This window comes from Pseudomonas sp. B21_DOA (genome assembly GCA_030544685.1).
GTDB lineage: Bacteria > Pseudomonadota > Gammaproteobacteria > Pseudomonadales > Pseudomonadaceae > Aquipseudomonas > Aquipseudomonas fluorescens_AO.
Window position 1 is genome coordinate 2,364,530 of sequence record CP086683.1, and the last position, 57,671, is coordinate 2,422,200.

Annotated in this window: 38 protein-coding genes and 15 pseudogenes (2 of these 53 running past the window's edge); 26 read left to right on the forward strand and 27 right to left on the reverse strand. The window is 60.8% G+C overall.

The window, feature by feature from the left end:
- Positions 1–573, forward strand: the 3' portion of a protein-coding gene (locus LJU32_10785; protein WKV90575.1) for a PLP-dependent cysteine synthase family protein. Its footprint begins 522 nt before the window's first position; the window shows 573 of its 1,095 coding nt (coding positions 523–1,095); its start codon lies off the left edge, out of view; it ends in the stop codon at positions 571–573.
- A gap of 132 nt (positions 574–705) precedes the next feature.
- Here the strand turns inward: LJU32_10785 and LJU32_10790 are convergent.
- The 3 genes and pseudogenes from LJU32_10790 to LJU32_10800 all read right to left on the reverse strand — a co-directional run bounded on the left by LJU32_10790 (position 706) and on the right by LJU32_10800 (position 3,728).
- Positions 706–2,318 (reverse strand): annotated as a pseudogene (locus LJU32_10790) (NAD(P)/FAD-dependent oxidoreductase).
- Positions 2,319–2,414: 96 nt separating this feature from the next.
- Positions 2,415–3,068, reverse strand: a complete 654-nt coding sequence (locus tag LJU32_10795; protein ID WKV90576.1) for a hypothetical protein — start codon at positions 3,066–3,068, stop codon at positions 2,415–2,417.
- A 60-nt stretch (positions 3,069–3,128) separates the two neighbouring features.
- The gene (locus tag LJU32_10800; GenBank protein ID WKV90577.1) at positions 3,129–3,728 is read right to left on the reverse strand and encodes a short chain dehydrogenase; all 600 of its coding nucleotides are present in this window, start codon (positions 3,726–3,728) and stop codon (positions 3,129–3,131) included.
- Between the two features lie 104 nt (positions 3,729–3,832).
- Between LJU32_10800 and LJU32_10805 the strand changes: the two are divergent.
- A pseudogene (locus LJU32_10805) lies at positions 3,833–4,746 on the forward strand (LysR family transcriptional regulator).
- A 109-nt stretch (positions 4,747–4,855) separates the two neighbouring features.
- Here LJU32_10805 and LJU32_10810 read toward each other — a convergent pair.
- From LJU32_10810 to LJU32_10850, 9 genes and pseudogenes are all read right to left on the reverse strand, one after another.
- Positions 4,856–5,332 (reverse strand): DoxX family protein, encoded by a 477-nt coding sequence (locus LJU32_10810; protein ID WKV90578.1) that lies wholly within the window; start codon positions 5,330–5,332, stop codon positions 4,856–4,858.
- Positions 5,329–6,087 carry a DNA-binding domain-containing protein gene (locus tag LJU32_10815; protein WKV90579.1) on the reverse strand — a complete coding sequence of 253 codons (759 nt, stop codon included), beginning with the start codon at positions 6,085–6,087 and terminating at the stop codon, positions 5,329–5,331. Before LJU32_10815 ends, LJU32_10810 begins: the two co-directional genes overlap by 4 nt.
- The gene (locus tag LJU32_10820; protein ID WKV90580.1) at positions 6,084–6,971 is read right to left on the reverse strand and encodes a DUF692 domain-containing protein; all 888 of its coding nucleotides are present in this window, start codon (positions 6,969–6,971) and stop codon (positions 6,084–6,086) included. Before LJU32_10820 ends, LJU32_10815 begins: the two co-directional genes overlap by 4 nt.
- Before the next feature lie 25 nt (positions 6,972–6,996).
- The gene (locus LJU32_10825) at positions 6,997–7,302 is read right to left on the reverse strand and encodes a DUF2282 domain-containing protein (GenBank protein ID WKV90581.1); all 306 of its coding nucleotides are present in this window, start codon (positions 7,300–7,302) and stop codon (positions 6,997–6,999) included.
- Positions 7,303–7,592: 290 nt separating this feature from the next.
- Positions 7,593–8,294 carry an ABC transporter ATP-binding protein gene (locus tag LJU32_10830; GenBank protein ID WKV90582.1) on the reverse strand — a complete coding sequence of 234 codons (702 nt, stop codon included), beginning with the start codon at positions 8,292–8,294 and terminating at the stop codon, positions 7,593–7,595.
- 5 nt (positions 8,295–8,299) lie between these two features.
- A pseudogene (gene livG, locus LJU32_10835) lies at positions 8,300–9,061 on the reverse strand (high-affinity branched-chain amino acid ABC transporter ATP-binding protein LivG).
- Complete coding sequence (locus tag LJU32_10840; GenBank protein ID WKV90583.1) at positions 9,058–10,314, reverse strand: high-affinity branched-chain amino acid ABC transporter permease LivM; 1,257 nt, start codon at positions 10,312–10,314, stop codon at positions 9,058–9,060. Before LJU32_10840 ends, livG begins: the two are co-directional and overlap by 4 nt.
- Complete coding sequence (gene livH / locus LJU32_10845; GenBank protein WKV90584.1) at positions 10,311–11,234, reverse strand: high-affinity branched-chain amino acid ABC transporter permease LivH; 924 nt, start codon at positions 11,232–11,234, stop codon at positions 10,311–10,313. The genes LJU32_10840 and livH overlap by 4 nt, the downstream gene beginning before the upstream one ends.
- 228 nt (positions 11,235–11,462) lie before the next feature.
- Positions 11,463–12,590: a branched-chain amino acid ABC transporter substrate-binding protein gene (locus LJU32_10850; protein WKV90585.1), complete on the reverse strand. Its 1,128-nt coding sequence runs from the start codon at positions 12,588–12,590 to the stop codon at positions 11,463–11,465.
- A gap of 351 nt (positions 12,591–12,941) precedes the next feature.
- On the opposite strand from LJU32_10850, the gene LJU32_10855 reads away from it, so the two are divergent.
- Positions 12,942–13,247 carry a DUF2288 domain-containing protein gene (locus LJU32_10855; protein WKV90586.1) on the forward strand — a complete coding sequence of 102 codons (306 nt, stop codon included), beginning with the start codon at positions 12,942–12,944 and terminating at the stop codon, positions 13,245–13,247.
- A 307-nt stretch (positions 13,248–13,554) separates the two neighbouring features.
- Here the strand turns inward: LJU32_10855 and LJU32_10860 are convergent, their stop codons facing one another.
- Positions 13,555–15,753, reverse strand: coding sequence for a hypothetical protein (locus LJU32_10860; protein ID WKV90587.1), 2,199 nt, complete (start codon positions 15,751–15,753; stop codon positions 13,555–13,557).
- 196 nt (positions 15,754–15,949) lie between these two features.
- Between LJU32_10860 and LJU32_10865 the strand changes: the two are divergent.
- Positions 15,950–16,844 (forward strand): annotated as a pseudogene (locus LJU32_10865) (NAD(P)-dependent oxidoreductase).
- Positions 16,845–16,908: 64 nt separating this feature from the next.
- Here LJU32_10865 and LJU32_10870 read toward each other — a convergent pair.
- Together LJU32_10870 and LJU32_10875 are read right to left on the reverse strand one after the other, a co-directional pair.
- Positions 16,909–18,882 (reverse strand): annotated as a pseudogene (locus LJU32_10870) (bifunctional diguanylate cyclase/phosphodiesterase).
- Positions 18,883–19,167: 285 nt separating this feature from the next.
- Positions 19,168–19,535 (reverse strand): annotated as a pseudogene (locus LJU32_10875) (YkgJ family cysteine cluster protein).
- 298 nt (positions 19,536–19,833) lie between these two features.
- On the opposite strand from LJU32_10875, the gene LJU32_10880 reads away from it, so the two are divergent.
- Entirely contained in the window at positions 19,834–21,183 is a 1,350-nt protein-coding gene (locus tag LJU32_10880) for an MFS transporter (protein WKV90588.1), read from the forward strand.
- Positions 21,184–21,369: 186 nt separating this feature from the next.
- Here LJU32_10880 and rapA read toward each other — a convergent pair whose 3' ends face one another.
- The gene (gene rapA / locus LJU32_10885) at positions 21,370–24,216 is read right to left on the reverse strand and encodes an RNA polymerase-associated protein RapA (GenBank protein WKV90589.1); all 2,847 of its coding nucleotides are present in this window, start codon (positions 24,214–24,216) and stop codon (positions 21,370–21,372) included.
- A gap of 238 nt (positions 24,217–24,454) precedes the next feature.
- On the opposite strand from rapA, the gene LJU32_10890 reads away from it, so the two are divergent.
- Together LJU32_10890 and LJU32_10895 are read left to right on the forward strand one after the other, a co-directional pair.
- Positions 24,455–24,796, forward strand: a complete 342-nt coding sequence (locus tag LJU32_10890; GenBank protein WKV90590.1) for an aspartate-semialdehyde dehydrogenase — start codon at positions 24,455–24,457, stop codon at positions 24,794–24,796.
- Between the two features lie 94 nt (positions 24,797–24,890).
- Entirely contained in the window at positions 24,891–25,052 is a 162-nt protein-coding gene (locus tag LJU32_10895; GenBank protein ID WKV90591.1) for a hypothetical protein, read from the forward strand.
- A 988-nt stretch (positions 25,053–26,040) separates the two neighbouring features.
- On the opposite strand, the gene LJU32_10900 is transcribed toward LJU32_10895, so the two are convergent.
- Entirely contained in the window at positions 26,041–27,516 is a 1,476-nt protein-coding gene (locus LJU32_10900) for an inorganic phosphate transporter (GenBank protein ID WKV90592.1), read from the reverse strand.
- 370 nt (positions 27,517–27,886) lie between these two features.
- Positions 27,887–28,086 (reverse strand): annotated as a pseudogene (locus LJU32_10905) (hypothetical protein).
- Between the two features lie 631 nt (positions 28,087–28,717).
- Here LJU32_10905 and pcaR point away from each other — a divergent pair.
- The 11 genes and pseudogenes from pcaR (at position 28,718) to pcaC (ending at position 39,787) form a co-directional block, all read left to right on the forward strand.
- Positions 28,718–29,558, forward strand: a pseudogene (gene pcaR / locus LJU32_10910) (pca regulon transcriptional regulator PcaR).
- A 293-nt stretch (positions 29,559–29,851) separates the two neighbouring features.
- The gene (locus LJU32_10915) at positions 29,852–31,198 is read left to right on the forward strand and encodes an MFS transporter (protein ID WKV90593.1); all 1,347 of its coding nucleotides are present in this window, start codon (positions 29,852–29,854) and stop codon (positions 31,196–31,198) included.
- A gap of 273 nt (positions 31,199–31,471) precedes the next feature.
- Entirely contained in the window at positions 31,472–32,329 is an 858-nt protein-coding gene (locus LJU32_10920) for a CoA transferase subunit A (GenBank protein WKV90594.1), read from the forward strand.
- Complete coding sequence (locus tag LJU32_10925) at positions 32,329–33,108, forward strand: CoA-transferase subunit beta (protein WKV90595.1); 780 nt, start codon at positions 32,329–32,331, stop codon at positions 33,106–33,108. Before LJU32_10920 ends, LJU32_10925 begins: the two co-directional genes overlap by 1 nt.
- Positions 33,105–34,309: pseudogene (gene pcaF, locus LJU32_10930) on the forward strand (3-oxoadipyl-CoA thiolase). The gene LJU32_10925 and the pseudogene pcaF overlap by 4 nt, the downstream one beginning before the upstream one ends.
- 36 nt (positions 34,310–34,345) lie before the next feature.
- Positions 34,346–35,049: pseudogene (gene pcaH / locus LJU32_10935) on the forward strand (protocatechuate 3,4-dioxygenase subunit beta).
- A gap of 1 nt (position 35,050) precedes the next feature.
- Positions 35,051–35,617, forward strand: a complete 567-nt coding sequence (gene pcaG / locus LJU32_10940) for a protocatechuate 3,4-dioxygenase subunit alpha (GenBank protein ID WKV90596.1) — start codon at positions 35,051–35,053, stop codon at positions 35,615–35,617.
- 260 nt (positions 35,618–35,877) lie between these two features.
- A pseudogene (locus LJU32_10945) lies at positions 35,878–37,172 on the forward strand (metabolite/H+ symporter).
- A 45-nt stretch (positions 37,173–37,217) separates the two neighbouring features.
- Positions 37,218–38,581 (forward strand): annotated as a pseudogene (locus LJU32_10950) (3-carboxy-cis,cis-muconate cycloisomerase).
- A gap of 11 nt (positions 38,582–38,592) precedes the next feature.
- The gene (pcaD, locus tag LJU32_10955; GenBank protein WKV90597.1) at positions 38,593–39,384 is read left to right on the forward strand and encodes a 3-oxoadipate enol-lactonase; all 792 of its coding nucleotides are present in this window, start codon (positions 38,593–38,595) and stop codon (positions 39,382–39,384) included.
- Between the two features lie 10 nt (positions 39,385–39,394).
- Positions 39,395–39,787: a 4-carboxymuconolactone decarboxylase gene (gene pcaC, locus LJU32_10960; protein ID WKV90598.1), complete on the forward strand. Its 393-nt coding sequence runs from the start codon at positions 39,395–39,397 to the stop codon at positions 39,785–39,787.
- A 172-nt stretch (positions 39,788–39,959) separates the two neighbouring features.
- Here pcaC and LJU32_10965 read toward each other — a convergent pair whose 3' ends face one another.
- Positions 39,960–41,219, reverse strand: coding sequence for an OprD family porin (locus LJU32_10965; protein WKV90599.1), 1,260 nt, complete (start codon positions 41,217–41,219; stop codon positions 39,960–39,962).
- A gap of 460 nt (positions 41,220–41,679) precedes the next feature.
- Here LJU32_10965 and LJU32_10970 point away from each other — a divergent pair, with 460 nt between their 5' ends.
- Positions 41,680–42,183, forward strand: coding sequence for a hypothetical protein (locus tag LJU32_10970; GenBank protein ID WKV90600.1), 504 nt, complete (start codon positions 41,680–41,682; stop codon positions 42,181–42,183).
- 69 nt (positions 42,184–42,252) lie between these two features.
- Here the strand turns inward: LJU32_10970 and emhC are convergent, their stop codons facing one another.
- The 3 genes and pseudogenes from emhC to emhA form a co-directional block, all read right to left on the reverse strand.
- Positions 42,253–43,713, reverse strand: a complete 1,461-nt coding sequence (gene emhC, locus LJU32_10975; protein ID WKV90601.1) for an efflux RND transporter outer membrane subunit EmhC — start codon at positions 43,711–43,713, stop codon at positions 42,253–42,255.
- A complete protein-coding gene (gene emhB, locus LJU32_10980; GenBank protein WKV90602.1) occupies positions 43,710–46,874 on the reverse strand; it encodes an efflux RND transporter permease subunit EmhB in 3,165 nt (1,054 codons plus the stop codon). The genes emhC and emhB overlap by 4 nt, the downstream gene beginning before the upstream one ends.
- A pseudogene (emhA, locus tag LJU32_10985) lies at positions 46,832–48,033 on the reverse strand (efflux RND transporter periplasmic adaptor subunit EmhA). The gene emhB and the pseudogene emhA overlap by 43 nt, the downstream one beginning before the upstream one ends.
- Before the next feature lie 265 nt (positions 48,034–48,298).
- On the opposite strand from emhA, the pseudogene emhR reads away from it, so the two are divergent.
- Positions 48,299–48,930: pseudogene (emhR, locus tag LJU32_10990) on the forward strand (efflux system transcriptional repressor EmhR).
- A gap of 210 nt (positions 48,931–49,140) precedes the next feature.
- Here emhR and LJU32_10995 read toward each other — a convergent pair.
- Genes LJU32_10995 through LJU32_11005 form a run of 3 tightly spaced genes read right to left on the reverse strand, consistent with a single transcriptional unit; the run spans position 49,141 to position 51,727 of the window.
- Positions 49,141–50,190 (reverse strand): alkene reductase, encoded by a 1,050-nt coding sequence (locus tag LJU32_10995; GenBank protein WKV90603.1) that lies wholly within the window; start codon positions 50,188–50,190, stop codon positions 49,141–49,143.
- A gap of 33 nt (positions 50,191–50,223) precedes the next feature.
- A complete protein-coding gene (locus LJU32_11000; GenBank protein ID WKV90604.1) occupies positions 50,224–51,390 on the reverse strand; it encodes an MFS transporter in 1,167 nt (388 codons plus the stop codon).
- A gap of 34 nt (positions 51,391–51,424) precedes the next feature.
- Positions 51,425–51,727 (reverse strand): metalloregulator ArsR/SmtB family transcription factor, encoded by a 303-nt coding sequence (locus LJU32_11005; GenBank protein ID WKV90605.1) that lies wholly within the window; start codon positions 51,725–51,727, stop codon positions 51,425–51,427.
- 168 nt (positions 51,728–51,895) lie between these two features.
- Between LJU32_11005 and LJU32_11010 the strand changes: the two genes are divergently transcribed.
- Positions 51,896–52,474 carry an ACP phosphodiesterase gene (locus LJU32_11010; GenBank protein ID WKV90606.1) on the forward strand — a complete coding sequence of 193 codons (579 nt, stop codon included), beginning with the start codon at positions 51,896–51,898 and terminating at the stop codon, positions 52,472–52,474.
- 125 nt (positions 52,475–52,599) lie between these two features.
- On the opposite strand, the gene LJU32_11015 is transcribed toward LJU32_11010, so the two are convergent.
- Both LJU32_11015 and LJU32_11020 read right to left on the reverse strand, forming a co-directional pair.
- Positions 52,600–53,391, reverse strand: coding sequence for a 1-acyl-sn-glycerol-3-phosphate acyltransferase (locus LJU32_11015; GenBank protein WKV90607.1), 792 nt, complete (start codon positions 53,389–53,391; stop codon positions 52,600–52,602).
- Positions 53,391–54,146 (reverse strand): GNAT family N-acetyltransferase, encoded by a 756-nt coding sequence (locus LJU32_11020; GenBank protein ID WKV90608.1) that lies wholly within the window; start codon positions 54,144–54,146, stop codon positions 53,391–53,393. Before LJU32_11020 ends, LJU32_11015 begins: the two co-directional genes overlap by 1 nt.
- Positions 54,147–54,299: 153 nt before the next feature.
- Between LJU32_11020 and LJU32_11025 the strand changes: the two genes are divergently transcribed.
- From LJU32_11025 to LJU32_11045, 5 genes and pseudogenes are all read left to right on the forward strand, one after another.
- A complete protein-coding gene (locus LJU32_11025) occupies positions 54,300–55,178 on the forward strand; it encodes an acyl-CoA dehydrogenase family protein (protein ID WKV90609.1) in 879 nt (292 codons plus the stop codon).
- A 181-nt stretch (positions 55,179–55,359) separates the two neighbouring features.
- Positions 55,360–56,438: pseudogene (locus tag LJU32_11030) on the forward strand (beta-lactamase family protein).
- Entirely contained in the window at positions 56,435–56,731 is a 297-nt protein-coding gene (locus LJU32_11035) for an amidase (GenBank protein ID WKV90610.1), read from the forward strand. The pseudogene LJU32_11030 and the gene LJU32_11035 overlap by 4 nt, the downstream one beginning before the upstream one ends.
- A 220-nt stretch (positions 56,732–56,951) precedes the next feature.
- Positions 56,952–57,542, forward strand: a complete 591-nt coding sequence (locus LJU32_11040; protein ID WKV90611.1) for a YceI family protein — start codon at positions 56,952–56,954, stop codon at positions 57,540–57,542.
- A 1-nt stretch (position 57,543) separates the two neighbouring features.
- A protein-coding gene (locus tag LJU32_11045) for a phosphatidylserine/phosphatidylglycerophosphate/cardiolipin synthase family protein (protein ID WKV90612.1) crosses the window boundary here: on the forward strand, positions 57,544–57,671 show its 5' portion. Its footprint extends 1,030 nt past the window's final position; the window shows 128 of its 1,158 coding nt (coding positions 1–128); it begins with the start codon at positions 57,544–57,546; its stop codon lies beyond the right edge, outside the window.

Below are 57,671 nucleotides of genomic sequence, written 5' to 3' on the forward strand. Positions count from 1 at the left end.
CGCTACGAAAAACACCCTGAACCGACGTGGCTGATTTCCAGCCCCGGCACCGGCGGCACCACCGCGACCCTCGGCCGTTACGTGCGTTATCGCCAGCACTGCACCCGCGTGTTGTGTGCCGATGCCGAACGGTCGGTGTTCTTCGATTTCTACCAGACGGGAGATGCCAGCCTGCGCCTGGACTGCGGCTCACGCATCGAAGGCATTGGCCGGCCTCGGGTCGAAGCGTCGTTCCTGCCCAAGGTGATCGATGCGATGGTCAAGGTGCCGGACGCCTTGTCGCTGGCGGCCATGCATTATCTGGCGCAGCGTTTGGGGCGGCATGTCGGCGGATCGAGCGGGACCAATCTGATCGGTGCGCTGATGGCGGCGCAGCAGATGAAAGCGGCGGGGCAGTCGGGATCGATCGTGGCGATCCTGTGCGATGGCGGCGAGCGTTATGCCGACACTTATTACGACCAGGAATGGTTGAAAGCGCAGGGTTACGAACTGGGTGAGTTGATCGCAGCGGTGGCGGCGAGTGCCGAGCGCGGGGAGGTGCTGCCGACCTCGGTGCTGCGCGCCAACATCTGACACACCCCAATCAAATGTGGGAGCGGGCTTGCTCGCGAAGGCGGTGTGTCAGGCGATAAACGAATCGACTGAAACGACGCTTTCGCGAGCAAGCCCGCTCCCACAGGGGTGTGTTGTGTCAGCTAATGCTGATTAGTCAGTGAGACCGAGGATATCCCGCGCCACCGCCTCGGCAATGCGAATCCCGTCGACACCCGCCGAGAGAATTCCGCCGGCGTAGCCCGCGCCTTCACCGGCCGGGAACAGGCCTTTGACGTTCATGCTCTGCAGCGACTCGTTGCGGGTGATGCGCAGCGGCGACGAAGTGCGCGTCTCGATTCCCGTCAGCACCGCGTCGTGCAGCGAATAACCGCGAATCTGCTTCTCGAACGCCGGCAAGGCTTCACGGATCGCCTCAATGGCAAAGTCCGGCAGCGCCAGCGCCAGATCGCCCAGCGCGACGCCCGGCTTGTACGAAGGCTCGACTTCGCCCAGCTCGGTCGACGGCTTGCCGTTGATGAAGTCGCCAACCAGTTGCGCCGGGGCCTTGTAGTCGCTGCCGCCAAGGATGAATGCGTGGGACTCGAGGCGCTCCTGCAACTCGATACCGGCGAGCGGGCCGCCCGGATAGTCGACTTCCGGGGTGATGCCGACGACGATGCCGGAGTTGGCATTACGCTCGTTACGCGAGTACTGGCTCATGCCATTGGTGACAACGCGATTCGGTTCCGACGTCGCCGCGACCACAGTGCCGCCCGGGCACATGCAGAAGCTGTACACCGAACGGCCGTTCTTGGCGTGGTGCACCAGTTTGTAATCGGCAGCGCCAAGTTTCGGGTGGCCGGCGTATTTGCCCAGACGCGCGCGGTCGATCAGCGATTGAGGGTGCTCGATGCGGAAACCCACCGAGAACGGCTTGGCTTCCATGAACACGCCACGGGTGTGGAGCATGCGGAAGGTGTCGCGGGCGCTGTGGCCGAGGGCCAGGACCACGTGTCTGGAATGCAGGGTTTCGCCGCTGGCCAGCTGCACGCCGACCAGTTGGCCGTTTTCGATCAGCACGTCGCTGACGCGCTCCTGGAAGCGCACTTCACCGCCCAGTTCGCGGATCTGCTCGCGCATGTTTTCGACCATACCGGTCAGGCGGAACGTACCGATGTGCGGCTTGCTGACGTAGAGGATTTCTTCCGGCGCGCCGGCCTTGACGAACTCGTGCAGGACTTTGCGGCCGAGGAATTTCGGGTCCTTGATCTGGCTGTACAGCTTGCCGTCGGAGAACGTACCCGCGCCACCCTCGCCGAACTGCACGTTGGACTCGGGGTTGAGCACGCTTTTGCGCCAAAGGCCCCAGGTGTCCTTGGTGCGCTGACGGACTTCGGTGCCGCGCTCGAGAATGATCGGTTTGAAGCCCATTTGCGCCAGCAGCAGACCGGCGAAGATGCCGCACGGGCCGAAACCGACGACGATCGGCCGCTGGCCGAGATCGCTCGGGGCCTGACCGACGAATTTATAGCTGACATCCGGTGCCACATTGACGTTACGGTCGTCGGCGAACTTGCCCAACACCCGGGCCTCGTCGCGTACGTTGAGGTCGATGGTGTAGATGAAGCACAGTTCGGAGGACTTTTGCGCGCGTCATAGCTGCGCTTGAACAAGGTGAAATCGAGCAGATCATCGCTGGCGATGCCCAGACGCTGCACGATAGCGGCGCGCAGGTCTTCTTCGGGATGGTCGATTGGCAGCTTGAGTTCAGTGATTCGTAACATGGCGGGGATCCGGATTCGCGGGGCGCACAACTGCGCCAAGGCGTTTGAAGGCGGCGATTATAAGCCGCCGCGAGCGGATCCGTGGGAGAAAAACGATCAGTCGTTGCGTGCGCCGCCGAAATAGCCGCAGCCGCGCTGCACCTGACCGTCGATGCGCAACTCGGCGCTCATGTGCTGCACGCTGCCGGTGCTGCTGTCGACGCAGCGCTGTGGCGCGACCCACAATTCAATGCGCTGGTTGTTGGCTTCGCTGCTGAGATTGAAGCGGCCGTCGCCCAGTTGTTCTTCCACATACGGCACGGCCAGCGGCGGCTGGCCGTCGCGCTCGATGACCATGCCTTTGCCGCTGACCTTGACGTTCCACTCCGGGGCATGGCCGGCGGCGCGCAGGATCAGCAGTTTGAAATTCGGGTCATCGCAGGCCGTGCCCGAGCGTTCTACACGATACAACTGGCCGAGGTCGAGACGATCGCCGGAGACCTTGCCGCGCACATCGGCAAACAGCTTGCCCTGCTCGTCGGCAAGGGTGGCGGCCTCTTGCAGGACGCTGGTGCCGCCGATGTCGTTGACCACCAGTTGCCGCTGATCCTGGCACGGCTGGAACACCAGTTTGCCGTCGGCGGCGGTCAGTTGCCCCTGCATGCGCGTTTGCCCGGCATGGGACACACTTTGCCGCTGACCGTCGAACAACTGGCAGGCGGCAAACAACGGCAGCAGGGCAACGAGGACGATCGAACGGGCAACACGCATCTTTGGCTCTCCAGACAAGTGCTGCCACGTTACGCAGCCTGACCGTTCATCACAAGGGCCTTAACCCACGTGAAATGTCTGACCGGTTTGCAGGCCTTCGACACTTTTCGCGTAGGCCAATGCCACTTCCGCTGCAGGAACCGACTTGAAGCCACGGAAGTAGGGCGCGTATTTGCCCAGGGCTTCGGTCAGCACGGTCGGGCTCACCGAGTTCACCCGCAGGCCACGCGGCAGCTCGATGGCGGCGGCGCGGACGAAGCTGTCGAGCGCGCCGTTGACCAGCGCTGCCGAGGCGCCGCTGCGAATCGGGTCGTGGCTGAGCACGCCGGTGGTAAAGGTGAACGAGGCGCCGTCATTGGCGAACTCGCGGCCGATCAGCAGCAGATTGACCTGGCCCATCAGCTTGTCTTTCAGGCCGAGGGCGAAGCTGTCCCCAGTCATCTCGTCCAGCGCTGCAAACGTCACGTTGCCCGCCGCGCAGATCAACGCATCGAACTTACCGGTCTGTTCGAACAGCTTGCGGATCGACGTGCTGTCGCTGATATCCACTTGCAAGTCACCGCTGTTGCGGCCGATACGAATGACCTCGTGGCGTTGCGACAACTCTTTGTCCACCGCCGAACCGATGGTGCCGCCTGCGCCTATCAACAGAATTTTCATCGAGCTGTACCTTATGTGTGTGAATGAGGTTTTAGTCTAGAGTGGTTTTTTCTGCGGATAAGCGCACTAATAGGCAACCTTTGGTTTTCAAATGGAAACAATCCATGAGCGAAATGGATGACCTTGCTGCGTTTGCCGTGCTGATCGAGGCCGGCAGTTTTACCTTGGCCGCGCAACAGTTGGGATGCAGCAAGGGCCAGTTGTCCAAGCGCATCAGCCAGCTCGAAGCCCAATTCAGTGTGGTCTTGCTACAGCGCACCACCCGGCGCTTGAGCCTGACGGCGGCGGGGGCGGCGCTGCTGCCGCAGGCGCAGGCGCTGGTGGCTCAAGTCGAACGCGCGCGGCAGGCTTTGGCACGTTTGAAGGACGACATGGCCGGCCCCGTACGCATGACGGTTCCGGTTTCGCTCGGCGAGACCTTCTTCGATGGCTTGTTGCTGGAGTTTTCCGGGCAATACCCGGAGGTGCAGATCGAGTTGGAGCTGAACAACAGCTATCGCGATCTGGCCCGCGATGGCTTTGATCTGGCGATTCGTGCCGAAGTGGCCAATGACGATCGGCTGGTGGCCAAGCCGCTGTTGGCGTGGCACGAAATGACCTGCGCCAGCCCGGCCTACCTCGAGCGCTTCGGCGTGCCGGCGACGCCGCATGCCTTGGCCGAGCATCGTTGTCTGCTCAACAGCCATTACAGCGGCCGCGAAGAATGGCTGTATCACCAGCAGCACGAGTTGTTGCGGGTGCGGGTTTCGGGTCCGTTTGCCAGCAATCACTACAGCCTGTTGAAGAAAGCAGCGCTGTCCGGTGCCGGCATCGCCCGTTTGCCGTCGTATCTGCTGCAAACCGAATTGGCTGACGGCCGCTTGCGCTGGCTGCTGCGCGATTACCAGACACGACGGATGCCGATGTATCTGGTGCACCCGTATCAGGGGGATTGCCGAAACGCACGCAGGTGTTGGCGGATTATTTGATGGGCTGGTTCAAGCGCAGTGGCGAGGCGCTGGATCGACTCCAGCGCTGATGTGATTTCCTGTGGGAGCGAGCCTGCTCGCGAATGCGTCAGTATCAGTCGATACCGATGTTGAATGACACACCGCTTTCGCGAGCAGGCTCGCTCCCACAGGGGGATCTTATTTTGCGAAACGGCGGGCAAACAGGTGATCGATCGACAATTTGCCCGGCCCGGTCGCCATCAGGTACAGCAACACCGCCGCCCAGGTGCCGTGGGTCGGGTAGGCATCCGGGTAGACGAACAGTTGGATAGTCAGGGTCATGCCGAGCAGTGCCAGCGCCGAAAACCGCGTCGCCAGGCCGAGCAGGATCAGCAGCGGAAACACATGCTCGGCAAACGCCGCCAGATGCGCGGCAATTTCCGGCGACAGCAGCGGCAGGTGGTACTCGCTTTGAAACAGCGGAATCGTCGAGTCCGCCAATCGCGGCCAGCCCAGTTCAAAAGTGCCGTCAATCAAATCGACGGCCAGTCCTTCGACCTTGGTTTGCCCGGATTTCCAGAACACGGCAGCAATGGAAGAACGCGCGACCAAAGCAATCAGGCTGTGCGGGATTTTTTCGAACAACGCGATGACGCGCAGGATAAAAGCGTTCATGGCAACTCCTTGTAATTGAGCTGGGTGATCGCGTTATGCGCAATCAGTAAGGCGAGGGTTTGGGCGAGATCGAACGGCGGGCTGTTCCCTGCCGCCGCGAGCAGTGGCGAGCCCTGTAGCAGATGATGAAGGAACACGCTCGCACCCGGCTCAAGCGCAAACACCTCAACGTCGAGACCATTGCGCAGCACCAGAGCGTGCTGGCCTTGATTGAGGCCAATGCCCGCCAGACTTTGCTCCTGCTGGTGCGCGGCCCAGATCGCGACAACGGCGTAGGCTGAGTCGAGCAGGTGCAGCGAGGGATGCAGTTCGAAACACAGCTCACTCAGCGACTGCGGATCGGCCAGCGCGGTGCTGACTTGCTCCGGCCGGATTGGCTGCGCATCGGCGGCGTGGTAGGCGAGGGTGCGCAAGTGCTCGAGTCGCGCAACATCGGCCACATAGGGCACACCGGCGATGGGTTCGAATTGCCCGATGAAATCGGCGAAGTCTTCGCCGTAGCGGCTCATCAACGGACTTTGCGGCGGCTGACCGCGTACGAAAATCGCCGCCATGGCGCGGAAGAATTCCTCACCGACCAACTGCTGCACCACCGGGTAGCTATCGGCCAGCGCATTGATCAGCGAACTCTGCACGTTGTTGCGGTACACCGCGAAACGTCGCGACGGATCAGCGCCATTGCGGCTGCACAGGCCCTTGGGATACGGCAGTTGCACATTGAGCAGGGCGGCGGCGAAGTCCGCTTGCGTACTCATGCCGCACGCTCCGCGCGGCGCAACAGCTTTTCGGCTTGCTGTGCTTCGGCGAGCAATACGTCAAAGGCCGGCACGTGATTATCACGTTCAATCAGCGTCGCCATCGGGCCAGTCCGTTGCAGCACCCGGCGGTACAGATTCCAGACGGCCTGATCAATCGGCGCGCCGTGATCGTCGATCAGCAAACGATCGCCGAGGTTGTCACAATCTTCAGCGAAGCCGGCCAGATGAATCTCGCCGACCGCGTGCAATGGCAGTGCGTCGAGGTAGGCGAGCGGATCACGCTGATGATTGATGCACGACACGTAGACGTTGTTGACGTCGAGCAACAAGCCACAGCCGCTGCGGCGGATCACTTCGGCGATGAACACGGGCTCGTCGATCGTCGAATGCTCAAACGCCAGATAGGTCGCCGGGTTTTCCAGCAGCATCGGACGTTTGAGCGTGTTCTGCACTTGGTCGATGTGCGTGCAGACGCGATTGAGCGTCGGCGTGTCATAGGCCAGTGGCAGCAGATCATTGAGGAACACCGGGCCGTGGCTCGACCACGCCAGATGTTCGGAAAAGGCTTGCGGTTGATAGCGCTCGATCAGCTCGGCGAGGCGTTTGAGGTGCTGGCTGTCCAGCGAACCCTCGCCACCGATCGACAGTCCCACGCCGTGCAATGACAGCGGGTACTGCTCGCGAATCAGACCGAGAAAGTGATGAAACGGGCCGCCGGCCACCATGTAGTTTTCGGCGTGGACCTCGAAGAACCCGAGGTCCGGTACGGAGCCGAGCACTTCGAGGAAGTGCCCGTTCTTGAGCCCCAGCCCGGCACGGGCAGGGAGCTCGGAACGAGCTGCCTGAGTGCGCGGCAGGGACGGTTCGTGTTGATTGAACATGGGCGTCACTCAGGCAGGCCGTGGATCAGGACTTGGCTTTGAAGGCTTCGAGCTGACCGAAACCGGTCGGCGAGGTTTTGCTTTCGGTGGTGGCGCAGGTGCCTTTCGGAACGAGTTTCCAGGCGTTGGCCTGATAGTCCATTTTCGCCGTGCCGGCGCAGGTAGTCCCGGCACCTGCGGCGCAATCGTTCTTGCCCTTCATGGCCACGCCGAAGCATTTTTCCATGTTGGCATCGGCGGCCTGGGCGGTGGAGACAGTGGCGATGCTCAGAGCGGAACCGAGGGCCAGAACCAGGGCGGTAGCGGACAGGGTACGGGTAGTCGCAGTCATGATGTTTCTCCAGTTTTTATCAGGGTTTCTGCAAGCGGTTTGCGCTTGCTTGTCCCTCTAGAGAACGGGTGGGGGATGCGTTACAGGCGGGGCGAGAAATTTATAAAAAATTTCGGATTCAGCGGTATTCCTGTGGGAGCGAGCCTGCTCGCGAAGGCGGTGTGACATTCAACATTATTGGTGCGTGATACATCGCTTTCGCGAGCAGGCTCGCTCCCACAGAGGATCGGTGTTTATCGTTTGGGCATAAAAAACGGCCCGAAGGCCGTTTTGTTGTTCAGCGATAACACTCAACCGCCGAGATACGCCTCGCGTACTTTCGGGTCGGTCAGCAGCGCTTCACCGGTGCCTTGCATGACCACGCGGCCGTTCTCCAGAACGTAGGCGCGGTCGGCGATTTTCAGTGCCTGGTTGGCGTTCTGCTCGACCAGGAACACCGTCACACCGTCCTTGCGCAGCTGTTCGATGATGTCGAAGATTTGCTGGATGATGATCGGCGCCAGACCCAGCGATGGCTCGTCGAGCAGCAGCAGCTTGGGCTTGCTCATCAGCGCGCGGCCGATGGCGAGCATTTGCTGTTCGCCGCCGGACATGGTGCCGCCGCGCTGGTTGAAGCGCTCTTTCAGGCGTGGGAAAAGTCCGAGAACCTTATCCATCTGTTCCTGATAGTCGCCCTTGTCGGTGAAGAAACCGCCCATCGACAGGTTCTCTTCCACGGTCAGACGGGCAAACACACGACGACCTTCCGGGACCACGGCAATGCTCTTGCGCATGATCTGCGACGAGTCTTGGCCGACCAGTTCCTCACCCATGTAGCGAATGCTGCCGCTGTGCGCCTGCGGCGAACCGCACAGCGTCATCAGCAGCGTGGATTTGCCGGCACCGTTGGCGCCGATCAGCGTGACGATCTCGCCCTGACGGACTTCGACGTTGACGCTGTGCAGCGCCTGGATCTTGCCGTAGAAGGTGGAAACGTTTTCGAACTGCAGCATTTACGCTTCCCCAGGTAGGCTTTGATCACTTCAGGATTGTCGCGGATCTGTTCCGGTGTGCCGTCGGCCAGCGGTGTGCCCTGGTTGATCACGACGATGTGGTCGGAAATGCTCATGACCAGTTTCATGTCGTGCTCGATCAGCAGCACGGTGACGTTGTGCTCTTCGCGCAACACACCGATCAGCGCCTTGAGGTCTTCGGTTTCCTTCGGGTTCAGGCCGGCGGCCGGTTCGTCGAGCATGAGGATCCGCGGGCGGGTCATCATGCAGCGGGCGATTTCCAGACGCCGTTGCTGGCCGTAGGCGAGGGTGCCGGCGGTGCGGTTGGCGAACTCTTTGAGGTTGACCTTTTCCAGCCAGTACTCGGCAAATTCCATCGCCTCGCGCTCGCTTTTGCGGAACGCCGGGGTCTTGAACAGGCCGGACAGGAAGTTGGTGTTCAAGTGACGGTGCTGGGCGATCAAGAGGTTCTCGACCGCGGTCATGTCCTTGAACAAACGCACGTTCTGGAAAGTCCGCACCACGCCTTTGAGGGCGATCTTGTGGCCCGGCAGGCCCTGGATCGGCTCGCCGTCGAGGAGGATGCTGCCGCCGGTAGGCTGATAGAAACCGGTCAGGCAGTTGAACACGGTGGTCTTGCCGGCGCCGTTCGGGCCGATCAGTGCAACCACCTGCTTTTCCTTGACGGTCAGCGCCACGCCGTTGACCGCGAGCAAGCCGCCGAAGCGCATGCTCAGATTGTCGACTTTAAGGATCTCGCGGCTCATTTGCGCAACTCCATGTGTGGGCGTTGCATCGGCAGCAGACCTTGTGGACGCCAGATCATCATCAGCACCATCAGCGCACCGAACATCAACATGCGGTATTCGCTGAACTCACGCATCATTTCCGGCAACAGGATCATCACGATTGCCGCCAGAATCACACCCAGTTGCGAGCCCATGCCACCCAACACGACGATGGCGAGGATGATCGCCGACTCGATGAAGGTGAACGACTCGGGCGTCACCAGACCCTGACGCGCGGCGAAGAAGCTGCCGGCGAAACCGGCGAACGCAGCGCCGAGGGTGAACGCGGAGAGCTTGATCACAGTCGGGTTCAGGCCCAACGCACGGCAAGCGATTTCGTCTTCACGCAGCGCTTCCCACGCACGGCCGATCGGCATGCGCAGCAGACGGTTGATCACGAACAGCGCGGCCAATGCGAGCAACAACGCAACCAGGTAAAGGAAGATCACCTTGTTGATCGAGTTGTATTGCAGGCCGAAATACTCGTGGAAGGTCTGCAAGCCTTCAGCCGCTTTACGCTCGAAAGTCAGGCCGAAGAACGTCGGTTTTTCGATGTTGCTGATGCCGTTCGGGCCACCGGTGATATCGGTCAGGTTACGCAGGAACAGCCGGATGATTTCGCCGAAACCCAAGGTCACGATCGCCAGATAGTCGCCACGCAGACGCAATACCGGGAAGCCCAGCAGGAAGCCGAACGTCGCCGCCATCAGGCCGGCAATCGGCAGGCAGATCCAGAAGCTCAGGCCGTAGTAATGCGACAGCAGCGCGTAGCTGTAGGCACCGACGGCGTAGAAGCCGACGTAACCGAGGTCAAGCAGACCGGCCAGACCGACGACGATGTTCAGGCCCAGGCCGAGCATTACGTAGATCAGGATCAGCGTCGCGATATCCACCGCACCACGGGAGCCGAAGAACGGCCAGACCAGGGCGATCAGAATCAGCGCAATGATGAAATAGCGCTGGGTGGTCGGCAGGGTCAGGAAGTTGCTGGCCTTGGCCGGGATCAGCGGCATGCCCGGCGAGGAGCGCCAGGCTTTGCTGATCTGCTGGTTGAACAGCACGCGCAGGAACATCAGCACCGAGCAGATCGCGATGGTCGCGAGGATGGCCGGGCTGGTGTTGTGCACTTCCAGATTGATGCCGACGATGGTCAGTTTCAGACCGAGTACCGGGTAGGCCACCGCCCACACCAGCAAGGCACTGAAGAGTGCCTGTTTAAGATTCCTAGTCATACTTTCTCAACCTCCGGACGGCCCAGAATGCCGGTCGGACGGAACAACAGCACCAGAACCAGCAGGCCGAACGCAACGACGTCCTTGTACTGGTCGCCGAAGATATCGGCACCGAACGCTTCCGCTACACCCAGCACCAGGCCGCCGAGCATGGCTCCCGGGATGCTGCCGATGCCACCCAGTACCGCGGCGGTGAAGGCCTTGAGGCCGACGAGGAAACCGGCGTTCGGGTTGATCACGCCGTATTGCATGCTCAGCAACACGGCAGCGACCGCCGCCAGCGCAGCACCAATGACGAACGTCAGGGCGATGATGTTGTTGGTGTTGATGCCGAGCAGGTTGGCCATCTTGATGTCCTCGGCACAGGCGCGGCAGGCGCGACCCAGGCGGGAACGAGAGATGAACAGGGTCAGGCCGAGCATGGCGATCACGGTCACCACGAACACCACGATCTGCATGTAGGAAATCAGCACTTCTTGTGCGCCACCTGGGCCGAAGGCGAAGTTGCCCGGGATCAGGTTGGGGATCGCTTTGTCCTTGGAGTCTTGCGCCAGCAGAACGGTGTTCTGCAGGAAGATCGACATACCGATGGCAGAAATCAGCGGGATCAGACGGTTGCTGCCGCGCAGGGGGCGGTAGGCAATACGTTCGATGCTGTAACCGTAGGAACTGGTGACGACGATGCTGGCGATGAACGCCGCGGTCATCAACAGCGGGACACTGTCGAGTCCCATCATGGTCAGCCCGGCGATGGCAATGAACGCCACGTAGGAACCGATCATGTATACCTCGCCGTGGGCGAAGTTGATCATTCCAATGATGCCGTAGACCATCGTGTAGCCGATGGCGATCAGGGCATACATGCTGCCAACGTTGAGGCCGTTAACCAGCTGTTGGAAGAAGTGATAGAGGTCAGGCATTACAGCGCTCCTAAAAACCTGTACGCATTTCACTGGTGGAGTCATTTTCCCGCCCGGCCCCGTGGATCTCTATCCACTTCGAATCCGGGTTTTGCCAGCGAACCGCTGATGACGGTTTTGAGATTTTCAGGGGGCCGACTGGCGGATCACGCCAGCGCGGCCCTTACATTCGCAAAACAAAGCCCACGGCACGCCGTGGGCTTTATTGGCAGTCAGTCGGGCAAGGCCTTACTGAGGCGAAACTTCGGTTTTAGGTTTGCCGTTGTGCCACTCGTACACGACAAATTTGAAGTCCTTCAGGTCGCCCTTGTCGTCGAAGCTCAGGTCGCCGGTCGGGGTCTTGAACGAACCGGCGTGGATGGCTTCAGCCACTTTGGTCGCATCTTCGGACTTGGCCGCCTTGATGCCTTCGGCAATCACGGTCACTGCCGAGTAGGACGGGAACACGAACGGACCGCTCGGATCTTCCTTCTTGGCTTTGAACGCGTCAGCCAGGGCCACGTTGGCCGGATCCTGGTCGAAGGATTTCGGCAGGGTCACCAGCAGGCCTTCGGACGCGTCCTTGGCGATCTGGGTGATCGAGTCGTTACCCACGCCTTCCGGACCCATGAACTTGGCTTTCAGGCCTTTTTCCTGAGCCTGACGCAGGATCAGACCCAGCTCCGGGTGGTAGCCGCCGTAGTAGACGAAATCGACACCGGCTTGCTTGAGCTTGGCGATGATCGCCGAGAAGTCTTTGTCGCCAGCGTTGACACCTTCGAAGACAGCAACCTTGGTGCCTTTCTTCTCGAGAGTCGATTTCACGGCGGTGGCGATGCCTTCACCGTACTGCTGTTTGTCGTGCAGCACGCCAACCACTTTCGGTTTCACGTAATCGGCGATGTAGTTGCCGGCGGCAGGGCCCTGGGCGCTGTCGAGACCGATGGTGCGGAAGATCATTTTGTAGCCACGGGCGGTGATGTCCGGGCTGGTGGCAGCCGGGGTGATCATGATCACGCCTTCGTCTTCGTAGATGTCCGAAGCTGGTTGGGTGGAGCTGGAGCACAGGTGACCGACCACGAACTTGACGCCGTCGTTGACGACTTTGTTCGCTACCGCTACCGCTTGTTTCGGATCGCAGGCATCGTCGTATTCAACGGCTTCGAGTTTCTTGCCGTCGACGCCGCCCTTGGCGTTGATCTGCTCGATGGCCATTTTCGCGCCACTGAACTGCATGTCGCCGTACTGGGCTACTGGACCGGTTTTAGGGCCGGCGATACCGATTTTGATGGTGTCAGCTGCGAACGAATGGCTGGCAACCCCGGCCAGAACCATAGCGGCAAACAGTTTGGAAATCTGCTTAGTAGCCTTAGTCATAGTGCTCCACTCTTACTGTTGTATTTTTTAGAGTTCTGGCGCCGTAGCAGCAGAACCGGGTCAGATATCTTCGCGATACCCTCCGGAAAATGCCCCGGCAACTGTACCGGTACAGTGTAGAGCGCCGCTTGATCAACTGGGAAGCGGGCGCCACGGGGCAAAACTTGGAGGTGTCGCATTTTTGAATGAAAGAGACAGAATTGCGGCGAGGCAATCGGGGGCATATATCCCAAAAGGCAGCATTCCCTGGCGTTCCTGCTCTTTTCGTTCGGTGCAGCGATTTGCAACCGGGTTTTTCTGCCGGACCACCGACGTTATCATTCGCGTCGATTTCTTTTCCGGACAGCTCCCATGAATCAAGAACCTAGCACCCTCTATGCCAAGCTGCTTGGTGAAACGGCATCTATTACCTGGAAAGAGCTTGAGCCGTTCTTCGCCAAGGGTGCCCTATTGTGGGTCGACCCAGCGCTCGATTTGATTGCCGCCGCCGAGGCCGTGGCATTGGACGAAGGCGAGAAAGTCGCGGCCTGGCTGGCCGACGACAAGGTCGCCAAGCTGTCTGAAACGCGGGCGCTGGATATTTTCGAGCGTGATCCACAGCTGTGGGCCGTGGTGGTTTCGCCGTGGATTCTGATCCAGGAAAGGGCGGCCGTTTGATTGCCTGCACCCTTTTGGTGCCTCGATTGCCGAGCCGCAAGTGTGTAGCGGAGTAGCGTGATGGCACCTTGCCGTGGAGAAATGCCACGCCTCACGGTGACGTAAACGTAACGGGAACAGTTTATGGAGCGGCCTGAGGGTCGCTTAATTGTTTCTGGATGTTGGAAAGGCTGAAATCTTTAGTGAACTTGAAGACCCCATCGCTGGCAAGCCAGCTCCCACAGTGTCCGGGTGTACACAAATATTGTGAGCACCACAAAATCTGTGGGAGCTGGCTTGCCAGCGATTGGGGCGACTCGGTAGCGGATCAGACCGAGTAAGTCTTCCCGGTATGGTTATTCAGCGAAATCACCTTGGTCTTGCCGATCCGGTGGCGGTAGATCTCGCGCAGGTATTTGATCGACTTCTTCACGCAATCGCGCGACAGGCGAATGTCATTGATCGAGACAAACTTGTCCTTGTCGTTGATCAGCTCGCGATATTTCTTCTCGTACATCGGTTTGATCGCGTACCAGTTGGTATCGAGGATCTTCGCCGGGTTTTCGAATTCGTTGAGCAGGTCGTCGATCCGCTCCTCGTCGAAGTCTTCCTGAATGATGAAGTCGAGAATCGAGTTATCCAGCGTCTCGTCGAAACGGTACGGGTTCTTCGCGAAGCAGCGCTTGATGAATGCCACGATCAGCGTGAGGAAATCGTCCGACAGGCACGGGCTTTTGGCGATCAGGGTGGTCAGCGACAGGTTGGCCGAAGCGCCGATCACCAGCGCATAACGCTTGAGCGTGGTGTTGGGGAACAGGCTGTTGAGGTGGGTCTTCAACCGGTTCAAGTCCATGTAGGACAGTTTGTAGTCTTTCGGCAGCGAGACGATCGACACCACCGACGAGCAATTCTTGAAGAAGTGCAGGTCGTGCAGCGCGGCGGCGTCGTAACCGGAATTCTTGTACTGCTCAAGCGAAGCGCGATAACGCTTGGATTCGATCGGCAGCAGGCTGATGCCTTCGATGGCCTGTGTGACCTTGTTGAAGTGCGGCAGGTCGATCGAACGGAAGAACAGGTCGTCGATGTTCAGGCGTTGCGGCTCTTTATCGAAGACCTTGAACTTGTCGCTGCTTGGCGGTGGGGTTTCCGGCACCACCGATTCGGCGTAGGCAATCGCCACCGGGCCGGCCAGACTCATGAACAGGTCGTTGGCATCCAGGCGAATGGTTTCGCCGATGTCGATGCCGGCGCGGCGGAAGTAGTTCTGGTCGTAGTCAGTGGTGACTGCCTGCGCCGTCAGAATGTTGAAGATCTGTTGGGAGATGTACTGGTTGGCGTGCTTCTCCATGGCATTGACATCAATGTTCTGGATGTTGCCGTCATCGCTTTCTTCGGCGTAACGCATGATGTCGTTGGAGATCAGCATCATCGCGTTCCACGGGCGGATACGCCCCATCACGCTGGCTTCGCTGCTGTCTTCGTTAGCGAAGTTGTAGGAGAAATCCCATTCCTCCGACAGATATTTGCACAGCAAGCGCCCGGCGTTGATGTGCAGCGCCTCGGACATTTCGCTGCGGTGGTCGGAAATGTTCGGCAGCACGCAGATGCCGCTGGTGAAGATCGGCTCGAACACAAACGAATGTCCGCTCTTGCCGTCGTGCTCGTCCATCGGTTTGGTGTCGAACGTCTTGTTCATGTACGAGTGCTGCTGAGCGAGGCCGAACTCCGAGGCCATGCCCGAACCGGTACCGCCGCCGGCGCTGAAGATCGAGAAATACAGGCGTGACTGGTTGGCCTTGATCCCGCAGCTGTCGATCAGGTACGAGTGGATCATTTTCCAGTCGGGGCTGGAGAAGCGCTGGGTGTCCTTGTTGAGGATGATCTTCGCCAGGTACTGGCCGAGGATCGGCGCGTTACCGGCGCCACCGGCATGGACTTCGGACAAGTCCATGATCTTCATTTTGCTGTAGTCGCGCAGGAAGCCGCTTTTCTCGCCCTTGCGCGAGAAACGGATGCGCCCGGCAATGTCCTTGTCGAGGTCGCCGAGCATTACCAGCGGTTCGACCAGAAACACCGGTTTGGTCGATTTGCTGGTGCCGATGCGCAGGTTGTTCTTGATCCACTGCGCCGGGCTGTAGCCCTTGTCGGCCAGACGCCGGTCGGTCGGGCGATCTTCGTTGTTGAATTCGTTGAGGTAGAACTTGCGCGCGTTGTACACCAGCTCCGCCACGTCGAGGGCGATGTTGGAGCCGCAGCGACCAAGGCCGATCAGGCACACCGAGGGGAATTCCTGATCGTTGTGCTGCTCGTTGTCGCCTTCCTGATGCGCCGGGCGCGGGAACACCGAATCGCGCAGGCCGTCGAGGTTATCGAGGATGCGGTCAGTGTTGGTTTCGGTGAAGTACAGGTATTGCTGGGTCGACAGCGGGCGCGAGGGCGGCGTCGATCTGGATAATGACGCGCTGTTCGCGGCGGGGCTCAGGGTCAGATCGGCTGTTGCACTGGCGGGATTGTTTTTGGAGGTCATGGTGCGCCATTTACCTGGACTGGGTTGGCCCGCCGAACAGTGCCGGCGAACCTCACGGAATAAGATCTCGCGTCTTGTGTGCGCGAATATGGCCCGGGCGTCGTAGTGCTGGCTGGTCTGATCGCCGGGCGGAATCCTTTCCTGATCGTTGATGAATCGGCCATGATTCGGTGATCTTTAATCGAAAAGAGGCGAAATGATGTCAACGCTACCTTCGTTGGGGTTTGCCGGAATCGGCCTGATGGGCCTGCCCATGTGCCGGCGTCTGCTGGCGGCGGGTTACCCGCTGACAGCGTGGAACCGCAACCCGGACAAATGCGCATCGCTGGTTGCGGCCGGCGCCCGCCAGGTATCGAGCCCTGCCGAACTGTGCGCGCACGCCGACATCGTCATGCTGTGTCTGGCCGACACTGCCGTGGTGCGTGAAGTGGTGTTTGGCACTGGCGGTATCGCCGAAGGTGCGAAAAACGGCCAGCTGTTGGTGGATTTCTCCAGTCTTGAACCCACCGCGACTCGCGAGATGGCCGCAGAGCTGGCCGAGAAAACCGGCATGGGCTGGCTTGACTCCCGGTGTCCGGCGGCGTGGTCGGCGCCGAGGCCGGGAGCCTGGCGATCATGGTCGGTGGTGCAGCGGCAGATCTTCAGCGCGTGCGCCCGGTGCTGCTCAGCCTCGGTCAGCGCGTCACGCACATGGGCGGCGTCGGCGCCGGGCAAGTGACCAAGGCCTGCAACCAGATGATCGTCGCCTGCAACGCGCTGGTGATTGCCGAAGTGGTGGCGTTGGCCGAGCAGGCCGGGGTCGATGCCAGTCTGATCGCCGAGGCGTTGGCCGGTGGTTTTGCCGATTCCAAGCCGTTGCAGATCCTTGCTCCGCAAATGGCCGAGAGCCGTTTCGAACCGATCAAGTGGCACGTGCGCACGCTGCTCAAGGACCTCGACACAGCGGTGAAATTTTCCCGCGAGCAGGGCTCGGCAACGCCAATCAGCGGATTGGCCGCACAGTTGATGCGCCTGCATGGGGCGCAAGGTTTTTAGCCCAGGATCCAGCGACGCTGGTGCAAATGTATCGCGCGCCAGACTCAACGGATTGACCCCGAGGACGGGTTTGCGCTGGTTGATTTCATCGAGCACCGCGCACAGTTCGTCCAGCGGCACCGGGCGGCTGAGCAGATAACCCTGAATGAAGTCGCAGCCCGAACGCTCGAGAAACTCGTATTGCTCCAGGCTCTCGACGCCCTCGGTGACCACCTGCAGGTGCAGCGTGTGGGCCATGACGATGATCGCCTGGACGATCTCCATGTCGGCCGTGGCGGTGGGGATATCAAGGATGAACGAGCGGTCGATCTTCAGGGTGTTCAGCGGCAGGCGCTTGAGGTAGGCCAGCGACGAATAGCCGGTGCCGAAATCATCGATCGACAACGACACGCCGAGGGCGCGGATCTGCCGCAACAGCACCAGAGTGTTGGCGATGTTGCCCATCAAGGCGTTTTCGGTGACCTCCAGTTCCAGGCGTTCCGGCGCGACACCGGCGGTGCGCAGCGCGTGCTCGATTTCCTCGGCCAGTTCCTCGCGAGCCAGATTCAGCGGCGAGCAGTTCCAGGCGATTCTCAATTCTGCACAACCATGCCGCGACAGCTCACCGAGGTCCTTGCAGGCGCGGCGCAGCACCCAGTTGTCCAGTTCGGCGATCAAACCGTTGTTCTCGGCGATGCCGATAAAGCGATCCGGTGTGAGCAAACCGTGGACCGGATGCTGCCAGCGAATCAGGGCTTCAAGCTTGGTCACGCGCCCGGTTTTCAGTTCGAAGATCGGCTGGTAGTAGAGCATCAGCGCGTTGTCTTCCCGCAGCGCGCTGCGCAGTTCTTCTTCCAGTTGCAGCTCGAAACTGGCGCGGCTCTTGAAGCTGGAATTGAAGAAATGCAGGCCGTTGCGCCCGGCGCCCTTGGATTGGTACAGCGCCAGGTCAGCGTGTTTGAGCAGCTCCTCGCAGGTGGTGCCGTCTTCGGGAAACAGGCTGATGCCGATGCTGGTGGTCATCACCATGCGCCGGCCGGCCAGTTCGATCGGCTCTTTCATCTTGTGCATGATGCGCTGCGCCATGCCGCGCGCCTCTTCGCGGTCGCGCAGGCTGATGAGGATGCAGAATTCGTCGCCGCCGAACCGCGCCACCACATCTTCGTGGCTGCGCACCGAGCTCTTGATGTGTTGGGCGATGACTCTGAGCAGCGCGTCACCGGCGTCATGGCCGAGGCTGTCGTTGATGCGCTTGAAGTGGTCGATGTCGAGAAACATCACCGCGAGCATGCCGCCCTCGCTGGTTTTCTGGCTGAGTTTTTCGGCGAACATCTGGTTGAAACCACGACGGTTGATCAGGTTGGTCAGCGCGTCGTAATTGGCCGCTTGCTGCAGAGACATGCGCGCCTGATCGAGTTGGCTGAGCAAGGCGTTGACCCGGCGCAGGTCGTTTTCCTTGTTCTGCAGTTTCTTGTCGGCGAGGGCGGCGCTGATCGCACTGCCGAGAATCAACAGAATGATCAGCGCTACGGTCAGGCCCAGTTGCAGATGCCCGGTTTCACGGCCGCTCGCTGCCCGGGCGCCTTCGGGAAGAACCAGGTCCAGCGCAGCCATGCCGGTGAAGTGCATGCTGATGATGCCGGCGCCGAGAATCAGCGCCGCGCTGTACTTGAGTATCTGATGCGCGACGCCGCTGCCTTCACTCAGATAGCGGGCGACCCAGAGCGCGGCGAAACTGGCGCCGATGGCGATCGCCACCGACAGCGCGAACAGCCCTGGCTGATAGTAGGCGGTGGCGCTCGACTTCATCGCCGCCATGCCGACGTAATGCATGCCGGCGATACCCAGGCCGATGACAAACGCGGTTTTCAGGCAATGCAACGCGCTCGGCTGCACCTCGCTCAGCGTGTGCATGGCCAGCCACGAGGCGAGCAGGGCGATCAGCAAGGAGAAGAGGGTGATGACGAGGTCGTACTGGATGTCGATTGACGTCTGAAAAGCCAGCATGCTGATGAAATGCATGGCCCAGATGCCGCCAGCCAGGCAGGTCGCGCCGATCCAGCGCCACAGTCGTCGAGACCCCGAATCTTCGGCATGCACCACGCGTTCGGCCATGTCCAGGGTGGCGAAGCTTGCCGCGCAGGCAACCAGATAGGCCACCATCACCAACAGCGGATTGTGGCTGCAATCGAGCAAAACCTGCCCGCTCTGCGGCAGCTCGGCAACAAACTGCAAACCAAGCCATTCCATAGCGTGCCCCGTTCCGCATTCATCTGGCCCGAGCGTCAATCAACGCAGGCGAATGAAAGGAGTATAGAGGCGGTTTTCAGCCTGCACGGCGTAGTGGCACATTGGTGGTAATGATTTTGCCATTAGCCTCATAGCGATTTGCGCTAAGGCTCAGGCAATGCGCTCCAGCGGCAGGTCGTTCCAGTGTGGCGGCAAGGGTGGCAGGCCGTGGGCGGCGCGGGCCTTGTCGCAGTCGGGGTTGTGCTCGCCGTTCTCCCACGACGCCTCGAACTCGCGGCAGGTGCTCGAACGCTTGTCATAGATCGTACACGCCACAGCGCTGCCGACCTCACCCGCCAATGACGTGCAACGCGTCGGTTTGCGGTCGGTGCCGATCATTGCCACTCGGCTTGGAGTGATCTGCGCAACCAGTTCATCGGGCACCGTCCCGCCAGCGGATGAGCACTCACCCCAGAAAAAGACACACGAAAATGGGAACAGCAGGCACCGCAATTCAGACACGGACTGGCTTCGGACATGGGCGGGGGTATCAAAGGGATTGATCGGAAGATCCGGACGGATCCGGCGGCCATTCTAGGCTTTGCCATGGCGTTGGGAAGGGGGCACGAAACTATTTTTTGTCGCCGGATTTTGCCGCGAAAGCCCCGTATGGCGGGGATTCCAGAGTTATCAAGGGCTTACGTTTCGTTACAGTGCGATGGGTCGATATCAGGCTGACGAATGATGACAGACAGCCCCCGCGCGGCTGACTAGATTGCAGGTTCCGGGCTCGACGCGCTGGCAGTGAAGCCCTCATAACAATAAAGAGACGGACCCATGCAGAACTCGACCCAAGCGGCGAATGCCTGGCGCATTCTGTTCCTGCTGTTCCTCGCCAACCTGTTCAATTTCTTCGACCGCACCATCCCGGCGATCATCATCGAACCGATCCGCATGGAATGGCATCTCAGCGACTTTCAGCTGGGCATCATCGGCACCGCGTTCACCATCGTCTACGCCGTTGCCGGTCTGCCGCTGGGGCGCATGGCCGACACCGGTTCACGCAGCAAACTGATGGGCTGGGGTCTGGCGACCTGGAGTGCGCTGACTGCGGTCAACGGTATGGTCGGCAGTTTCTGGAGCTTTTTGATCGTGCGCATGGGCATCGGCATCGGCGAAGCCAGTTACGCACCAGCGGCCAACTCGCTTATCGGCGATCTGTTTCCGGCACACCGTCGCGCGCGGGCGATGGGTATTTTCATGCTCGGCCTGCCGCTGGGGCTGCTGCTGGCATTCTTCACCATCGGCGCGATGGTCAAGGCCTTCGACAGCTGGCGCGCGCCGTTCTTCATCGCTGCCGTGCCGGGGTTGATCCTGGCGATTTTCATGTTCTTCATCAAAGAGCCAAAACGCGGCGCGGCAGAAACCGTGCAGGTCTCGCAGGAGAAAGTCGACCGGCCTATCCGTCGCGTCCTCGCCGTGCCGACCTTCCTGTGGCTGGTGATGGCCGGGCTGTGCTTCAACTTCGCCACGTATGCCTGCAACTCGTTTCTGGTGCCGATGCTGCAGCGTTATTTCCTCATGCCGTTGCAGGAGGCGGCGGTGGCCACCGGCGTGATCGTCGGCGTCACCGGACTGGTCGGGCTGACCCTCGGCGGCTGGATTGCCGACAAGATTCATCAGCGTTTCGCCAGTGGGCGGCTGCTGTTTGCCGCGTTCAGTCTGATCATTTCGACCCTGTGTACGGCGTGGGCGCTGCATGCCGGGCGCATCGAGATCGGTGTGTTCGTCGCGGTGTTCAGTGTCGGCTGGCTGTTCGCCTACAACTTTTATACCTGCGTGTACACGGCGATTCAGGACGTGGTCGAACCGCGCCTGCGGGCGACGGCGATGGCGTTGTTCTTCGCTGGTCTGTATCTGCTCGGCGGCGGGTTGGGGCCAGTGGTCGTGGGTGGGCTGTCGGATCACTTCGCGCACACGGCGATGCTGTCGGCAGGAGCTGAACAGATGACCGAAGCGTTCAAGGCCGTCGGCCTGCATGACGCGATGTATCTGATCCCGGTGGCGCTGTTTTTGACCATGGTCTTTCTGTTTCTGGCATCGCGGTGTTTTGTGCGGGATGCGCAGCGGATGAAGGAGGGATTGGTGGCGGTGGTTGAGCCAGAAATTTCTGCGGCGACTGCATGATTGCAATCGCTGGCAAGCCAGCTCCCACAGTGACCGAGTCGTACACATAATCTGTAAAACAACCCGGAACCTGTGGGAGCTGGCTTGCCAGCGAAGGGGCCATCAGCATCGCCGGATAAACATCAGACAAACAAAAAGGCCCGCATCACTGCGGGCCTCTTGGTTTTCAGCGGTGGAGCGGGGCGATTAGCCCGCTACCAGCACCCGAATCGCTTCCAGGCGCAGCGCCGCTTTGTCGAGCATCGCCAGACCTTGCTCACGCTGAGTGCGCAACGCCTCCAGTTCGCTGTCGCGCACCGTCGGGTTGACCGCTTGCAACGCGGTCAGGCGCGCCAGTTCTTCATCAGTGTCGGCGGCCAGACGACGGCGCGCTTCGGCTACACGCTCGGCATGACGCGGGGCGATCTTTTCTTCGCCGGCGTTGATCCGAGGCGTCAGCTGATCGCGCTGGGCCTGGATGAACTTGTTGGCGCTGGCCCGTGGCACGCTTTCCAACTGGTCGTTGAGGGTTTCGAAGGACACCCGTGGCGACAGGTCGTTGCCGTTGGCATCGAGCAGGCAGCGCAGCGCCGCCGGCGGCAGGTAGCGACCCAGTTGCAGCGAGCGCGGTGCGACCACTTCGCTGACGTAGAGCAATTCGAGCAACACGGTGCCTGGTTTCAACGCCTTGTTCTTGATCAGCGCGACGGCGGTGTTGCCCATCGAACCGGACAGCACCAGGTCCATGCCGCCCTGCACCATCGGGTGTTCCCAGGTGATGAACTGCATGTCTTCGCGCGACAGCGCCTGGTTGCGGTCGTAAGTGATGGTCACCCCTTCGTCGTCGCCCAGCGGGAAGCTGGCGTCGAGCATCTTCTCGCTCGGCTTGAGGATCAGGGCGTTTTCCGAATGGTCTTCGCTGTCGATGCCAAACGCGTCGAACAGGGTTTCCATGTAGATCGGCAGGGCGAACTGGTCGTCCTGCTCAAGGATCGCCTCGACCAGCGCTTCACCTTCGCCAGCGCCGCCGGAATTCAATTCCAGCAGACGGTCGCGGCCGGTGTGCAGCTCGGCTTCGAGACGCTCACGCTCGGCGCGTGCTTCGTCGATCAGCGCTTGCCACTCGCCGTCATCGGCTTCTTCGAGCAGCGGCAGCAGGCGCGGGCCGAACTGGTGCTGCAAGGCGTTGCCGGTCGGGCAGGTGTTGAGGAAGGCGTTGAGCGCTTCGTGGTACCACTGGAACAGGCGCTGTTGCGGGCTGGTTTCCAGGTACGGCACGTGCAGTTCGATGATGTGTTTCTGGCCGATCCGGTCGAGACGACCGATGCGCTGCTCGAGCAGGTCCGGGTGCGACGGCAGATCGAACAGCACCAAGTGGTGAGCGAACTGGAAGTTGCGACCTTCACTGCCGATTTCCGAACAGATCAGCACCTGCGCGCCGAATTCTTCGTCGGCGAAGTAGGCGGCGGCGCGGTCACGCTCGAGGATGTTCATGCCTTCGTGGAACACCGTGGCCGGGATGCCGGAACGCACGCGCAACGCGTCTTCCAGGTCCATCGCGGTTTCGGCGTGGGCGCAGATCACCAGCACTTTGGTGCGCTTGAGCATTTTCAGTTGATCGATCAGCCACTCGACGCGCGGGTCGAATTTCCACCAGCGCTCTTCTTCGCTGGCGTCCGGCTGGGCCTGGAAGCTGACTTCCGGGTACAGCTCGGCGTGCTCGCCCAGCGGCAGTTCGAGGTATTCGTCGGGGCACGGCAGCGGATACGGATGCAGTTTGCGCTCCGGGAAACCCTGCACGGCGGCGCGGGTATTACGGAACAGCACGCGGCCGGTGCCGTGGCGATCGAGCAGTTCACGCACGAGGCGGGCGCTGGCTTCAGTATCGCCATCGTTGACGGCGGTGAGCAGGGCTTCGCCTTCATTGCCGAGGAAACCGTGAATGGTCTTGTGCGCCTCGGCGGAGAGACGGCCCTTGTCGAGCAGTTCCTGCACCGCTTCGGCGACCGGGCGATAGTTATCGCTCTCGGCGCGGAACGCGGCCAGGTCGTGGAAACGGTTCGGGTCGAGCAGGCGCAGACGGGCGAAGTGGCTGTCCTGACCGAGTTGTTCCGGGGTGGCGGTGAGCAGCAGCACGCCGGGGATGACTTCGGCCAGTTGCTCGACCAGCGAGTATTCCGCACTGGCTTTTTCTTCATGCCAGACCAGGTGGTGCGCTTCGTCGACCACCAGCAGGTCCCAACCGGCAGCGAACAAGGCGTCCTGTGCCTTCTCGTCGTCGACCAGCCACTCCAGCGCGACCAGCGCCAGTTGCGTGTCTTCGAACGGGTTGGTGGCATCACTTTCGATGAAGCGTTCTTCGTCGAACAGCGCGACCTGCAGGTTGAAGCGGCGGCGCATCTCCACCAGCCACTGATGCTGGAGGTTTTCCGGAACCAGAATCAGCACGCGGTTGGCGCGGCCCGAAAGCAGTTGGCGATGGATGACCAGACCGGCTTCGATGGTTTTACCCAGTCCCACTTCGTCCGCCAGCAATACCCGTGGGGCGATACGGTCGGCGACTTCGCGGGCGATGTGCAACTGGTGTGCGATCGGCTGCGCGCGCACGCCGCCCAGGCCCCAGAGCGAGGACTGCAACTGGCGGCTGGTGTGTTCAAGGGTGTTGTAGCGCAGGGAGAACCACGACAGCGGGTCGATCTGCCCGGCGAACAGGCGGTCGCTGGCCAGACGGAACTGAATGAAGTTAGACAGCTGGGTTTCCGGCAGGGTGACCACTTCGTTCTGCCCGTTGAGGCCGTGATAGACCATCAGGCCGTCGACGTCGTCGACCTGCTGCACGGTCATCTTCCAGCCTTCGAAATGGGTGATGGAGTCGCCGGGCGAGAACCGCACGCGGGTCAGGGGCGCATTCCGTAGCGCGTACTGGCGGGTTTCGCCAGTGGCCGGGTAAAGCACGGTCAGCAAGCGGCCGTCCTGTGCCAGAACGGTGCCTAAACCAAGCTCTGCTTCGCTGTCACTGATCCAGCGTTGCCCCGGTTGATACTGCTGCGCCATGCTGCCTGACTCCCACCTTGAAAAAGCGGGCTATCTTAACGGAATGCGACCCTGAGGGCCAAAGGAATAGGAGCAGCGGCAAGCTTTTAGCTTCGAGCTGCAAGCTGAAGCCGAGGCGTCATGTGTCGCTTTTTCAAGCGGCAGGGCACCAGTCAGTGTCTACCGAGTCACAAGTTTGCGACAGGCGGCTCAAGGCGCCTGCGCCCCAGCCGATAGCCTGCAGACAGGAGACCTTTATATGTTGCCACCGATGCTCCCCTTGAGCGCCGTGCCGATCACTTCCCAGCAGGATCCGATCCGCCAGCGGCCGGACATCCCGCCAGTGGTGCCGGTGCAGGAAAGCTCCAACGAAAGCACGATCGATCTGCAGAAACGTGATCCGGAAGAGGATCGCCTGCTGGCGCGCGAAGAACAGCGTCGCCAACAGGAGCGTGATCGTCGGCGTCGCGAGGCGGATGAGGATCCTGAAGAGCATTTGGCCGTGCCGGGCACTGAGCTGAACGCTGACAACACCGTACCGGTGGTGCCGTTGATAGACGATCAGCCGCGTCAGGGCTTGTGGGTCGATATCGAGATTTGACCGATGACTGGTCAGCGTCTGCGCCACGCGGCATGATTGGCGCAATCCTGCCGGTGACGGCAGCTCTGATCTCTTTTGCGATGTGCCGGACGCCATGAGCCAAGACGACAAACTGATCGACCTCAGCACTGAACGCGCCAAGCGTGTGCATGACCTCAACGAGAAACGCTTGAACGAAGTGCGCAACGCCTTCGAGCAGGCGATGCCGTTGGGAAAAACCAAGAAAAAGTCGAAGAACAAGCCGAAAAAGCGTTGATCTCCCACTGCATTGGTTGATGCAGGTCAGTTATTTCCCTCCTTTATTTCTCAACGTTGCGGATATTGATCCTGGTCAATATGTGCGCCTGTGTGTTTGTTAATTTGAATCCATCGCAGCAAAGCAGGGCCAGGAGGCCAGTCATGTTTTTCGATAACGTGGTGTTTGCCGGGGTTCTCACGGTGGGGCTCATGGTGCTGTTTTTTGCAGGGTTTGGATTTTTTATCTGGAAGGATGCGCATAAGCGGCGCAAGTGAGTTCTTCTGGATTTGATGGGCACGCAAGGCATTTTGGGGCGACTTCGGTTGCCCCTTTTTTGGCCGTGGCGGCCTGTGGGCCGACCAGGCTGTTTGGGGTTTGGGTGAATATCCGTTGCTTCGGTAGCGGCTGCTGGCGGTTTCGCCCTTACGGCGAGTCACCTTTTTCAAACGCCAAAAAGGTAACCCAAAAGGCTAGCTTCTACGTTCGGCCCTCGCAGGCTCGGGTTCCTTCGCTGCGGGACTGATCCGGGCGCAGCGGCTACGGTTTGCTTCGCTGCACCTCCCTCCGCTGTGTACGACTGCGTCGTACGGTCGCTGCGCTCCCACGCCCGGTTCAATCCCTCCACTCAGCCTTCCGACGTCGCCTGTGAATCAAGATCAAAAGCGGTACTCGAGCTTGCGCTCATTGTTTTGAGTGGTGAAAAGCGTGTGGTCTGCTTTGGATCTGTGTTGGATTCGCCCCTCACCCCAGCCCTCTCCCGAGGGAGAGGGGCCGATTTATGTGGTGTTCAAAACCTGCATTCGACTCGGTATCGCAAGTCGGCATATTTCGCCTAAACACCTCGGTCAGTCCCCTCTTCCTCCGGGAGAGGGCTAGGGTGAGGGGCTCTTGATCTGGCTTTTGCTTTGGCTTTTGATCTCTTGCCCCTTCGGCAGACTTCTTACCCCCAATAACAAAAAAGGCGTGATCCTCACGAATCACGCCCTTTCCAATCAACAGCTAACGATCAACTACCCAAAGCCTTGGAAGCTAACCAGAACAACCCGGCCGACAGCGCCACGGTCGCTGGCAAGGTCAACACCCAGGCCAGCAAAATGGTCTTGACCGTGCCACCCTGCAGGCCGCTTTTGTTGGCAACCATGGTCCCGGCCACACCCGAAGACAACACGTGAGTGGTCGACACCGGCAGGCTGAAGATGTTGGCCATGCCGATCAAACTGGCGGTGGTGATCTGCGCCGACATGCCCTGGGAATAGGTCATGCCCTGCTTGCCGATCTTCTCGCCAATGGTCAGCACTACGCGCTTCCAGCCGACCATGGTGCCCAGGCCCAGTGCCAGGGCGACCGCCAGAATCACCCAGAACGGGGCGTATTCAGTGGTGGTGGTCAGGTCTTTGCGCAGCTTGTCGAGGTCAGCCTTTTCACGGGCTTCGAGGCCTGGCAGCTTGCCGACTTTCTTCGCCGTGTCGTCCAGGCAGAGCAGGTAGCGACGCACTTCGATGCGGCTGTCCGACGACAGCGAATGGTAGTCCGCTACACCTTTGAGGGTGTGCAGCAGGGCGGTGATGGTCGGTTCGGTCTGCTGCGGGTTGCAGCGGAATTTCTCCGGCAGGTCGCCTTCCACGCTCTTGCCCAGTGCCAGGAACTCGCCCAGCGAATCGGCGTTGCGCTGGTAGAACTGGCTCAGGTGCAGGGTCGCGTCGCGGGTGCGTTCGATCTGGTAGGTGGTGCTGTTCAGGTCGAGCACGAACTGCGCCGGGACGATGCCGATCAGCACCAGCATGATCAGGCCGATGCCTTTCTGACCGTCGTTGGAACCGTGCACGAAGCTCACGGCCATGGCCGAGATCACCAGGACCAGACGGTTCCAGAACGGTGGGTGCTTTTTGTCGTCGATCTTGCGGCGCTGTTCCGGCGTCTTGTGCATCTTCGACAGCGGGCGCCACCATTTCAGGCCGATCAGCACCAGTGCGGCGATGAGGAAGCCGGCCATCGGCGAGAACACCAGCGAGGCGCCGATGTCGATCGCTTTCTGCCAGTTCACGCCATCTCTCAACGGGATGTCGTTGATCAGCGCGTTGGCCAGGCCGACACCGAGGATCGAGCCGATCAGGGTGTGCGAGCTGGAAGCCGGGATACCGAAGTACCAGGTGCCCAAATTCCAGGCGATGGCCGCGGCGAGCAACGAGAACACCATCGCCAGGCCATGGCCGGTGTTCACATTGATCAGCAGCTCAACCGGCAGCAAGTGGACGATGGCATACGCCACGCCAACGCCGCCCAGCAGCACGCCGAGGAAATTGAACACACCGGAAAAGAACACCGCCAGGTGTGGCGGCATGGCTTTGGTGTAGATAACAGTGGCTACCGCGTTAGCGGTGTCATGAAATCCATTGATGAACTCGAAGGCGAGGACAAACGTCAGGGCGAGCAAGAGGCTCACAAGCACCCAAGCATCCAGTCCGCTGAATAAATCGATCATGAAGGTTTTCTGACCCGGTCGTAAGGGGCGCGATTATGCCAGAAAAGACAGGAAATCGATGCCCTGTCTGCTCATTGGTCACAGGCATCTACGATCTAATTTGTTGCAGGGCGTGAAAACCAAGCGGTGCGCAGGGTTTTTCAACTAATTGATTTTAATGAATAAATTGGATTTTTAAGGCGAATTTTCCGACGCCGCATAGTCTCAAACGTTTGTCTGAAATATCTCTGAAACCTGTGGGACGCTCGTTCACAAGCCGCAAAACAGTGATGCAGCCGCTGCCCGCGGATAGCGGGCGCGCGAGGTGTCGTCTTGCCACCGCGCTGTGGCCGAGGTGGACGCCGACTATCGAATGCTCAACCGCCATGGCTCATGGCTCTTCGGCTTTGAGTTCCTTTTCGATCTTTTCGATTTCCTGCTTGAATACCTGATCCTGAACAGTAGGGCGCTTGCGCCATGCCTTGCGTTCCGGTTCCGGCTGAGCGGCGTAGGTGGTGACTTCCCGCCGTAAACTTCCTTGTAACGTTGTTCCTGGCGCTCTAGTTCCGCGCGCAGTTCGTCTTTTGTCACGGTGCTACCTGTATGAGTTGAATTGAATATCCGGTGAAACACACTGCAACGAGTCAATTGAGCGAATCCGCCAGTCATCCACAGCCCGATCAGGCCGGGTGGCATTGGAGAGGCGATCAAGACTTCCGTGTTACAGGCGGCTACGGCACCAGATAAAAACTGACGCAGCATCAGTTTCCTGTTTCAGCGAGCGCTGGCGTTGCATGTGTGATGGGCGCCGGGCGCTGGCCGGAGCTGAGACGAAGGACCTCGTTTCAGCAAGTCGCAGGCTTTTGATTAAAGCGCCGCGATCAGGGTGCATTATAGCGGCCGATTCGGGAATGACTATCTTTGCCAAGTTAAAAACGGTTCTGAATGTGTGATGGTTTTGTTGCTGGCAACTTTTGCCGCTAGTTAAGTGTAAAGACAGCGTTATAGAACAGGCGTTCTGTTTTTGGCGCCATTAACTGGAACAACTAAGTTGCGAGCAGAATCGCTAAAGCGGCCTCAAGGATGAAGAGGAGGGCAGGGGTCTGGATTGCGATTATCGGTCGGCGGTTCGATAATCGCCCAATGTTGGCGCCCCGGTGCTTGTGCATCGCGCGGCGAGCCGTTTGACTAGGCATCGATGCGTGCCGGACAAGGACAAGAAATGAACGATCAAATGCGCAACTCCTTCACGTCGGTGGCGCCGCCCATCGTCGCCTCGCCGGCCAAGCGCATTCAGGCGCTGACTGGTGATCCGGATTTCATGACCTCGCTGGCCCGAGGCCTGGCGGTGGTGCAGGCGTTTCAGGAACGCAAACGCCACCTGACCATTGCGCAGATCAGTCATCGCACGGAAATCCCCGCGCCGCCGTGCGTCGTTGCCTGCACACCTTGATCAAGCTCGGCTACGCCACCACTGACGGGCGCACCTATTCGCTGCTGCCAAAAGTGCTGACCCTTGGTCATGCCTATCTGTCCTCGACACCGCTGGCCGTATCCGCCCAACCGTATCTGGACCGCATGAGCGAGCAGCTGCACGAAGCCTGCAACATGGCGACGCTGGAGGGCGATGACATTCTCTATATCGCGCGTTCGGCGACCACTCAGCGATTGATCTCGGTCGACCTTTCCGTCGGCGGGCGTCTCCCTGCCTATTGCACGTCGATGGGGCGCATTCTGTTGGCCGCGCTGGACGACACCTCCTGGGCGAATACCTCGACCACGCCGAACTGGTGGCCAAGACCAGCCGCACCATTCATACCCCCGACGCGTTGCTCGAATGTTTGCAGCAGGTGCGGCAGCAGGGCTGGTGCATTGTCGATCAGGAACTGGAACAGGGCCTGCGCTCGATCGCCGTGCCGGTGTACGACGCCTCCGGGCAAGTGGTCGCCGCGCTGAATGTCAGCACCCACGCCGGGCGGGTCAGTCGCGCCGAGCTGGAGCAGCGCTTCCTGCCCGGCCTGCTCAGCGCCAGTCGCGACCTCAGTGCGCAGCTGTTCGCCTGAGGAAGCTGTTCGATAAACGCACAGTGTTGCGTTTATCGAATTGACGCTAAAACCCTCGGATCATTAATGTCGCGGCAGCGTCATCCGGCGCTGATGTGAATGAGCTCGCCGGACTGTCGACCCCATAATAATGACAAGAGGCAACTCACCATGCGCTCGCTCCCCGACTGTCTGTATCCCACCCGTTGTTGCCGGGTTCACCGCAACGCCTGATTACAACCTTCTATTCTTGTGACCGTGCCTTCCTTTGGCCGGCCGCCGTTCGACTGCGTTTTTTGCGTGGAATAAAAATAATGAACCAGCCTCAGTCCGCTGTGGGTAACTGCCTCGATGTGCAGACCTTCATCAACGCCCAACCGATCTCGCGCTATCAGTGGCGGGTGGTGATCCTGTGTTTCCTGATCGTATTTCTCGACGGCCTCGACACCGCCGCCATGGGCTTCATCGCCCCGGCGCTGTCGCAAGACTGGGGCATCGACCGCGCCAGCCTCGGCCCGGTAATGAGTGCCGCGCTGATTGGTATGGTCTTCGGCGCGCTCGGCTCCGGCCCGTTGGCTGACCGCTTCGGGCGCAAGGTTGTCCTCGTCGGTGCGGTGATTCTGTTCGGCGGCTTCAGCCTGGCCTCGGCGTACAGCACCAACGTCGAACAACTGCTGGTGTTGCGCTTTCTGACCGGTCTCGGTCTCGGCGCGGGCATGCCCAACGCGACGACGCTGCTTTCGGAATACACACCCGAGCGCAAGAAGTCGCTGCTGGTGACCAGCATGTTCTGCGGCTTCAACCTCGGCATGGCCGGCGGCGGTTTCATCTCCGCGAAGCTGATCCCGGCGTTCGGCTGGCATGCTCTGCTGATGATCGGCGGGATCCTGCCGCTGATCCTCGCCGTGGTATTGGTGTTCTGGCTGCCGGAATCGGCGCGCTACCTGGTGGTGCGCAACCGTGGCACCGACAAAGTACGCAAGACCCTCGCGCCGATCGACCCGGTTACCGTTGCCCAGGCTGCGAGCTTCAGCGTGCCGGAACAGAAGACCGTGAAGGCGCGCAATGTCTTTGCGGTGATCTTCTCCGGCACTTACAGCACCGGCACGCTGCTGTTATGGCTGACCTATTTCATGGGCCTGGTGATTGTGTACCTGCTGACCAGTTGGCTGCCGACGCTGATGCGCGACAGCGGCGCGAGCATGGAGCAGGCCGCGTTCATCGGTGCGTTGTTCCAGTTTGGCGGCGTGTTGAGCGCGGTCGGGGTGGGCTGGGCGATGGACCGCTTCAATCCGCACAAGGTCATCGGCATTTTCTACCTGCTGGCCGGGGTGTTTGCCTACGCCGTGGGGCAGAGCCTGGGCAACATCACCTTGCTGGCGACGCTGGTACTGGTGGCGGGCATGTGCGTCAACGGCGCGCAATCGGCGATGCCATCATTGGCCGCGCGGTTCTACCCGACTCAAGGCCGCGCGACCGGGGTGTCGTGGATGCTCGGCATCGGCCGCTTCGGCGCGATCCTCGGCGCGTGGATGGGCGCAACCTTGCTTGGCCTGGGCTGGAATTTCGAGCAGGTGCTGACCGCACTGGTGATCCCGGCCGGTTTGGCGACGGCGGCGGTGTTGATCAAAGGCATGGTCAGTCATGCGGATGCGACCTGACGCAGACCCTCGATCGTTCCCACGCTCCGCGTGGGAATGCCTCAACGGACGCTCTGCGTTCGGCTGTACAGGGACGCGGAGCGTCCCGGCTGCATTCCCACGCGGAGCGTGGGAACGATCGTTAGGGAAGCAACAATCCGTTCGATAAACGAACACTCAGTCGATTATCGGATTGTTTGGCGAATTTCCCGAGCTTAATCTTCAGTGACTCCGGCGCTGAACCTCGCGCCTTTTTATCACTGGCGATTCCTTACAAGAACAGGAGCCCGCTCCATGGCTGAGATCCTTTCGCTGCACGACGCGGTGAAGCAATTCGTCAACGACGGCGACACCGTCGCCCTCGAAGGCTTCACTCACCTGATACCTACGGCAGCGGGTCATGAAATCATTCGTCAAGGCAAGAAAGATCTGACGCTGGTGCGGATGACGCCTGACCTGATCTACGACCAACTGATCGGCGCCGGATGTGCGCGCAAACTGATTTTCTCCTGGGGCGGCAACCCGGGTGTGGGCTCGCTGCACCGTTTGCGTGACGCGGTCGAAAAGCAGTGGCCGCACGCGCTGGAAATTGAAGAACACAGCCACGCCGACCTTGCCAACGCTTACGTCGCTGGCGCATCCGGCCTGCCGTTCGCGGTGCTGCGTGCCTACGCCGGCTCCGACCTGCCGAAGGTCAATCCGCTGATCAAAACCGTGACCTGTCCGTTCACCGGCGAAGTGTTAGCGGCAGTGCCATCGGTACGCCCGGACGTCACCGTGATTCACGCGCAGAAAGCCGACCGCAAAGGCAACGTGTTGCTCTGGGGCATTCTCGGCGTGCAGAAAGAAGCGGCGCTGGCGGCCAAGCGCTGCATCGTCACCGTGGAAGAAATCGTCGACGACCTCAATGCACCGATGAACGCTTGCGTACTGCCGACCTGGGCCTTGAGCGCGGTCTGCCATGTGCCGGGTGGCGCGCATCCGTCCTACGCTCACGGTTACACCGAGCGTGACAATCGTTTCTATCAGGCGTGGGACCCGATCGCTCGCGACCGTGAGACGTTTACCGCGTGGATCAACGAATACATCCATGGCTGCGCTGATTTCAGCGAATTCCAGGCCAAATTGGCCGCTGCTTCGGAGGCCAAGTAATGACTTACACCACCAATGAAATGATGACCGTCGCGGCGGCCCGGCGCCTGAAGAACGGCTCGGTATGCTTCGTCGGCATCGGCCTGCCCTCGAAAGCCGCCAACCTTGCGCGCCTGACATCATCGCCGGACGTAGTGCTGATTTACGAATCCGGCCCGATTGGCGCCAAGCCGAGCGTGCTGCCGCTGTCCATCGGTGACGGCGAGCTGGCCGAGACCGCCGACACGGTGGTGCCGACCGGTGAGATTTTTCGCTATTGGCTGCAGGGCGGGCGCATCGACGTCGGTTTCCTCGGCGCCGCGCAGGTCGACCGTTTCGGCAACATCAACACCACCGTGGTCGGCGACTACCACGCGCCGAAAGTGCGTCTGCCGGGTGCCGGTGGCGCGCCGGAGATTGCCGGTTCGGCGAAAAGCGTGCTGATCATCCTTAAACAGTCGGCGCGGTCGTTTGTCGACAAACTCGATTTCATCACCTCGGTCGGTCATGGCGAGGGTGGCGATTCGCGTAAACGTCTGGGCCTGCCGGGCGCAGGGCCGGTGGGCATCATCACCGACCTGTGCATCATGGAACCGGAGGAGGGCACCCACGAATTTGTGGTCACCGCGCTGCATCCGGGCGTGACCCGCGAGCAAGTGGTCGCCGCCACCGGTTGGGCGATCCGTTTTGCCGAATCCGTTGAAACCACCGCTGAGCCGACCGAAGTCGAGCTGACCGCACTGCGTGATCTTGAAGCGCGCACCGCTGCCGCCCACGGTCAGGCGCCGGGAGAAGCATGATGCGTGACGTGTATATCTGCGATGCGATTCGCACCCCTATTGGCCGTTTCGGCGGCGCACTGTCCGCCGTGCGCGCCGATGACCTCGCCGCCGTGCCGATCAAAGCCTTGATGGAGCGCAATCCATCGGTGGACTGGAACGCGGTCGATGAGGTGTTCCTCGGCTGCGCCAATCAGGCCGGCGAAGACAACCGCAACGTTGCGCGCATGGCATTGCTGCTCGCCGGCCTGCCGGACAGTGTGCCCGGCGTGACGCTCAATCGCCTCTGCGCTTCGGGCATGGACGCGATCGGCACCGCATTCCGCGCCATCGCCAGTGGCGAGATGGAGCTGGCGATTGCCGGTGGCGTCGAATCGATGTCCCGCGCGCCGTTCGTGATGGGCAAGGCCGACGCGGCGTTTTCGCGCAATATGAAACTGGAAGACACCACCATCGGCTGGCGTTTCATCAACCCGCTGATGAAGGCGCAGTACGGCGTCGATGCCATGCCGCAGACCGCTGATAACGTCGCCGACGACTACAAGGTTTCGCGCGCAGATCAGGACGCCTTTGCCTTGCGCAGTCAGCAACGTACCGCCGCCGCTCAAGCCGCCGGATACTTCGCTGAAGAAATCGTCGAAGTGCGCATCGCCCACATAAAAGGCGAAACCGTGGTCAGCGAGGACGAACATCCGCGCGCCGACACCACCATTGAAGCGCTGGCCAAACTGAAGCCAGTCAATGGCGCGGACAAAACCGTCACCGCCGGCAATGCCTCCGGGGTCAACGATGGTGCTGCTGCGCTGATTCTGGCTTCGGCCGAAGCTGTGAAAAACACGGCCTGACCGCCCGCGCAAAAGTGCTCGGCATGGCCAGCGCCGGCGTCGCGCCACGGGTGATGGGCATCGGCCCGGTGCCAGCGGTGCGCAAACTGACCGAGCGCCTTGGCGTCGCGGTCAGCAATTTCGACGTGATCGAACTCAACGAAGCGTTTGCCAGCCAGGGCCTCGCGGTATTGCGCGAGTTGGGCCTGGACGACGATGCGCCGCAGGTCAACCCGAATGGCGGCGCGATTGCCCTCGGTCACCCATTGGGCATGAGCGGTGCGCGGCTGGTGCTGACTGCTCTGCATCATCTGGAAAAGACTGGCGGTAAGAAAGGTCTGGCGACCATGTGCGTCGGTGTTGGCCAGGGTCTGGCTCTGGCCATCGAACGTGTCTGACGCGCTGCGGCACTTACAAGAACTGAGGAAAGCGAAATGACTGACAAGCCTGGTTACCGTCGCCCACAGACAGGCACTCAGCCTGACTACCTGCACCCGACGTATCAATCCACCAACCTGCGCTCGCCGTCCAAGCCTTTGGTGTACCTGCCCCATTCACTTTCGGAAATCACCGGGCCGACCATCGGTGCCGAACACGTTGCCGAGAAGGACAATGACCTCACCGCACAGCACGACGGCGAGCCGTTGGGCGAGCGCATCATCATTCACGGCCGCGTGCTCGACGAAGACGGCCTGCCGGTGCCGGGGATTCTGGTGGAGATCTGGCAGGCCAACGCCGCCGGCCGCTACAACCATGCCCGCGACCTGCACGACGCGCCGCTGGACCCGAACTTCACCGGCACCGGCCGCACCGTCACCGATGCCGATGGCTGGTACCAGTTCCAGACCATCAAGCCCGGCGCCTATCCGTGGGGCAACCACCACAACGCCTGGCGCCCGGCGCATATCCATTTTTCCCTGTTCGGGCCGAGCATCCTTACGCGTCTGGTCACGCAAATGTACTTCCCCGGTGATCCGCTGCTGGCGTACGACCCGATCTACAACTGCGTGCCGGACACTTCGGCCAAGGAACGCTTGATCGCCAGTTTCGATCTGGAAAAACCATTCCGTCCTACGCCCTCGGTTACCGCTGGGACATCGTGCTGCGCGGCCGTGAAGCCACGCCGATGGAGAAATAAGATGACGCTCTATGCGACCACGTCCCACACCGTCGGGCCGTATTACCACATCGGCCTGACCTGGCTGAACCGCGAAACCCTGGCCAACGAACTGACCCTCGGCGAGCGCGTGGCGATCACCGGCCAGGTGGTGGACGGCAATGGCGATGTCGTCAACGACGCCATGCTCGAAGTCTGGCAGGCCAACGCCGCCGGCAAGTACGACCACCCGGAAGATCACCAGGACAAACCACTCGACCCGAACTTTGAAGGCTTCGGCCGGGTGCCGGTGGACGCCGAAGGGCGCTTCCGTTTCACCACGATCAAACCCGGCACCGTGCCCGGCCTGAAAGGCTCGACTCAGGCGCCGCATCTGGTGGTGTTGGTGTTCGCCCGAGGGTTGGTGAAGCACTTGCTGACGCGGATTTATTTCGAGGGCGAACCGGCGAACGTTGCTGACCCGTTGCTCGATTGTGTGCCGGCGGAGCGTCGCCAGACGTTGCTGGCCAAGGCGGATGCGTCGGGTGTGTACCAGTGGAATGTAGTTCTGCAGGGCACCGATGCCGAGACGGTGTTCTTCGATTATTGAGAGAACACCCCAAATCCCCTGCAGGACAGATTCCCTGTGGTGAGGGGATTTATCCCCGCTGGGCTGCGAAGCAGCCCCAAAACCAGTCGGCGCGGTATTCAGATGAACCGCGTGTATCTGCTTTGCGAGTGCTTCGCACTCGAGCGGGGATAAATCCCTCGCCACAAACACTGATCCAGACGTGGGTGATGATCCAATGTGGAACGGGACTGTTGCAAAGTATGTCTAGACTGTGACTGTCCCTATCGAGTGAAAAAACAATGACAACCACCACCTCCCACTACACCGGCGAAGAGCGCAGCAAGCGCATCTTTGCCATCGTCGGCGCTTCCTCCGGCAATCTAGTCGAGTGGTTCGACTTCTACGTCTACGCCTTCTGCGCGATCTATTTCGCCCCGGCGTTTTTCCCTCCGATAACCCCACCGTGCAACTGGTCAACACCGCTGGCGTGTTCGCTGCCGGGTTCCTGATGCGGCCGATTGGTGGCTGGATTTTCGGCCGGGTCGCTGACAAGCACGGGCGCAAGAACTCGATGCTCATCTCGATTCTGATGATGTGCTTCGGCTCGCTGCTGATTGCCTGCCTGCCGACCTACAAGGAAATCGGCGTCTGGGCGCCGGTGCTGTTGCTGTTCGCGCGTTTGCTGCAAGGTCTGTCGGTGGGCGGCGAGTACGGCACCACCGCGACCTACATGAGTGAAGTTGCGCTCAAGGGCCAGCGTGGATTTTTCGCCTCGTTCCAGTACGTGACCCTGATCGGCGGACAACTGCTGGCGGTGTCGCTGGTGGTGGTGCTGCAACAGTTCCTCACTGAAGAAGACCTGCGTGCCTACGGCTGGCGGATCCCGTTCGTGGTCGGTGCGGTGGCGGCGCTGATTTCGCTGTTCCTGCGTCGTTCGCTGAAGGAAACCACCAACGAGGAAACCCGTGCGCACAAAGACGCCGGCAGCATCACTGCACTGTTTCGCGATCACAAAGCGGCGTTCATCACCGTCCTCGGTTACACCGCCGGCGGCTCGCTGATTTTCTACACCTTCACCACCTACATGCAGAAATACCTGGTGAACACCGCCGGCATGCACGCCAAGACCGCCAGCTACATCATGACCGGCGCGCTGTTCCTGTATATGTGCATGCAGCCGTTATTCGGCATGCTCGCCGACAAGATCGGCCGACGGAACTCGATGCTCTGGTTCGGCGCCCTCGGCACGCTGTTCACCGTGCCGATTCTGCTCAGCCTGAAAAGCATCACCAGCCCGTTCCTCGCCTTCGTACTGATCACCCTGGCGCTGGCGATTGTGAGCTTCTACACCTCGATCAGCGGTCTGGTAAAAGCCGAGATGTTCCCGCCGGAAGTCCGCGCCCTCGGTGTCGGCCTGGCTTACGCGGTGGCCAATGCAATCTTCGGTGGTTCGGCAGAGTTTGTGGCCCTGAGCCTCAAGGCCGGCGGCATGGAAAACGCCTTCTACTGGTACGTCACGGCGATGATGGCGGTGGCTTTCCTGTTCAGTCTGCGTTTGCCCAAGCAGGCGAAGTATTTGCACCACGATCTGTAAACCCATGTGCGCGGGCTGCGAGGCCCGCGCCGGCAAGGACTGTTTATGACTCAGCGACCAGGCAATCAATTGTTTGATGCCTACTTCACCGCCCACGATATGCGCGAAGTGTTCTGCGATCAGGGCCGCGTCCAGGCGATGCTCGATTTCGAAGCGGCGCTGGCCCGGGCCGAGGCGCGGGTCGGGCTGATTCCTTCATCGGCCGTGGCACCGATTGCCGCAGCGTGCGACGCCAGTCTGTATGACTTCGCAGCGCTGGGCGAGGCGATTGCCACGGCCGGTAATTCGGCGATTCCACTGGTCAAGGCCTTGGGCAAGCAGATCGCTTCGAGCGATGCCGAAGCCGAGCGCTATGTGCATCTGGGCGCGACCAGTCAGGACGTGATGGATTCCGGGCTGGTCCTGCAATTGCGCCAGGCGCTGGCGCTGATCGAAGACCAACTGGCGCAACTGGCCGACTCGCTCGCTGCTCAGGCACAACGTTTCGCTACCACGCCACTGGCCGGGCGCACCTGGCTGCAACATGCCACGCCGGTGACTCTCGGTATGAAAATCGCCGGATGGCTGGGCGCCGTAACGCGCAGCCGTCTGCGTCTACAGGAGCTGAAACCGCGGCTGCTGGTGCTGCAATTCGGTGGCGCCTCCGGCACGCTCGCGGCGCTGGGTGAACAGGCGTTGCCGATCGCCAAAGCATTGGCCGAAGAGCTGCAACTGACCCTGCCCGAGCAACCGTGGCATACCCAGCGTGATCGCATCGTCGAATTCGGCGCGGTGCTTGGCCTGATCGCCGGCAGCCTCGGCAAATTCGGCCGCGACATCAGCCTGTTGATGCAGACCGAAGCAGCGGAGGTTTTGAGCCTGCGGCACCGGGCAAGGGCGGGTCGTCGACCATGCCGCACAAACGCAATCCGGTCGGCGCGGCGGTGCTGATCGGCGCGGCCACGCGGGTGCCGGGGCTGGTGTCGACGCTGTTCAGCGCGATGCCGCAGGAACATGAACGCAGCCTCGGTTTGTGGCATGCCGAATGGGAAACCCTGCCGGAAATCTGCTGCCTGGTGTCCGGTTCGCTGCAACAGGCGCGCTTGCTGGCCGACGGTCTGGAAGTCGACGCGGCGCGCATGGCGCGCAACCTCGAATTGACCCAAGGCCTGGTGCTGGCCGAAGCGGTGAGCATCGTCCTCGCCCAACGCGTCGGCCGCGACACCGCGCATCACCTGCTCGAACAATGCTGCAAACGCGCCGTGGCCGAGCAACGCCATTTGCGTGCGGTGCTGGCTGACGAGCCGCAAGTCACCGCCGAACTCAGTGGCGCTGAACTCGATGATCTTCTGAACCCCGCGCATTACCTCGGCCAGGCGCAAGCCTGGGTCGAGCGCGCGGTGGCTGAACACAACGCTTTGACTGTCTGAAGGAGAGGGCTGTGGCTTTCGTTCAACTCGCCGATGGCGAACTGCACTATGAAATTGAGGGCCCGGCGGAGGCGCCGGTGCTGGTGCTGTCCAACTCGCTAGGCACCGACCTGCACATGTGGGACGCGCAAATGCCGGCGTTCACCGAGCATTTCCGCGTGCTGCGTTTCGACACGCGCGGCCACGGTCGATCGCTGGTCACCGAAGGGCCGTACAGCATTGAGCAATTGGGTCATGACGTCCTCGGTCTGCTCGATGCGCTGCATATCGAGCGCGCGCATTTCTGCGGACTGTCGATGGGCGGGCTGATCGGTCAGTGGCTGGGGATCAACGCAGGCCATCGTCTGCACAAACTGATCGTGTGCAACACGGCGGCGAAAATCGGCGATCCGTCGGTATGGAATCCGCGCATCGAAACCGTATTGCGCGATGGCCCGGCGGCGATGGTCGCGCTGCGTGATGCCTCGATTGCGCGCTGGTTTACCCCGGACTTTTCCGCAGCGCATCCCGAGGCGGCGAAGAAGATTACCGACATGCTTGCCGCAACCAATCCACAAGGCTATGCGGCCAACTGCGCGGCCGTGCGCGATGCCGATTTCCGTGAACAACTGGCTTCGATCAACGTGCCGTTGCTGGTGATTGCCGGCAGCGAAGATGCGGTGACGCCGCCGTCCGGCGGGCACTTCATCCGCGACCACGTGCGCGGTGCCGAGTACGCCGAGTTCCATGCGGCGCATTTGTCCAACGTGCAGGCCGGCGCCGCTTTCAGCGACCGTGTGCTGGCGTTTTTGCAGGCTCAGTGAGGAAGAATTTGTGGACGAGAAACAACGTTACGACGAAGGCATGCAAGTCCGCCGTGCGGTGCTGGGCGATGCCCACGTCGATCGCAGCCTGACCACGCTGACCGAGTTCAACTCGGAATTCCAGGAGATGATCACCCGCCACGCCTGGGGCGACATCTGGACCCGCCCGGGCCTGCCCCGCCATACCCGCAGCCTGATCACCATCGCCATGCTGATCGGCATGAACCGCGAGGGCGAACTGAAACTGCACCTGCGCGCGGCGGCCAACAACGGCGTCAGCCGCGGCGAGATCAAGGAAGTGATCATGCAGAGCGCGATCTACTGCGGAATTCCGGCGGCGAATGCGACGTTTCATCTGGCGGAATCGGTGTGGGATGAGCTAGGAGTCGAATCCCGGGATTGATGGCGCCCGAAATTACGCCTTCGCGAGCAAGCTCGCTCCCACATTGGAGTTGTGTCGATCACAAAAATGTGGGAGCGAGCTTGCTCGCGAAGACCATTTCATATTCGACAGAGATGTCGACTGAAGCTGCGCTTTCGCGAGCAGGCTCGCTCCCACAGTGGGGCATGTGTGGTTAGAGAAGGCTGATCGGGTAGCTGACGATCAACCGGTTCTCGTCGAACTCGTTGTTGCTGAAGTCGCGGCGCATGGTCGAGTTGCGCCATCTGACGTTCAAATCCTTCAAAGTGCCGCTCTGCACCGTGTAACCCAGTTCCGACTCGCGACCCCATTCCTTGCCGTCGGTGATCGTTCCGGTGTGCACGTTGTCGCCGCTGATGTAGCGGTTCATCAGGGTCAGGCCGGGGATGCCCATGGCGGCGAAATTGTAGTCGTGACGCAACTGCCAGGAGCGTTCCTGAGCGTTGTCATAACTGGCGTTGTAGCTGTCGTTGGCCAAGGTGCCGCCACTGGTACCGTTGACGCGCATCCACGCACTGTCGCCGGTGAGTTTCTGCAGGCCGACATAGAAGGTGTTGCCGCCGTACTTGGCCGAGAACATCCCATACCAGGTCTTGTTATCCAGATCGCCGGCACGCGCGCTGCCATCTTCCTTGCCGTAGAAAAAGCCGAGGTTGGCGCCCAGCGTCCAGTCGCCGAGCGGCTGGCTGTGCAGCACGTTGAGGTACTGCTGGCTGTAGATGTCCTTGAGTTGCGCGTTCCACAAGCCGACCTGCGTGCGCTTGTCGTTGAACAGGTATTCGCCGCCCTGGAAGTTGAAGCGATCTGAGGTGAACGCGGCTTTGCCGGTCATCGACATGTCGCTCATGCTGCTGTCGTCGCGCGGGCTGTTGGCGCGGAACTGGCCGCCATAGAGGGTCAGGCCGGCGATTTCCTTCGAGGTGATCTGGCCGCCACGGAAGGTCTGCGGCAGCGAGCGACCGTCGTCCGAACGCAGAATCGGCAGCACCGGCATCCACTCACCGACCTTGACTTCGGTCTGCGAAAGCCTGGCCTTGAAGGCGACGTTGGTGCGGCCAAAGTTGTCCGCAGGGCGACCGTCATGGTCCAGCGGCAACAGCTGCGTACCGCCCGTGCCTTTGCCGCCATCAAGCTTGACCGAATACAGCCCGAGCACGTCCATGCCGAAACCGACGGTGCCTTGGGTGAAACCGGATTTGGCGTCGAGGATGAAACTCTGCGTCCACTCCTCAGCCTTGCCCTGGGTCTTGGTCGGGTTGGTGAAATTACGGTTGATGTAGAAGTTGCGCAGGTTGAGGTTGACCTTCGCGCCTTCAACGAAGCCTCCTTCTTCAGCGCTGGCTGGCAGGGCCAGACCGGCGATGGCCAGGGCGATCACACCGGGCAATGCATAAGGCACAGGGAAAACTGTCATGGACTTGGGTCTCTCTTGTTTTTTAGGGCGAACGGCTGCGCTGGCGCGGCGTTGGCGGCGCAGGTGGGGCAATGCGGATTCGGGGTGGAACGGTGGCGGTCAGCCGGGCGGGGCAGGGCGCTGGAGCATGGGGTCGAACCTTCTTGTTATTGGTTTCTGAGGCGAATGGTGAAGGGCCTTGAGGTTCGGGTTCAATCGCTGAAGACGGGTTTTGGGCGGTTATCGAACACTCAGTTGTGTATTGGCAGGACGGCCCCTTCGCGAGCAGTCTCCTTCCGTTCGATCTGTATCGCTACATGAGCGAGCCTGCTCTCTAATGTTGGAGAAAATTTCGTATCTTCGGTTAAGAACACCGCGCTGCCTAGCTGTCAACTCTGACAGTAGTGGTTATTGGTTTTTCAGCTTATGTTCCCTCTTAAAGCAGTCGTAGTCACACTGATCGGAAGAAGGGAATATTATTATGAAAGATAAAGAGCAGGTGTCGACCTCAGATGTCAAATCAGGAGAAATCAATGTTATTGAAAGCGTGACAGGATTTGTTGAGTTGGAAATTACCAAAGGGGCTGGAATGCCCGAGAAATGCAAGTCTGATTGGTTCAACTTTTACATAACGAGTTCGCGAACTGTTGTCCAGGCTCTTTTCGGAGAGGATACGGGGGAAAGGGTTCCTTCGTTCATGGTTCTTGCCAAGGAAAAGTTGAAGGTCGCTACTTACGAAATCAAGGATCCATTTGAAGACGGATGGAGGGTTTATGGCATTTATGGTGTTGGACATCCAGGGAACGTCGGAGGGGACGCGTTCGGCAAGGGCAAACTGAAGGTAGACGAAATTTCAAACTCAGCTTCCGGACAATCTATAAAAGGCTCTTTCGAGTTTATATACACCGATATCGAAAACGTTGTGGTTAAGGTTGTAGCAAGGGAGTTCTGGGCAAAAAACAAGGGCATAGACTTTGGTGTGTAGAGTAAATGAGATCATTATTTTCTTTGAATTAAAAAACCCACCGACTGGTGGGTTTTTTAATTACTGCAATCAGAACAGCTTCATCTTCGGTGCTTCTTCTTTCAGCGGTTCGTTCTGCGCGGTTTGCGCATTCCAGCCACCGCCCAAGGCCTTGTACAGGTTGACCGCACTGGTCAGCTGCGCGAGGCGGTCGGTGATCAACGCTTGTTGCGCGCTGAACAACTGACGCTGGGCATCGAGGAAGGTCAGGTTGCTGTCGACGCCGATGCGGTAGCGACGTTCGGCCAAGCGGTAGTAATCCTGGTTGGCCTGAACGAAGTCACGCTGCGCTTGCAACTGCTCGGTGTAGGTCTGGCGCGCGGCGAGGCCGTCGGCGACTTCCTGGAAGGCGGTCTGGATCGACTTCTCGTAGTTCGCCACGCCAATGTCCTTCTGGATCTTGGCGTAGTCGAGGCTGGCGCGCAGGCTGCCGGCGTTGAAGATCGGCAGGTTGATCTGCGGCTGGAACAGCCACGTCCCCGAACCACCCTTGAACAGGCCGGACAGATCCGGGCTCAGGCTGCCCGCGTTGGCGGTCAGGCTGATGCTCGGGAAGAACGCTGCACGCGCCGCGCCGATGTTGGCGTTGGCCGCTTTCAGGTTGTACTCGGCTTGCAGAATGTCCGGGCGGCGTTGCAGCAGATCCGAAGGCAGACCGGCCGGCACGTCGCTGAGCAGGTCATCGGACAGCGGTTTGGCCGCTTGCAGGTTGGCCGGGATACCGGTGCCAAGCAGCAGGGTCAGGCTGTTTTCGTCCTGCGCGACCTGGCGGGTATAACGCGCCAGTTGTGCCCGGGCGTTTTCCACGGAAGTGCGCGACTGCGCCAGATCCAACGCCGAGGCCACACCGACTTCGTTGCTGCGGCTGGTCAGCTTGTAGCTTTCTTCGAAGGCACCCAGGGTGTCCTGCGTCAGCTTGAGCAGTTCCTTGTCCGCCTGCCAGGTCAGGTAGGCATTGGCGACGTTGGCGACCAGACTGATCTGCGTACTGCGGCGTGCTTCTTCAGTAGCGAAGTATTGTTGCAGCGCTTGCTCGCTCAGGCTGCGCACCCGACCGAACAGATCGAGTTCGTAGGCGCTGACGCCGACGGTCGCCGAGTAGGAGCTGGTGATCCCCGACTCGCCGGTCTGCGAGGCACGGGCCGGCAGACGCTGGCGGCTGCCAGCGGCATTGGCCGACACTGCCGGGAACAGGTCGGCGCGCTGGATGCGGTACTGCGCCGCGTAAGCGTCGATGTTCAGCGCCGCGACACGCAGGTCGCGGTTGTTTTCCAGGGCGACCTGGATCAGCTGTTGCAGGGCCGGGTCATGGAAAAACTGCTTCCAGCCCTGTTCGGCAGCGGCTTGCGCCGGAGCCTGGGCCGGCGAATACGCCGGCCCCTGCGGGTACTGGCCTGCGACCGGAGCCTCAGGCTGCTGATAGTCAGGTATCAGCGAGCAACCGCTCAGCACGAAGGCAGCGACTGCGATGGAGAGTAGCGACTTGCTCATTGGCCAGCCTCTTTAGGAGTTTCAGTAGTCTCATCCGCGTCGGTCTTTTTGCGCTGACCGATGGACGACACAGTAACGAAGAACAGTGGGACCCAGAAGATCGCCAGGATCGTGGCCGTGAGCATACCGCCAATCACGCCGGTACCGATCGCATGTTGACTGCCTGAACCGGCGCCGGTGGAGATCGCCAGCGGCACAACACCGAGGACGAAGGCCAGCGAGGTCATGATGATCGGGCGCAGACGCATGCGGCAGGCTTCGATTGCCGCTTCACGCAGGGTGCGTCCCTGTTCATGCAGTTCCTTGGCGAATTCGACAATCAGAATGGCGTTTTTAGCCGCCAGACCGATGGTCGTCAACAAGCCCACCTGGAAGTACACGTCGTTGGACAGACCGCGCAGGCTGGTGGCCATCAGTGCACCGATAATCCCCAGCGGTACCACGAGCATGACAGCGATCGGAATCGACCAGCTCTCATACAGCGCCGCCAGACACAGGAACACCATCAGCAGCGACAGGGCATACAGCGCCGGCGCTTGCGAGCCGGACAGACGTTCCTCGTAGGACAGACCGGTCCAGGAGATACCCACACCGGACGGCAGCTTCTTGGCAATCGCTTCGACTTCAGCCATCGCTTCACCGGTGGAGTAGCCCGGCGCCGGAGCCCCGAGGACCTCGACCGCTTCCACACCGTTATAGCGCGCCAGCTTCGGCGAACCGTAGACCCACTCGCCCTTGGCAAATGCCGAGAACGGAACCATGGTGCCTTCGGCGTTACGCACGTACCACTTCTTCAAGTCTTCCGGGCTCATGCGCGAGTCCGGCTGGCCCTGCACGTAGACTTTCTTCACCCGACCACGGTCGATGAAGTCGTTGACGTAGCTACTGCCCAGCGCGATCGACAGGGTGTTGTTAATGTCGCTGATGGTGATGCCGAGGGCACTGGCCTTCTCGTCGTCGATTTCCAGTTGGAACTGCGGCTCATCGTTCAGGCCGTTCGGACGCACCTGGGTCAGCACCTTGCTTTGCGCCGCCATGCCGAGGAACTGGTTGCGCGCTTCCATCAGTTTTTCGTGGCCGATACCGGCACGGTCCTGCAGGAACACGTCGAAACCGGTGGCGTTACCCAATTCCAGAACCGCTGGCGGGGCGAAGGCAAACACCATCGCGTCGCGGAAGCTGAAGAAGTGTTGCTGGGCACGCGCAGCGAGGTTGAACACGCTGTTGTCGGCGTTACGTTCGCCCCACGGCTTGAGCATGATGAACGCCATACCCGAGCTCTGACCACGGCCGGCGAAGTTGAAGCCGGTCACGGTAAACACCGAAGCCACCGCGTCCGCCTCACCGCCGTCCTTGTTCGGACGCAGCAGGTACTCACGCATTTCATCCACCACCACCTGCGTACGCTGGGCACTGGAACCGGCCGGGGTCTGCACCTGAGCGAACAGAACGCCCTGGTCTTCTTCCGGGAGGAACGCGGTCGGGATGCGGGTGAACAGCCAGATCATGCCCACGACGATCAGCAGATACGCCAGCAGGTACGGCGCCTTGCGGGTCAGCATGTTGCCGACGCCACGCTCATAGCTGCGTACGCCACGGTCGAAGTTGCGGTTGAACCAGCCGAAGAAACCTTTCTTCGGGGTGCCGTGCTCGCCTTTGGGAATCGGCTTGAGCATGGTTGCGCACAGCGCCGGGGTGAAGATCAGGGCAACCAGTACCGACAGGGCCATCGCCGAAACGATGGTGATCGAGAACTGCTTGTAGATCACACCGGTGGAGCCGCTGAAGAACGCCATCGGCAGCAGTACCGCGGAGAGCACGAGGGCGATACCGACCAGTGCACCCTGGATCTGGCCCATGGATTTCTTCGTCGCTTCTTTCGGTGACAAGCCTTCTTCGCTCATCACCCGCTCGACGTTTTCCACCACGACGATGGCGTCGTCCACCAGCAGACCGATGGCCAGCACCATGCCGAACATGGTCAGGGTGTTGATGCTGAAACCGGCGGCGGCGAGGATGCCGAATGTACCGAGCAGTACCACCGGCACGGTCATCGTGGTGATGACGGTGGCGCGGAAGTTCTGCAGGAACAGGAACATCACCAGGAACACCAGCGCGATCGCTTCGACCAGGGTGTGCACCACGCCTTTGATCGACTCGGTCACCACCGGGGTGGTGTCATACGGGAACACCACTTCCATGCCTTGCGGGAAGAACGGCTTGAGGCTGTCGATGGTGTTGCGCAGCGCTTTGGCCGTATCGAGGGCGTTGGCGCCGTTGGCCAGTTTCACCGCCAGACCGGACGCCGGGCTGCCGTTGAACTGGGCGCTGATCGCGTAGTTCTCACCGCCGAGGCCGACTTCAGCCACGTCTTTGAGGCGAACCTGCGAGCCGTCCTTGTTGACCTTGAGGAGGATTTCCTTGAACTGCTCGGCGGTCTGCAGACGGGTCTTGCCGATGATCGTCGCGTTCAGTTGCTGGCCCTGCACGGCAGGCAAGCCACCGAGCTGACCGGACGACACCTGGACGTTCTGCGCAGCAATGGCGTTTTTCACGTCGACCGGGGTCAGGTTGAAGTTGTTCAACTTGGCCGGGTCGAGCCAGATGCGCATCGCGTACTGCGCACCGAAGACCTGGAAGTCACCGACGCCAGCGGTCCGCGAGATCGGGTCCTGCATGTTCGACACGATGTAGTTGGACAGGTCGTCCTTGGTCATGCTGCCGTCACGCGACACCACGCCGATTACCAGCAGGAAGTTCTTCACTGCCTTGGTCACGCGGATACCCTGTTGCTGCACTTCCTGCGGCAGCAGCAGGGTGGCCAGGTTCAGCTTGTTCTGGACCTGGACCTGCGCGGTGTCGGAGTTGGTGCCTTGCTCGAAGGTTGCGGTGATGGTCATGCTGCCGTCGGAGTTACTTTCCGAAGACACATAACGCAGGTTGTCGATACCGTTGAGCTGTTGCTCGATGACCTGTACCACGGTGTCCTGCACGGTTTGTGCGGACGCGCCTGGGTAGGTCACCTGGATCGCAATGGCCGGTGGCGCAATGCTCGGGTATTGGTTGATCGGCAATTTCAGGATCGAAAGTGCCCCGACCAGCATGATCACCAGGGCGATTACCCAGGCGAAAATCGGACGGTCGATGAAGAATTTTGACATGGGTTACTCCCTTTGCCGCCGGCGGCTTTGTCAGCTGCCTGTGCGGGGGCCGGGTTCTTGGTGCCGACGTTAGTCGCCTCGGTCGCTTTGACCTCGACGCCCGGTTTGACGTACTGCAGCCCTTCGGTGATCAGACGATCGCCGGCTTTCAGGCCGTCTTCGATCAGCCACTGGCTGCCGACGGTGCGGCTGGCCTTGAGCTGACGCAGCTCGACCTTGTTGTCGGCGCCGACGACCAGCGCGGTCGGGGTGCCTTTGAGGTCGCGGGTGACGCCTTGTTGCGGCGCGAGGATCGCTGCGCTGTTGACGCCGGCCTGCAACTGGGCGTGGACGAACATGCCTGGCAGCAGGGTGTGATCCGGGTTCGGGAATACCGCGCGCAGGGTCACCGAGCCGGTGGTCTGGTCAACCGAGACTTCGGAGAATTCCAGCTTGCCGTCGAGCTTGTACTGGCTGCCGTCTTCCAGGGTCAGCTTGACCGCAGCGGCGTTGTCGCCAGCCTTCTGCAGACGGCCGCTTTCCAGTTCGCGGCGCAGTTCCAGCAGTTCCACCGACGACTGGGTCACGTCGACGTAGATCGGGTCGAGCTGCTGAATCACTGCCATTGCATCGGCCTGGCCATTGCTGACCAGTGCGCCTTCGGTGACCGAAGAGCGGCCGATACGGCCAGAGATCGGCGCGTAGACCTTGGTGTAACGCACGTTGATCTGCGCAGTCTGCAGCGACGCTTCCGATTGCAGGCGGTTGGCCAGTGCGGTGTCGTATTCCTGACGGCTCACGGCTTGTTCGTCGACCAGTTGCTTGTAGCGGTCGGAAATCGACTTGGTCGAACGCAGCTCGGCTTCGGCGCTTTTCAGCGTAGCTTCATAGACCGACGGATCGATCTGATACAGCTGCTGGCCGGCTTTGACGTCGGCACCTTCCTTGAACAGGCGCTTGAGAATGATGCCGTTGACCTGCGGGCGAACTTCCGCGATGCGGAACGCACTGGTGCGGCCCGGAAGTTCCGAGGTCAGGGTAAAGGCTTGTGGTTGCAGGGTGACGACGCCGACCTGAGGAGGCGGAGCGGCTGGGGCCGCTTCTTCCTTTTACATCCGCTGAGCAGCGATGCCAGGGCGACGGCAGTGACCAGAGCGGTAACAGCTGGCTTGAATTGCATGAAGATCCTCGGGTCAGGCGCGCAAGAAGCGCACAAGAAGTGTGAAAGAGTAAAAATCGGGCACCGGGTGGATAAGTAGCTTGCTAAGTAATATACTTACGTTCATGGTTGTTTGTAAACACCTGCGCCGCGTACCCACCCTGATACAAAAGCCGTCGCAAGGTTTGAAATTGTAGGCCGGGGAGTCGATTCACGAGAGATCGCCCCTCTTTATTCAGCGGATATTCAGCCATCCCTGAAACATCCTGTTTGAGGTTTTACTGCCATGGTCCGTCGTACCAAAGAGGAAGCTCAGGAAACCCGCAGCCAGATTCTGGAAGCGGCCGAGAAAGCCTTTTATGAAAGGGGGTTGCCCGCACCACCCTGGCGGACATCGCGACCCTCGCCGGCGTGACGCGTGGCGCCATCTACTGGCATTTCAGCAACAAGGCCGACCTCGTCCAGGCCATGCTCGACAGCCTGCACGAACCGCTGGATGAACTGGCCAAGGCCAGCGAAAGCGAAGACGAACCGGACCCGCTGGGCTGCATGCGGCAGTTGCTGATTCATTTGTTTCATCAAGTTGCACTGGACCCGAAAACCCGGCGCATCAACGAAATTCTGTTTCATAAGTGCGAGTTCACCGATGAAATGTGCGATCTGCGCCAGCAGCGCCGGACGGCCAGTCTCGATTGCAACGTGCGTATCGGCCTGACCCTGCGTAATGCGGTGAATCGCGGCCAGTTGCCGGAAGACCTCGACACTGCCCGCGCGGCGATCAGCATTCATGCCTACATCGACGGCCTGCTGTACGGCTGGCTGCTGGCTCCGGACAGCTTCGAACTGCATGCCGAGGCTGAACGCTGGGTCGACACCGGGCTGGACATGCTGCGCCTGAGCCCAAGCCTGCGCAAATGAAACAAAATGCGCAATTGCCCGGCAGGATGTCAATCAGCCGCCATGGCCGATTATTGCGGCGGGGAGTTTAAACGTAGCCAGCCGTGGATTTTGTAGGGAAATTGTGTCGCTGTTGTGAAACGTTGTTCGCTGGCTCTTACCCTGCGCCAACAACAAAAGCCCCGGACTCTCACAAGTCCGGGGCTTTTTCATTGCTGCACTACAGCGTGCTTACAACGTCGGATAGTCGATATAACCCACCGGACCCTTGCCGTAGAACGTCTCCGGATGCGGCTCGTTCAACGGCGCATCAGCCTGCAAACGTGCCGGCAGATCCGGGTTGGCAATGAACGGCACGCCGAAAGCGACCGCGTCTGCCTTGCCACTGGCCAGCCACTCGTTGGCGCTTTCCTTGGTGAACTTCTCGTTGGCAATGTATGGGCCACCGAACGCTTCTTTCAGTCGCGGACCGAGGCTGTCGGCGCCTTCTTTTTCGCGCGAGCAGATGAACGCGATGCCGCGCTTGCCCAGTTCACGGGCGACGTAGGTGAAGGTCTCGGCGAGGTTGTCATCGCCCATGTCGTGGGAATCGGCACGCGGTGCCAGGTGCACACCAACGCGGCCGGCACCCCAGACTTCGATCGCGGCGTCGGTCACTTCCAGCAGCAGGCGTGCACGGTTCTCCAGCGAGCCGCCGTACTGGTCGGTGCGCTGGTTGGTGCTGCTTTGCAGGAACTGGTCGAGCAGGTAACCGTTGGCGCCGTGGATTTCCACGCCGTCGAAACCGGCGGCTTTGGCATTCTCGGCGCCAGTGCGGTAGGCGTCGACGATGTCGGCGATTTCAGCGGTTTCCAGGGCGCGTGGGGTTGGATAGTCGGCCAGTGGACGCACCAGGCTGACGTGGCCCTTTGGCTGGATGGCGCTTGGCGCGACCGGTGCTTCACCGTTCAGGTACGAAGGGTGAGAGATGCGGCCAACGTGCCACAGTTGCAGGAAGATCTTGCCGCCAGCGCCGTGAATCGCCTTGGTCACGTTGGCCCAGCCACGCACTTGATCGTTGGACCAGATGCCCGGGGTGTCCGGGTAGCCGACGCCCATCGGCGTTACCGACGTGGCTTCGCTGAGGATCAGGCCGGCCGAGGCGCGTTGTACGTAGTATTCGGCCATCAGCGCGTTCGGCACACGGCCTTCGTCGGCGCGGCAGCGGGTCAGCGGGGCCATGATGATGCGGTTGTTCAGCTCGATGTCGCCGAGTTTGATCGGGTCGAAAATAGTCGCCATGTCTAGAAGCCTCTCTTTAATGAAGGAAGTTGATCAGTTGGAAGCAGGCGCCAGCTCGGCATTGCCGTTCTGGCGGAAGGTAATCAGGGTCACCAGCAGGGCCAGTACAGCCAGCGCGGCGGCAGCCAGTGGCACGCTGGTCAGGCCGTAGCCGTGGGCAATGACGCTGCCGCCGACCCAGGCACCGAGGGCGTTGCCAACGTTGAAGGCGCCGATGTTCAGGGTCGAAACCAGGTTCGGCGCAGCCTTGCCGAAGGTCACCACATTGACCTGCAGCGCCGGCACAGCGGCGAAACACGCGGTGGCCCAGAGGAACAGGGTGATCTCGGTCGGGATCAGCGCAACGCTGGTCCAGCTCAGTACCGTGGAAACCACGGCCATGGCGATAAACACGCCGATCAGCGTGGCGGCCATGCCTTTGTCGGCGAGTTTGCCGCCGATGATGTTGCCGACCGTCAGGCCCAGACCGATGAGCATCAGCGTCCAGGTCACGCCACGCGGCGACACGCCGGTGACTTCACCGAGCAGCGGCGCAACGTAGGTGAACAGGGTGAAGACCGAGGCGGCGAACAGCGCGGTCATGCTCAGCGACAGCCAGATGCCGGCGCCTTTGAGCGCGGCGAGTTCGGCGCGCATGTCGAGTTTTTCTTCGTCACGCTTGGCCGGCAGGAACCGGATCAGGCCGATCAGCGCGATCACACCGATGACGGTCACCGCCCAGAAGGTCGAACGCCAGCCGGCTTCCTGACCCAGCGCCGTGCCCAGTGGTACGCCCAAAACATTGGCCAGGGTCAGACCGGTGAACATCAACGCGACCGCCGAGGCACGTTTGTTTGGCGCGACCAGATTGGCCGCCACCACCGAGCCGATGCCGAAGAATGCACCGTGGCACAGCGCGGTGACCACTCGGGCAAACATCAGCACGTTGTAGTCGCTGGCGATGGCGCAGAGCAGGTTGCCGACAATAAAGATGCCCATCAACGCCACCAGCGCGGCCTTGCGCGGCAGTTTCGCGGTGGCCAGCGCCATGAACGGTGCACCGATGGCCACGCCCAGGGCGTAACCGGTGACCAGCCAGCCAGCGCCGGGAATCGACACACCGAGGTCCGCCGCCACGTCGGGCAGCAGGCCCATGATGACGAACTCGGTGGTGCCGATGGCGAAGGCGCTCAGGGCGAGAATGAGGAGCGAAAGGGGCATGCAGGTTTCCTTGTCGGCTGGCTGACGTTAAGGGTCAGAGCTCTTTACTGAGGGTGCTGAGAAACGCCTGGATGACGTCCTCGTTACGTTTGAAAAAATGCCACTGCCCGGCCTTCTGGCTGCTGATCAGCCCGGCGCGTTGCAGGGTCGCCAGGTGCGCCGACACGGTCGATTGCGACAGGCCGCAACGCTGATCGATCTGCCCGGCGCAAATACCGTATTCATGGTTGTGCAACTGCTCGGGGAATTCGCCTTTCGGGTCTTTCAGCCAGTTGAGGATGTCTCGCCGTACTGGGTGCGCCAGGGCTTTTATTATTTCGTCGAGGTCGAGGTTCATGGCTTGGGCTCGTGGTGGCAGTGGCGATATATCGCGATGGAGCGAACTTTAAATCGTTGGATCGCGATATACCAATATGAAAATGGTCTGACGAGCCAATAAATCGCTATATCGGGTTATAACGATATGGGCGTGTCGGATGACCGGACGCGGTGCTAAGCTGCGCCCATGAACTATCTCGCGCATTTGCATCTCGGCGGCCAGCGCCCCGGTCAGTTACTCGGCAGCCTCTATGGCGACTTCGTCAAAGGTCGGCTGCAAGGCCAGTTCGACCCGGAAGTGGAGGCGGCGATCGCGCTGCATCGGCGCATCGATGTGTTCACTGATCGGCATCCCTTGGTCGACATCGCTTTGGGCCGCTTTACCGAAACGCGGCGGCGTTACGCCGGAATCGTCCTCGATGTGTTTTTCGATCACTGCCTGGCGCGAGACTGGCCGCTGTATGCCGACCGACCGCTGGAGCAGTTCACCGCAGACGTCTATCAGGTGCTGTCCCGCGAACGACAGTTGCCGGAACGGCTGGCAAAGATCGCCCCGCACATGGTCGCCAACGACTGGCTGGGCTCGTATCGCGAATTCGAGGTGCTGGAACAGGTGTTGCGCGGGATCTCGCGGCGCCTGACCAGACCCGAGGAATTGGCCGGGGCGATGGCGGAGTTGCGACGCTTGTATGAACCGTTGAGTGAAGATTTCAGCCTGTTTTACCCGCAACTGCAGGATTTTGCAGTGCAATCACATACAACCTGAATTCCTGTGGGAGCTGGCTTGCCAGCGATAGCTTCGGCACATTCAACTTTGATGTTGATTGATCGACCGCTTTCGCGGGCAAGCCCGCTCCCACAGGGGGCCAAGGTGATTTTGGCATTTGTGTTTCAGGCAGCGATTGCCGGGCGCATGGGCGATTGTCGGGTTTCCGGAATCGATCCAAACAACACCTTCTGCACCGCCTGCTGCGCTTCGAACGCCAGCGCCGCACGTTCGCGGCCCTGGCATTCAATCGGCTTGAGCAGATGCACTTCGACGTCGCCGCAGTCATGGCTGAACAGGCGCATCAGGTGCGAGAGCAAATCATCGTCGCCAATGAACGGTGCGAGCGTGTCGATTTCGCCGTCACGCAGATAACGGATCGCCACCGGTTGCAGCATCACCTCCGAATCGATCGCCGCCGACAGCAGTCGGCCATGAAAAGTGCGCAGCGAACGGCCATCGGTGGTGGTGCCTTCGGGGAACATCAGCAGTGCATGTTCGGTTTGCAGATGGCGGGTCATCTGCTTGCGGATCAACTGGCTGTCGCCCGACCCACGGCGGATGAACAGGCTGCCGGCCTTGGCCGCGAGCCAGCCGGCCACCGGCCAGGTGCGCACCTCGGCCTTGGACAGAAACGACAGCGGCGTGAGCATGCCCAGCAGCGGAATGTCGGTCCACGAGACGTGATTGCTGACCCACAGCATCGGCTGTTTTGGCAGCTCGCCATGGACGCTCACGCGAAACGGCAGGGCATTGCTCAGCCGCGCCATGAAGAAGCGCGACCAGCGCTGACGCCGCTCCATCGAATGAGCCAGACCGAGGCGTTCGAACACGCCGAAGACGCTGGCCATGGTCAGCCCCAGCGTCACCACCAGCAGCACTCGCGCGATTCGCGCGTACACCCGCAACCGGCTCATCACACCGCCGCCTTGAAGTGCCTGGCGTAGCGCGGGCAGAGTTCGTCGCGCTTGAGCAGGATGAACACGTCGGCGACCTGGAAGTCTTCGTCCCAGCACGGCTCGCCGCAGATCTTCGCACCGAGGCGCATGTAGGCCTTGAGCAGCGGCGGCATTTCGGCGATGACGTTGGACGGGATATCCAGCGTCGGCAGCGGATTTTTCGGCTCGGCGCGCAGATGTTCGGTGCACAGATAACGTTCGCGCAGACGTTGCATGATCGCGTGGGCCTGAATGCCGCCGTCCTGCATCGGGATGCTCGCGCAACCCATCAGGTAGCTGTAGCCGCCCTGGTTGAGCACTTCGGCCAATTCGCCCCAGAGCACGGCGATGGTGCCGCCGTTGCGGTACGCCGGATCGACGCAGGTGCGGCCGATTTCCAGGATCGGGCCTTGCAGATGCGCCAAACCGTGCAGGCTGAATTCCTCTTCACTGTAGAACTTGCCGAGGCTGCTGGCGGCGGTGTGATCGAGCAGACGCGTGGTCGCCACCAAGCGCCCGGTGTTCAGATCACGCACGCCGATGTGGCTGCAGTGAACATCATAATCATCCATGTCCAGACCCAGTTCGGCGCCTTTCAGTTTGGCGTTGAATTCGCCGCTGAAGACGGCGAAGCGCAGGGCCTGGGCTTGCTGCAAGGCTTGTGCGCCGATCAGGCGTTCGGCTTGCAGGCGGCGTTCATTGCCGGTGTCGCTGATGCGGGCGATTTGCGTCATGTGAATCTCCGTACGGGCCTTTAACCCGTCGTGGGTTGCAGCCGATCGACTTTCTTTATGCAGCCGTGTTGTGCAAAGTCAGGCTATGTAGCCCCGGTGTCATCGCCATGAACGTTCGGTGATGCTTATATGACAGCCCACAAGGAGGCGCCCATGCCCTGGACAGATCTGCTGCATCGCCGTGAACGCTTGCCCGCCGTTGCCGATCTGGCCGAGGGCTTTGCGACGCTGTTGCAGACGCTGGGCAACGTCACGCCGTTCGAATTGGCGGTGGCCGGCGGGCGGCGGATGGCCACGCCGGGGCTGGCGTTTCTGGTTGGTTATCAGGCGGCGCTGCGCATGTTGTGGCCGAGCGCGCCGCTGAGCCTTGGCGCCTTGTGCGCGACCGAACAACGCAGCCTGCGCCCGGCCGAGATGCAAACGCGGCTGCGCGATTTGCGCTTGAGCGGACGCAAGGATTTCGTCACCGCCGGCGATGCCGCCGACTGGCTGCTGGTGGCGGCACGTAGTGAGGAGCCGGGCGAAACACCGCGCCTGAGTCTGGCGGTGGTGTATCCCGGCGAGCCCGGCGTGAAGGTGGAAAAACTACCGGCGTTGCCGCTGATGCCGGACATCAGCCACGGCCGCCTGCACCTCGACGGCGCCCTGTGCGAGCTGCTCGCTGGCGATGGCTGGGACGCCTACGTCAAACCGTTTCGCAGTCTTGAGGATGTCTACGTGCTCAGCGCCATGACCGCGTGGCTGTACGGCATCGGCCAGGACAGCAATTGGCCGCAGGCCCTGCAATTGCGTTTGCTGGCGCTGCTGGCCGGGTGCGCCGAGGCCAGCCGGCAAGCGCCGAGCAATCCGGCCGGACATGTGCTGTTGGATGGGTTGTTTGCGCAGTTTGAATCCCTCAAGACCGAGGTAGATCAGGCGTTGTTGCAGGGTGATCCTGCGTGTGCGGCGATGTGGCAGCGTGATCAAGGCGTGATGCAGTTGGCTGCAGGGGCCCGGGCCAAGCGCTTGGCCAAGGCTCTTGCGTTGGCCTGACTGGCCTCATCGCGGGCAAGCCCGCTCCCACAGGTTTCAAAGGTGTTCATGAAATGTGCGTTCACTTGGGACCCCTGTGGGAGCTGGCTTGCCAGCGATGGCAATTTCATGGACGACCAACATCTAAAATTTGTCATGAGCTCCGACTAGGCTCAGCAGGTTCATTCCCAGAGCCTCAACCATGTTCAAAGGCCTGTCCCTGTTCCTGCTGCTGATCAGCCTCACCGCCCACGCCGAACAATGGCCCGGCGAGCAATGGCCGACCGCCCCGCAGATCGCCGGCCCGGCCGTCGATGCGCTGGAAACCTACGCCTTCGCGCCCCGCAACGACGCCACCCGCGAAGGCATCCGCACCGACGCCTTGCTGATCATCCGCGACGGCCAGATTCTCTACGAACGCTACGCCGCTCCGACCACTGCACAGACTCCGCACCTGACCTGGTCAATCAGCAAAGCCTGCTGGCCACGCTCCTCGGCGTGGCCTACGGCGAAGGCCTGTTCAAGCTCGACGATCCGGCGCTGAAGTTCTACCCGGCGCTGGACAAACACCCGGCGATCACCCTCGGCCATCTGCTGAACTGGGCCTCCGGTCTCGATTGGCAGGAGGACTACGAATACGCGCCGCTGAAATCTTCGGTGGTGGCGATGCTCTACACCCGCGGCCATCGCGACATGGCCGCGTTCACTGCGGACCACGACGCCTACGCCGCAGCGGGCCAGGCTTTCCGGTATTCCAGCGGTGACAGCAATCTGCTTGCCGCCGCCCTGAAAACCATGGTCGGTGCAGAGCGTTATGCCGATTATCCGTGGACAGCATTGTTCGAGCCGTTGGGCATTCGCCACGCCGTGTGGGAAAGCGATGCCAGCGGTACATTTGTCGCCTCGTCCTATGCCTATCTCACTGCGCGCGATCTGGCGCGGGTCGGCCTGCTGATGGCGCGCGGCGGGCGCTGGAACGATCGGCAGTTGCTGCCCGAGGACTGGCTTGCGTTCAACCTGAAACCTTTTGCCGGCTACCAGGCGCAGCAGGACGAAGCCGTGCCCGGCGGCCATTGGTGGCTCAATCGGCCAGTCGATGGCGCACCATCACCATGGCCCGACGCCCCACCCGACACCTTCGCCGCCCTCGGCCATTGGGGCCAGGCGTTGTACGTGATGCCCAGTGAAAAGCTGGTGATCGTGCGTTACGGCGATGATCGTGATGGCAGCTATAAGCACAACGAATTGCTCAAACGCGTATTGCAGGCGGTGCGGCCATGAAGCGCTTTCTATTGTTGCTGTTGGTCGTGCTGCTCGGTTGGGGTTGGTATGAACGGGAGAATCTTTGGGCGTTCCCGGACATCATCAGCGCCTACACCGCAAAGGAATATTGCTCGTGTCGTTATGTGATGAACAACGACGCCGGGTATTGCCGTGGCTATGTGAAGCAATGGCTGCCAACCAGCGGTTTTACCGATGACCCGTCGAGCAAAACCATCACTGTCAGCGGCATGGGCCGCAGCAACAGCGCAAAGTGGCTGAGCGAACGCCAGGGCTGTCGCCTGAATCCCTGACTACACTCGATTCCGTTGTGAGTGGAGATCATGTGGGAGCTGGCTTGCCAGCGATTGCAGTGGGTCAGCCAGCGAAAATCTTGCCTGTGACGACGCTATCGCTGGCAAGCCAGCTCCCATATGGGTCTCATCATTGCATGCATCTGTGGTGATCTTCAGTTTGCAATAACTTGGCGGGCGGTTATGGTTCGTGCAGGTTTATCGCCCCCACGAGTGTTCAATGTTCAACCGCTCCCTCTATACAACCTTCGCCAGTCTGCTGTTGACCGCCGCTGCACTGCCGGCCCAGGCCAATTGGTATCTGGACGGCGAATCGTCGCGGCTGTCGTTCGTCAGCACCAAGAACGCCAGCGTGTCGGAAGTGCAGCGCTTTCTGGTGTTGCACGGCAAGGTCGATCCCAACGGTCGTGCCGAGGTCGAAGTCGAGCTCGAATCGATCAACAGCGGCATTCCGCTGCGCGATGAGCGCATGCGCAAGGAGCTGTTCCAGATCGAGCAGTTTCCCGCAGCGACCATCACTACGCAGATCGACTTGCGCCCGATCAACGATCTGGCCCCCGGCGCACAGCTGGAATTGCGCCTGCCGCTGACCGTCAGCCTGCACGGCAAGCAGCACGAATACCCGGCCGAGTTGCTCGCCACGCGTCTGGATGATCGGCGCTTTCAAGTGGTCACGCTGGAGCCGCTGGTGATCAACGCCGAGGATTTCGATCTGGCGCCGGGCCTGGAAAACCTGCGCAAACTCGCCGATCTGTCGGCGATCAGTCTGTCGGTGCCGGTGGGTGCGGTGCTGATTTTCACGGCGCGCTGACATGCGCGGTGCGGTGTTCCCCTGGCGTGACGGTAACCGTTTCGAACTGTTGATCGACGGCCCGCAGTTCTTTCCGCGCATGCTCGAGCACATTGCCGGGGCAAAAGAGCAAATCGAACTGGAGCTGTA

Excerpts from the sequence above, each read along its gene's own strand:
- LJU32_10795 (WKV90576.1), bottom strand. The coding sequence starts at position 3,068 with ATGCGTGTTGCCCGTTCGATCGTCCTCGTTGCCCTGCTGCCGTTGTTT.
- LJU32_10800 (WKV90577.1), bottom strand. The coding sequence starts at position 3,728 with ATGAAAATTCTGTTGATAGGCGCAGGCGGCACCATCGGTTCGGCGGTG.
- LJU32_10810 (WKV90578.1), bottom strand. The coding sequence starts at position 5,332 with ATGAACGCTTTTATCCTGCGCGTCATCGCGTTGTTCGAAAAAATCCCG.
- LJU32_10815 (WKV90579.1), bottom strand. The coding sequence starts at position 6,087 with ATGAGTACGCAAGCGGACTTCGCCGCCGCCCTGCTCAATGTGCAACTG.
- LJU32_10820 (WKV90580.1), bottom strand. The coding sequence starts at position 6,971 with ATGTTCAATCAACACGAACCGTCCCTGCCGCGCACTCAGGCAGCTCGT.
- LJU32_10825 (WKV90581.1), bottom strand. The coding sequence starts at position 7,302 with ATGACTGCGACTACCCGTACCCTGTCCGCTACCGCCCTGGTTCTGGCC.
- LJU32_10830 (WKV90582.1), bottom strand. The coding sequence starts at position 8,294 with ATGCTGCAGTTCGAAAACGTTTCCACCTTCTACGGCAAGATCCAGGCG.
- LJU32_10840 (WKV90583.1), bottom strand. The coding sequence starts at position 10,314 with ATGACTAGGAATCTTAAACAGGCACTCTTCAGTGCCTTGCTGGTGTGG.
- livH (WKV90584.1), bottom strand. The coding sequence starts at position 11,234 with ATGCCTGACCTCTATCACTTCTTCCAACAGCTGGTTAACGGCCTCAAC.
- LJU32_10850 (WKV90585.1), bottom strand. The coding sequence starts at position 12,590 with ATGACTAAGGCTACTAAGCAGATTTCCAAACTGTTTGCCGCTATGGTT.
- LJU32_10855 (WKV90586.1), top strand. The coding sequence starts at position 12,942 with ATGAATCAAGAACCTAGCACCCTCTATGCCAAGCTGCTTGGTGAAACG.
- LJU32_10860 (WKV90587.1), bottom strand. The coding sequence starts at position 15,753 with ATGACCTCCAAAAACAATCCCGCCAGTGCAACAGCCGATCTGACCCTG.
- LJU32_10880 (WKV90588.1), top strand. The coding sequence starts at position 19,834 with ATGCAGAACTCGACCCAAGCGGCGAATGCCTGGCGCATTCTGTTCCTG.
- rapA (WKV90589.1), bottom strand. The coding sequence starts at position 24,216 with ATGGCGCAGCAGTATCAACCGGGGCAACGCTGGATCAGTGACAGCGAA.
- LJU32_10890 (WKV90590.1), top strand. The coding sequence starts at position 24,455 with ATGTTGCCACCGATGCTCCCCTTGAGCGCCGTGCCGATCACTTCCCAG.
- LJU32_10895 (WKV90591.1), top strand. The coding sequence starts at position 24,891 with ATGAGCCAAGACGACAAACTGATCGACCTCAGCACTGAACGCGCCAAG.
- LJU32_10900 (WKV90592.1), bottom strand. The coding sequence starts at position 27,516 with ATGATCGATTTATTCAGCGGACTGGATGCTTGGGTGCTTGTGAGCCTC.
- LJU32_10915 (WKV90593.1), top strand. The coding sequence starts at position 29,852 with ATGAACCAGCCTCAGTCCGCTGTGGGTAACTGCCTCGATGTGCAGACC.
- LJU32_10920 (WKV90594.1), top strand. The coding sequence starts at position 31,472 with ATGGCTGAGATCCTTTCGCTGCACGACGCGGTGAAGCAATTCGTCAAC.
- LJU32_10925 (WKV90595.1), top strand. The coding sequence starts at position 32,329 with ATGACTTACACCACCAATGAAATGATGACCGTCGCGGCGGCCCGGCGC.
- pcaG (WKV90596.1), top strand. The coding sequence starts at position 35,051 with ATGACGCTCTATGCGACCACGTCCCACACCGTCGGGCCGTATTACCAC.
- LJU32_10965 (WKV90599.1), bottom strand. The coding sequence starts at position 41,219 with ATGACAGTTTTCCCTGTGCCTTATGCATTGCCCGGTGTGATCGCCCTG.
- LJU32_10970 (WKV90600.1), top strand. The coding sequence starts at position 41,680 with ATGAAAGATAAAGAGCAGGTGTCGACCTCAGATGTCAAATCAGGAGAA.
- emhC (WKV90601.1), bottom strand. The coding sequence starts at position 43,713 with ATGAGCAAGTCGCTACTCTCCATCGCAGTCGCTGCCTTCGTGCTGAGC.
- emhB (WKV90602.1), bottom strand. The coding sequence starts at position 46,874 with ATGTCAAAATTCTTCATCGACCGTCCGATTTTCGCCTGGGTAATCGCC.
- LJU32_10995 (WKV90603.1), bottom strand. The coding sequence starts at position 50,190 with ATGGCGACTATTTTCGACCCGATCAAACTCGGCGACATCGAGCTGAAC.
- LJU32_11000 (WKV90604.1), bottom strand. The coding sequence starts at position 51,390 with ATGCCCCTTTCGCTCCTCATTCTCGCCCTGAGCGCCTTCGCCATCGGC.
- LJU32_11005 (WKV90605.1), bottom strand. The coding sequence starts at position 51,727 with ATGAACCTCGACCTCGACGAAATAATAAAAGCCCTGGCGCACCCAGTA.
- LJU32_11010 (WKV90606.1), top strand. The coding sequence starts at position 51,896 with ATGAACTATCTCGCGCATTTGCATCTCGGCGGCCAGCGCCCCGGTCAG.
- LJU32_11015 (WKV90607.1), bottom strand. The coding sequence starts at position 53,391 with ATGAGCCGGTTGCGGGTGTACGCGCGAATCGCGCGAGTGCTGCTGGTG.
- LJU32_11020 (WKV90608.1), bottom strand. The coding sequence starts at position 54,146 with ATGACGCAAATCGCCCGCATCAGCGACACCGGCAATGAACGCCGCCTG.
- LJU32_11025 (WKV90609.1), top strand. The coding sequence starts at position 54,300 with ATGCCCTGGACAGATCTGCTGCATCGCCGTGAACGCTTGCCCGCCGTT.
- LJU32_11035 (WKV90610.1), top strand. The coding sequence starts at position 56,435 with ATGAAGCGCTTTCTATTGTTGCTGTTGGTCGTGCTGCTCGGTTGGGGT.
- LJU32_11040 (WKV90611.1), top strand. The coding sequence starts at position 56,952 with ATGTTCAACCGCTCCCTCTATACAACCTTCGCCAGTCTGCTGTTGACC.